At 33.8% G+C, this 57,671-nt stretch carries 58 protein-coding genes (1 of these 58 running past the window's edge); 12 read left to right on the plus strand and 46 right to left on the minus strand.

Features of this window, described 5'->3' with window-relative positions; all coding sequences use genetic code 11:
• Positions 1-672: 672 nt before the first annotated feature.
• Positions 673-924, minus strand: coding sequence for a hypothetical protein (locus SLH52_RS17090; RefSeq protein WP_320210487.1), 252 nt, complete (start codon positions 922-924; stop codon positions 673-675).
• Positions 925-977: 53 nt separating this feature from the next.
• On the opposite strand from SLH52_RS17090, the gene SLH52_RS17095 reads away from it, so the two are divergent.
• Positions 978-1,139, plus strand: coding sequence for a hypothetical protein (locus SLH52_RS17095; protein WP_320210488.1), 162 nt, complete (start codon positions 978-980; stop codon positions 1,137-1,139).
• Between the two features lie 139 nt (positions 1,140-1,278).
• On the opposite strand, the gene SLH52_RS17100 is transcribed toward SLH52_RS17095, so the two are convergent.
• The 4 genes from SLH52_RS17100 to SLH52_RS17115 all read right to left on the minus strand — a co-directional run bounded on the left by SLH52_RS17100 (position 1,279) and on the right by SLH52_RS17115 (position 5,053).
• Complete coding sequence (locus SLH52_RS17100; RefSeq protein WP_320210489.1) at positions 1,279-1,830, minus strand: GNAT family protein; 552 nt, start codon at positions 1,828-1,830, stop codon at positions 1,279-1,281.
• Positions 1,831-2,154: 324 nt separating this feature from the next.
• Entirely contained in the window at positions 2,155-2,778 is a 624-nt protein-coding gene (locus SLH52_RS17105; protein WP_320210490.1) for a hypothetical protein, read from the minus strand.
• Between the two features lie 175 nt (positions 2,779-2,953).
• The gene (locus tag SLH52_RS17110) at positions 2,954-3,784 is read right to left on the minus strand and encodes a VanW family protein (RefSeq protein ID WP_320210491.1); all 831 of its coding nucleotides are present in this window, start codon (positions 3,782-3,784) and stop codon (positions 2,954-2,956) included.
• A 198-nt stretch (positions 3,785-3,982) separates the two neighbouring features.
• Positions 3,983-5,053, minus strand: a complete 1,071-nt coding sequence (locus SLH52_RS17115; protein ID WP_320210492.1) for an undecaprenyldiphospho-muramoylpentapeptide beta-N-acetylglucosaminyltransferase — start codon at positions 5,051-5,053, stop codon at positions 3,983-3,985.
• A gap of 240 nt (positions 5,054-5,293) precedes the next feature.
• Here SLH52_RS17115 and cspD point away from each other — a divergent pair, with 240 nt between their 5' ends.
• Positions 5,294-5,494, plus strand: a complete 201-nt coding sequence (cspD, locus tag SLH52_RS17120) for a cold-shock protein CspD (protein ID WP_214481863.1) — start codon at positions 5,294-5,296, stop codon at positions 5,492-5,494.
• A 231-nt stretch (positions 5,495-5,725) separates the two neighbouring features.
• Here cspD and SLH52_RS17125 read toward each other — a convergent pair whose 3' ends face one another.
• Positions 5,726-6,322, minus strand: a complete 597-nt coding sequence (locus SLH52_RS17125; protein ID WP_320210493.1) for a hypothetical protein — start codon at positions 6,320-6,322, stop codon at positions 5,726-5,728.
• 211 nt (positions 6,323-6,533) lie between these two features.
• Between SLH52_RS17125 and SLH52_RS17130 the strand changes: the two genes are divergently transcribed.
• Positions 6,534-6,761, plus strand: a complete 228-nt coding sequence (locus SLH52_RS17130; RefSeq protein WP_320210494.1) for a hypothetical protein — start codon at positions 6,534-6,536, stop codon at positions 6,759-6,761.
• Between the two features lie 133 nt (positions 6,762-6,894).
• Here the strand turns inward: SLH52_RS17130 and bshB2 are convergent, their stop codons facing one another.
• Together bshB2 and SLH52_RS17140 are read right to left on the minus strand one after the other, a co-directional pair.
• On the minus strand, positions 6,895-7,560 hold the full coding sequence (gene bshB2 / locus SLH52_RS17135) for a bacillithiol biosynthesis deacetylase BshB2 (protein ID WP_320210495.1): 666 nt from the start codon (positions 7,558-7,560) through the stop codon (positions 6,895-6,897).
• Positions 7,561-7,574: 14 nt separating this feature from the next.
• Complete coding sequence (locus SLH52_RS17140) at positions 7,575-7,916, minus strand: YojF family protein (RefSeq protein ID WP_413785559.1); 342 nt, start codon at positions 7,914-7,916, stop codon at positions 7,575-7,577.
• Positions 7,917-8,447: 531 nt separating this feature from the next.
• Between SLH52_RS17140 and SLH52_RS17145 the strand changes: the two genes are divergently transcribed.
• Positions 8,448-8,687 carry a hypothetical protein gene (locus SLH52_RS17145; protein WP_320210497.1) on the plus strand — a complete coding sequence of 80 codons (240 nt, stop codon included), beginning with the start codon at positions 8,448-8,450 and terminating at the stop codon, positions 8,685-8,687.
• 121 nt (positions 8,688-8,808) lie between these two features.
• Here SLH52_RS17145 and SLH52_RS17150 read toward each other — a convergent pair whose 3' ends face one another.
• Complete coding sequence (locus SLH52_RS17150) at positions 8,809-9,555, minus strand: class I SAM-dependent methyltransferase (RefSeq protein ID WP_320210498.1); 747 nt, start codon at positions 9,553-9,555, stop codon at positions 8,809-8,811.
• 477 nt (positions 9,556-10,032) lie between these two features.
• On the opposite strand from SLH52_RS17150, the gene SLH52_RS17155 reads away from it, so the two are divergent.
• Together SLH52_RS17155 and SLH52_RS17160 are read left to right on the plus strand one after the other, a co-directional pair.
• On the plus strand, positions 10,033-10,761 hold the full coding sequence (locus SLH52_RS17155; RefSeq protein ID WP_320210499.1) for a glycerophosphodiester phosphodiesterase: 729 nt from the start codon (positions 10,033-10,035) through the stop codon (positions 10,759-10,761).
• A gap of 177 nt (positions 10,762-10,938) precedes the next feature.
• The gene (locus SLH52_RS17160; RefSeq protein WP_320210500.1) at positions 10,939-11,379 is read left to right on the plus strand and encodes an Hsp20/alpha crystallin family protein; all 441 of its coding nucleotides are present in this window, start codon (positions 10,939-10,941) and stop codon (positions 11,377-11,379) included.
• A 54-nt stretch (positions 11,380-11,433) separates the two neighbouring features.
• Here the strand turns inward: SLH52_RS17160 and vrrA are convergent, their stop codons facing one another.
• The 4 genes from vrrA to SLH52_RS17180 all read right to left on the minus strand — a co-directional run bounded on the left by vrrA (position 11,434) and on the right by SLH52_RS17180 (position 14,090).
• Positions 11,434-12,249 (minus strand): VrrA/YqfQ family protein, encoded by an 816-nt coding sequence (gene vrrA / locus SLH52_RS17165; protein ID WP_320210501.1) that lies wholly within the window; start codon positions 12,247-12,249, stop codon positions 11,434-11,436.
• 109 nt (positions 12,250-12,358) lie between these two features.
• Positions 12,359-13,393: a polysaccharide deacetylase family protein gene (locus SLH52_RS17170; RefSeq protein WP_320210502.1), complete on the minus strand. Its 1,035-nt coding sequence runs from the start codon at positions 13,391-13,393 to the stop codon at positions 12,359-12,361.
• Positions 13,394-13,808: 415 nt separating this feature from the next.
• The gene (locus tag SLH52_RS17175; RefSeq protein WP_320210503.1) at positions 13,809-13,955 is read right to left on the minus strand and encodes a YjcZ family sporulation protein; all 147 of its coding nucleotides are present in this window, start codon (positions 13,953-13,955) and stop codon (positions 13,809-13,811) included.
• Between the two features lie 42 nt (positions 13,956-13,997).
• Positions 13,998-14,090: a YjcZ family sporulation protein gene (locus tag SLH52_RS17180; protein WP_320210504.1), complete on the minus strand. Its 93-nt coding sequence runs from the start codon at positions 14,088-14,090 to the stop codon at positions 13,998-14,000.
• 196 nt (positions 14,091-14,286) lie between these two features.
• Between SLH52_RS17180 and SLH52_RS17185 the strand changes: the two genes are divergently transcribed.
• Complete coding sequence (locus tag SLH52_RS17185) at positions 14,287-14,571, plus strand: hypothetical protein (RefSeq protein WP_320210505.1); 285 nt, start codon at positions 14,287-14,289, stop codon at positions 14,569-14,571.
• Between the two features lie 309 nt (positions 14,572-14,880).
• Here the strand turns inward: SLH52_RS17185 and SLH52_RS17190 are convergent, their stop codons facing one another.
• Both SLH52_RS17190 and SLH52_RS17195 read right to left on the minus strand, forming a co-directional pair.
• Positions 14,881-15,249, minus strand: coding sequence for a hypothetical protein (locus tag SLH52_RS17190; RefSeq protein WP_320210506.1), 369 nt, complete (start codon positions 15,247-15,249; stop codon positions 14,881-14,883).
• A 126-nt stretch (positions 15,250-15,375) separates the two neighbouring features.
• On the minus strand, positions 15,376-16,572 hold the full coding sequence (locus tag SLH52_RS17195) for a nitrate/nitrite transporter (protein WP_413785555.1): 1,197 nt from the start codon (positions 16,570-16,572) through the stop codon (positions 15,376-15,378).
• Between the two features lie 364 nt (positions 16,573-16,936).
• On the opposite strand from SLH52_RS17195, the gene SLH52_RS17200 reads away from it, so the two are divergent.
• Positions 16,937-17,443 (plus strand): site-2 protease family protein, encoded by a 507-nt coding sequence (locus SLH52_RS17200; RefSeq protein WP_320210507.1) that lies wholly within the window; start codon positions 16,937-16,939, stop codon positions 17,441-17,443.
• Between the two features lie 547 nt (positions 17,444-17,990).
• Here SLH52_RS17200 and SLH52_RS17205 read toward each other — a convergent pair.
• The 9 genes from SLH52_RS17205 to SLH52_RS17245 all read right to left on the minus strand — a co-directional run bounded on the left by SLH52_RS17205 (position 17,991) and on the right by SLH52_RS17245 (position 28,938).
• Entirely contained in the window at positions 17,991-18,974 is a 984-nt protein-coding gene (locus SLH52_RS17205; protein WP_320210508.1) for an alpha/beta hydrolase, read from the minus strand.
• 131 nt (positions 18,975-19,105) lie between these two features.
• Positions 19,106-19,495: a hypothetical protein gene (locus SLH52_RS17210; protein ID WP_320210509.1), complete on the minus strand. Its 390-nt coding sequence runs from the start codon at positions 19,493-19,495 to the stop codon at positions 19,106-19,108.
• Between the two features lie 460 nt (positions 19,496-19,955).
• Entirely contained in the window at positions 19,956-20,378 is a 423-nt protein-coding gene (locus SLH52_RS17215) for an NUDIX hydrolase (protein ID WP_320210510.1), read from the minus strand.
• Positions 20,379-21,083: 705 nt separating this feature from the next.
• Complete coding sequence (locus tag SLH52_RS17220; protein ID WP_320210511.1) at positions 21,084-21,791, minus strand: NAD(P)-binding oxidoreductase; 708 nt, start codon at positions 21,789-21,791, stop codon at positions 21,084-21,086.
• Positions 21,792-22,270: 479 nt separating this feature from the next.
• Positions 22,271-23,338 (minus strand): saccharopine dehydrogenase NADP-binding domain-containing protein, encoded by a 1,068-nt coding sequence (locus SLH52_RS17225; protein ID WP_320210512.1) that lies wholly within the window; start codon positions 23,336-23,338, stop codon positions 22,271-22,273.
• A 416-nt stretch (positions 23,339-23,754) separates the two neighbouring features.
• Positions 23,755-24,096 (minus strand): MarR family transcriptional regulator, encoded by a 342-nt coding sequence (locus tag SLH52_RS17230; RefSeq protein ID WP_320210513.1) that lies wholly within the window; start codon positions 24,094-24,096, stop codon positions 23,755-23,757.
• Positions 24,097-24,806: 710 nt separating this feature from the next.
• Entirely contained in the window at positions 24,807-26,027 is a 1,221-nt protein-coding gene (locus SLH52_RS17235; RefSeq protein ID WP_320210514.1) for an iron-containing alcohol dehydrogenase, read from the minus strand.
• Positions 26,028-26,159: 132 nt separating this feature from the next.
• Entirely contained in the window at positions 26,160-27,692 is a 1,533-nt protein-coding gene (locus SLH52_RS17240) for an aldehyde dehydrogenase family protein (protein WP_320210515.1), read from the minus strand.
• Positions 27,693-28,044: 352 nt separating this feature from the next.
• Entirely contained in the window at positions 28,045-28,938 is an 894-nt protein-coding gene (locus tag SLH52_RS17245; protein WP_320210516.1) for a R2-like ligand-binding oxidase, read from the minus strand.
• 169 nt (positions 28,939-29,107) lie between these two features.
• On the opposite strand from SLH52_RS17245, the gene SLH52_RS17250 reads away from it, so the two are divergent.
• Positions 29,108-29,794, plus strand: coding sequence for a response regulator transcription factor (locus SLH52_RS17250; RefSeq protein WP_320210517.1), 687 nt, complete (start codon positions 29,108-29,110; stop codon positions 29,792-29,794).
• A gap of 305 nt (positions 29,795-30,099) precedes the next feature.
• Here SLH52_RS17250 and SLH52_RS17255 read toward each other — a convergent pair whose 3' ends face one another.
• The 5 genes from SLH52_RS17255 to SLH52_RS17275 form a co-directional block, all read right to left on the minus strand.
• Positions 30,100-31,005 (minus strand): M15 family metallopeptidase, encoded by a 906-nt coding sequence (locus SLH52_RS17255; protein ID WP_320210518.1) that lies wholly within the window; start codon positions 31,003-31,005, stop codon positions 30,100-30,102.
• A 366-nt stretch (positions 31,006-31,371) separates the two neighbouring features.
• Positions 31,372-32,073, minus strand: a complete 702-nt coding sequence (deoD, locus tag SLH52_RS17260) for a purine-nucleoside phosphorylase (protein ID WP_320210519.1) — start codon at positions 32,071-32,073, stop codon at positions 31,372-31,374.
• A 136-nt stretch (positions 32,074-32,209) separates the two neighbouring features.
• Entirely contained in the window at positions 32,210-33,127 is a 918-nt protein-coding gene (locus tag SLH52_RS17265; RefSeq protein ID WP_320210520.1) for an ArsA family ATPase, read from the minus strand.
• A 26-nt stretch (positions 33,128-33,153) separates the two neighbouring features.
• Positions 33,154-33,420: a cory-CC-star protein gene (locus SLH52_RS17270; RefSeq protein ID WP_320210521.1), complete on the minus strand. Its 267-nt coding sequence runs from the start codon at positions 33,418-33,420 to the stop codon at positions 33,154-33,156.
• A 261-nt stretch (positions 33,421-33,681) separates the two neighbouring features.
• Positions 33,682-35,427, minus strand: coding sequence for a carbon starvation protein A (locus tag SLH52_RS17275; protein WP_320210522.1), 1,746 nt, complete (start codon positions 35,425-35,427; stop codon positions 33,682-33,684).
• Positions 35,428-36,432: 1,005 nt separating this feature from the next.
• On the opposite strand from SLH52_RS17275, the gene SLH52_RS17280 reads away from it, so the two are divergent.
• Positions 36,433-36,558 carry a hypothetical protein gene (locus SLH52_RS17280; RefSeq protein ID WP_320210523.1) on the plus strand — a complete coding sequence of 42 codons (126 nt, stop codon included), beginning with the start codon at positions 36,433-36,435 and terminating at the stop codon, positions 36,556-36,558.
• A 138-nt stretch (positions 36,559-36,696) separates the two neighbouring features.
• Here SLH52_RS17280 and SLH52_RS17285 read toward each other — a convergent pair whose 3' ends face one another.
• From SLH52_RS17285 to SLH52_RS17330, 10 genes are all read right to left on the minus strand, one after another.
• Positions 36,697-37,710 carry a catalase family protein gene (locus SLH52_RS17285; protein WP_320210524.1) on the minus strand — a complete coding sequence of 338 codons (1,014 nt, stop codon included), beginning with the start codon at positions 37,708-37,710 and terminating at the stop codon, positions 36,697-36,699.
• 285 nt (positions 37,711-37,995) lie between these two features.
• On the minus strand, positions 37,996-38,130 hold the full coding sequence (locus tag SLH52_RS17290; RefSeq protein ID WP_320210525.1) for a hypothetical protein: 135 nt from the start codon (positions 38,128-38,130) through the stop codon (positions 37,996-37,998).
• Between the two features lie 280 nt (positions 38,131-38,410).
• A complete protein-coding gene (locus tag SLH52_RS17295; RefSeq protein WP_320210526.1) occupies positions 38,411-38,791 on the minus strand; it encodes an S-Ena type endospore appendage in 381 nt (126 codons plus the stop codon).
• A gap of 63 nt (positions 38,792-38,854) precedes the next feature.
• The gene (locus SLH52_RS17300; protein ID WP_320210527.1) at positions 38,855-39,226 is read right to left on the minus strand and encodes a hypothetical protein; all 372 of its coding nucleotides are present in this window, start codon (positions 39,224-39,226) and stop codon (positions 38,855-38,857) included.
• A gap of 372 nt (positions 39,227-39,598) precedes the next feature.
• On the minus strand, positions 39,599-39,967 hold the full coding sequence (locus SLH52_RS17305) for an S-Ena type endospore appendage (protein WP_320210528.1): 369 nt from the start codon (positions 39,965-39,967) through the stop codon (positions 39,599-39,601).
• Positions 39,968-39,991: 24 nt separating this feature from the next.
• Positions 39,992-40,366 (minus strand): S-Ena type endospore appendage, encoded by a 375-nt coding sequence (locus tag SLH52_RS17310; protein ID WP_320210529.1) that lies wholly within the window; start codon positions 40,364-40,366, stop codon positions 39,992-39,994.
• Between the two features lie 162 nt (positions 40,367-40,528).
• Positions 40,529-42,955, minus strand: coding sequence for a DNA topoisomerase IV subunit A (gene parC / locus SLH52_RS17315; RefSeq protein ID WP_320210530.1), 2,427 nt, complete (start codon positions 42,953-42,955; stop codon positions 40,529-40,531).
• Between the two features lie 2 nt (positions 42,956-42,957).
• Positions 42,958-44,922 carry a DNA topoisomerase IV subunit B gene (gene parE, locus SLH52_RS17320; protein ID WP_320210531.1) on the minus strand — a complete coding sequence of 655 codons (1,965 nt, stop codon included), beginning with the start codon at positions 44,920-44,922 and terminating at the stop codon, positions 42,958-42,960.
• A gap of 779 nt (positions 44,923-45,701) precedes the next feature.
• Positions 45,702-46,115: a CoA-binding protein gene (locus SLH52_RS17325; RefSeq protein ID WP_320210532.1), complete on the minus strand. Its 414-nt coding sequence runs from the start codon at positions 46,113-46,115 to the stop codon at positions 45,702-45,704.
• Between the two features lie 142 nt (positions 46,116-46,257).
• Positions 46,258-47,997, minus strand: coding sequence for a glycosyl hydrolase family 18 protein (locus tag SLH52_RS17330; RefSeq protein WP_320210533.1), 1,740 nt, complete (start codon positions 47,995-47,997; stop codon positions 46,258-46,260).
• A 164-nt stretch (positions 47,998-48,161) separates the two neighbouring features.
• Here SLH52_RS17330 and plsY point away from each other — a divergent pair, with 164 nt between their 5' ends.
• Both plsY and SLH52_RS17340 read left to right on the plus strand, forming a co-directional pair.
• On the plus strand, positions 48,162-48,743 hold the full coding sequence (gene plsY / locus SLH52_RS17335; protein ID WP_320210534.1) for a glycerol-3-phosphate 1-O-acyltransferase PlsY: 582 nt from the start codon (positions 48,162-48,164) through the stop codon (positions 48,741-48,743).
• A 642-nt stretch (positions 48,744-49,385) separates the two neighbouring features.
• Positions 49,386-50,546, plus strand: coding sequence for a CapA family protein (locus SLH52_RS17340; protein WP_320210535.1), 1,161 nt, complete (start codon positions 49,386-49,388; stop codon positions 50,544-50,546).
• A 340-nt stretch (positions 50,547-50,886) separates the two neighbouring features.
• On the opposite strand, the gene SLH52_RS17345 is transcribed toward SLH52_RS17340, so the two are convergent.
• The 7 genes from SLH52_RS17345 to acnA form a co-directional block, all read right to left on the minus strand.
• Positions 50,887-51,309 carry a thioesterase family protein gene (locus SLH52_RS17345; RefSeq protein ID WP_320210536.1) on the minus strand — a complete coding sequence of 141 codons (423 nt, stop codon included), beginning with the start codon at positions 51,307-51,309 and terminating at the stop codon, positions 50,887-50,889.
• Positions 51,310-51,780: 471 nt separating this feature from the next.
• A complete protein-coding gene (gene tlp / locus SLH52_RS17350) occupies positions 51,781-52,011 on the minus strand; it encodes a small acid-soluble spore protein Tlp (RefSeq protein ID WP_320210537.1) in 231 nt (76 codons plus the stop codon).
• Between the two features lie 501 nt (positions 52,012-52,512).
• Positions 52,513-52,659, minus strand: a complete 147-nt coding sequence (locus SLH52_RS17355; RefSeq protein ID WP_320210538.1) for an acid-soluble spore protein N — start codon at positions 52,657-52,659, stop codon at positions 52,513-52,515.
• An 84-nt stretch (positions 52,660-52,743) separates the two neighbouring features.
• The gene (locus SLH52_RS17360; protein WP_413785556.1) at positions 52,744-52,884 is read right to left on the minus strand and encodes an FbpB family small basic protein; all 141 of its coding nucleotides are present in this window, start codon (positions 52,882-52,884) and stop codon (positions 52,744-52,746) included.
• A 360-nt stretch (positions 52,885-53,244) separates the two neighbouring features.
• A complete protein-coding gene (locus SLH52_RS17365) occupies positions 53,245-53,832 on the minus strand; it encodes a TlpA disulfide reductase family protein (RefSeq protein ID WP_320210540.1) in 588 nt (195 codons plus the stop codon).
• A gap of 331 nt (positions 53,833-54,163) precedes the next feature.
• Entirely contained in the window at positions 54,164-55,174 is a 1,011-nt protein-coding gene (locus SLH52_RS17370) for an NADP-dependent oxidoreductase (protein WP_320210541.1), read from the minus strand.
• Between the two features lie 500 nt (positions 55,175-55,674).
• Positions 55,675-57,671, minus strand: partial view of an aconitate hydratase AcnA gene (acnA, locus tag SLH52_RS17375; RefSeq protein ID WP_320210542.1) — the 3' portion only. 709 nt of this gene lie beyond the right edge of the window; 1,997 of the gene's 2,706 nt are visible here — the last part of the coding sequence; its start codon lies beyond the right edge, outside the window; its stop codon occupies positions 55,675-55,677.

Below are 57,671 nucleotides of genomic sequence, written 5' to 3' on the forward strand. Positions count from 1 at the left end.
ACCACAAATACCGTTTAGAAATTCAACTCATAATCACTACTGTTTAAAGTGAATTCTATTGCCATCTCCAGTACTTTTTAGTAAACACAATACAAAATAAGTCTTATAAGTAAAAATCAGTCACGAATTCATCTACATGGTCTTAGCTAATTCTTATGCCGTGTTGGCTGCTTATCCTACTTATGAAACTCTAAAAATCCCCCTCATAAGCGGAGATGGGGATTTAATCATTTTTTACTATAATTCAGTCATTGTTATGCCATTATTTTTCACCAAAGCATTACGGTTAATATTCCAAATCTGTATTATTCAACACTTCAGCCTGCTTTTAAGTTATATCAAATCTATTAGTACCACATCAATGTAACTTTTTGTTGAAAAAGAACTAAAATTTAATTAAGTTGTTACGCCTTTTCTAACAGCAACTTACCCTTTGTTTAATTAACATATGTTCATGATTTCCAACAGCCTCCAATCAGTGTGGCTTTTTTCCATGCAGTAATTATTTCTAGTGTGTTTTAAATTAATTAATTTGTATTTTTTCTCTTGTTATTTCAAGTATCGGTATTAGTATTCTTAGGTATTGCCAATTTGACATCTTGAGAACAGGTTATATTACTTTACTATTCTGAGTTACTACTAGGTATTAATAAAGAGTATTTGTGTAAAAAGTCAAGAAATAATCTCATGAAGTTTGTAGAAAACGATCACCTGATTCTTTGTATCAAGAAATAAGATTACATTATGCTCTTGTTGTACATTTTCAAGGTATTTCAATGCTTCATAAGTATCTTCAGAACTTTGAATTTGGTTGTAATCTGGCAAACTCTTTTCAGCAATTCTTTGTGAAAGGATAATGGCAGCTTCTAAACCCTCTAAAATATAACTACTAAAACCTAGCCCTCTAATAATTCCCCACTCCATTAGAGGATAATATACAAGATTGAGAATACTGAATAATTATGGAGAAAAATAAATTGGAGTATTTTGAATTTGTAGATAAATATAAAGAGGTTGCAGAAGATGAAGGTATTAACGTGTCTTTGAAGCAATCCAAAAACATACATAATAAATGGTTAATACTAAGATTTATGAATAAGATGAAAAATCACCTAATTATTTGGATAAACCTATACTGATATAGAAAATACATCCAAGCTGATAAAAAAGGGATCCAAGATGCTAAGGAAAATAGAGCTGGAGTTATTATCGTTACAAATCTTAACATCTTGGACACCAACAAGTAAGGAAGTTACCATATTAACTAGCTTATATTCTTTATGTAGATCTCACGTCTGTTTTTAATCTTGAGTACATATATAAATCATCAAATTTACCACACGTATACTCATAACTTCTAAGCAACCCTTCTCTTGTAAACCCTTGCCGTTCTACTAGTTTTTGTGATGGAAGATTAGCAGGTTCTATTAAAGCCTCAATTCTTTCTAACTGAAAATGACGATACCCATAATTAATAACACCCTCTAAGGCTTCACTAGCTATACCTTTCCCCCAGAAATCTTTGCTTAATTCAAATCCAACTTCAGCTCTGAAATGTTTAGATTTCATGTTTAGAAAACCACAACTTCCTATCACCTTATTATTACCTTTTAAAGTGATTCCCCACCTAATACCTGTGCCTTCTTCTATAATGGAATCATACCACTCTATCTCATCCCAAACGTCAGATAATGATTGAAATGGTGTTAAACCAATATGTTTCACTACTTCTTCATCTGATAGATATGCAAGCATTTCATTCGCATCATTTTTTGTCACTTTTCTTAATATTAATCTATCTGTTTCAATAATCGGAAATTTCCCATCCATTCGTTTACCCTCTCTCTTTAAACAATAATACAATCACTGATGGATATAATCATGTCTTAATTTCTGAAATAATAATTTAATAGTATTTAAACGAATTTTTCTCTTATATAAATTTAAAATGAGAATAGGATAGGTGGTTTTTGTAAAGTCATTATGACCTATTTTCATCATTTACTTCAATTTGTAAATTCTCCTGCAAAGGAAAGAAGTATGTATAAAGCTAGTTGATCATATAAATCTTTACAACTGTGGAAATACATATTTGCTAGCATACAACATGAAAAGAAGTATTCTATTCCACTCATTTTCATATAATCCTCAAGTTTAAGGAAGATATTGCTCCTCTATCATGATGACTTCATGATTATTGATATATAAGTAAAAGAGTCTCTCATACGGTTCAATGAGCATGTTAAGATCTTCAGTGTAGTTTTTATTGTTACCGTCAGCTATATATAGTAATAGATCTGAACTAAGCCAATAATTAATTTGCTCAACTTGCTGATTTTGTATATAAAAGCCATTTGGTAAGAAGACTTCCTCTCTAGAAACATTCCCATCATCCATTACGGCTTGTATCGCTTCTTCTCCACTTAAATAGTTAACAGCATCGATAGTAATATATTTATCAAGATTGTCAGAGTCTAAGTCAGTTATAAACCCAGTAATAATCTTAATACTAGGAAGTTTTGTTATTAAATGCTCTAATTGCTCTAATTTTTGGTTATCAAGTAGGTACGAATCTTTAACTCCCACTTTTATTTCTTCTACTTTAGAGTCAATCAAGTCAGACACATGGTCTGCACTGATTTTTTCATTTAGCCGCTCCTCCAACAGAGCAACTTGTTCTTTCAGTTTAGTTATTTCTACTTGCTCTTTTGAATGTATGTCATTTTTACAACCAACTAAAACGAATAATAAAACTATAGGTAGGATTCTTGTCCACATGGCACATTCCCCCCGAGTATCATTATAGTTTAAGGCTCTTTGTGCATCGGTTATTATTTTTTCGTACGAATAAATAAACACTTTTACAGCTAGATGTCGTGCATCTTTTCTTCGGTATTATGACATTTTTCTCTATTAGTTTAGGAACCAAAGCAACAACGTATATGAAAAGGACCTAGTTTAAATCATCTTTGCCCTTCCCTTGCTCTAGTAACGGCTCATACATCATAATAGCATGGTTTTCAGTAATATATTCGTCTTTATAAACTTCTCCATTGTTATTGGAAACTTTCCTATGTAATAAATTGTGTCTGACGTATTTGCCAAAAGTGGACATTGTAATAAAATGGTCCTTTTCATAAATTTTATATGAATGTACAGGCTCATTTTCCGAACGCCACTCACCAACTAAACAATCTTTAGTTAAATATAAATGAAGTTGATAGTTTTGTGTTGTTTCATTTCTTATTTGTAAGTCTATATAATTAAAAAAGCAAGTAGCTCCACTACCGAATGGTTGTGTCCTATTTGAGTCTGGAAAAACGTCATAACTATGACGGTGCCTCTCAATCACAGTTAATGGGGTATGGAGCGTCATCCAATATATTAAGTTTGACAATTGGCATAACCCTCCACCTATACCTACTTTATACGTGCCATGAGACAAAACCATCCCATTAACATACCCCTTACCCTTAGTTGGTTTCCCTATTAATTTCCAATATGAAAATGTTTCACCAGGCTTTATAACGATACCGTTAACATTTTTTATAGCTAAACGAATGTTGTGAACTTTATTTTGTTGTAGCCACATATCAACATTTTTCAACTTGCGTAACAGTGGTGTTTGATGTTTATATATGATAACAGGAAGCTTACCATTGTCTTTTTCATTTGCAAAATGTGTATCATTAAAATACCACTTTAAATAGCGCTTAGAAATATAATATATCTTTCCTAAGCTTGTTCTCAATTGTGAACGCTGGACGGGTTGTTTCAAATTCACTTCATTCCCCCACTATGAAATAAATACAACCGAAGCCTTTTATAAGTTCTTTCTTTTGTAAATAATTTTTCTCAACTATTGTTTCAATAAATTAATTGGATAAGCTCTTTATGAGATTATTATCTTCTAAATAGAACAACATTAGCCAATCAAGAGAATATGCTTGTTAAGCTCCTAATACGATAACCCACTATTAAATTATTTCTTCATGTTCTCCTTTATAAGTTTGATAACTCTTTCAATTGAGTTATCATTATTTGACATATCCATCTTTGCTATATATTGATGTCGATCTTTATAAACATTTTTTATTGCAGCTTGTAGTGTTTCACTTGAAAGGTTTTCTTCAAAAAGAACTTTACTAAAGCCTTGGTCTTCAAATGATTTGGCATTTAACAATTGATCCCCTCGACTTGCTTCTTTTGTTAATGGAATAAGCAGCATTGGCTTTTTCAATGCTAGCAGTTCGAAAATAACATTTGAACCTGCTCTTGTTATAACGATGTCAGCCACGGATAAAAGATCAGGTAATTCTTCTTTCACATATTCAAACTGCTTGTAGGAACGATCATTTTTCAACTTATCTACTTGTCCCTTTCCACAAATATGCACGATTTGAAATTGTGGTAACAGTTTATCAAGACTTCCTCTTACAACTTCATTAATTCGCCTAGAACCAAGACTTCCACCTACAACTAACAGTGTAGGTTTATTTTTCGTAAAGCCCGTGATTACCCTTCCTTGGACAGGATTTCCTTCAAATATTTCTTTACGAACAATCGCTCCAACGTGTTCAACCTTATGCGTAGGTAAATGATCCCTTGTTTCTGGAAAGGTCGTGCATACCTTTGTTGTAAAGGGGAGTGAAAGTTTATTTGCTAAGCCTGGTGTTAAATCTGATTCATGAGTGATTATAGGTACTTTGTTCAGTTTTGCACCAATAATCACAGGCACGGAAACAAAACCACCTTTTGAAAAGACGACATTAGGTTTCCTTCTTTTTATTATTGTATAAGCTTGAAATACTCCCTTTACGACTTTGAAAGGGTCTTTCATATTATTCCAATCAAAGTAACGACGCAGCTTTCCTGTTGATATGCTATGATAATTTACTTCCCGAATACTATCAGTAAGCTCTTTTTCGATCCCATTAATTGAACCGATATAATCAATTTCCCAACCTTCATTTATAAAATAAGGAATCAGTGCCAGGTTTACTGTTACATGCCCTGCTGATCCTCCTCCTGTAAACAAAATTCTATTCGTCATTTTAATTCACCCTCATTATTTGCTTATCATGATGTCAAATCATAAACAAATGTTACCATATCGACTTACTCTTGTGGAAGAATAAACTTAAAAAACCATATTGAAATTGTTATAAAAAATGATATACTTATTTTAATTATTGTTATTCCTAAAACTTTTTATGAATGTAGTTCATATTATGGAACAATAGGAGTAAGAATAAGCATTACATAGTGGAAGATATCCACACAGGAGGAAAAAATGGCACAAGGTAAAGTTAAGTGGTTTAATTCAGAAAAAGGTTTTGGATTTATCGAAGTTGAAGGCGGAGACGATGTATTCGTACACTTTTCTGCAATTCAAGGTGATGGATTCAAAACACTAGAAGAAGGTCAAGAAGTTTCTTTCGATATCGAAGAAGGTAATCGTGGCCCTCAAGCTTCAAACGTTCAAAAATTTTAAGAGCTCTAACATGTATTAAACCGTCTAATTCTTTAGGCGGTTTTTTACATTTACAATCTTGTGAACTTTAATAAAGACTTTAAAAAAATCTCCAAAACAAACTTCTTTTGCATTTCCGTGCTTTGTCAATTTAATTATCTTCGTGTTTTTTACTAAATACGCATACAATTATCAATGCAAAAACAGCCTTAAACAATTGAATAATGCCTACAATTGTTGCAGGCATTATGTTCACAATACGGCTTTATCAGGATCAGCTGTCTTCTTTGTTGGTAACTTAAATAGAAAACCTTCCGTATAAGGTGTTGGCTCGTTGTTTTCATATTCCTTCGCTGTCTTAGCTAAATAATCCCTTGCTTCTTGCTCAGTACGCTTTCTTGTGACAATTTCATGCATAATATTTAACGCAGCATAGTTCATCGCCTCATTATCACACCTTGCTGTCACTTCACCTTTTGTGCGATCTAATATGATACTGCCATCAAATCTTGCAATGTTATCGTATAAATGTATCGGTACTCTATATGAAATAGTTTGTTCAATGAAATCAACATGTTTTTTAGGATAATTGTGCAGTACGGTTTCTTTATATATTACTGTGCGTTTCCATGGTTCATTGTTATACCAAATCATCATTCTTGGTGTTGCCTCGTCTGGAAGGCCATATTTTTTCATGAACTTCAAAACTTGATTTTTTGGGCCATCATTCCAGTTTTGTATCACTTGTTGTACATACATTTGCATTGGTGTTCTTACGCTGTTCATTCTGTTTGGAAACTGAAGGTTTGCTTGTTGCGTGTAATAATTGCCTCCAGGCTGATAGTACATTTGGTTTCTACCTCCTCCTATTTCTAGTATTTAGTGTATGCGTTCGCCCCTTTTTCGCTACTAACTAATTTCTCTGGTTTTTATTAGGTGGAAGGATATTTTCAAAATTTTATATACTCGCTGAATAAAAAGAAAAAAATTGGTTAATGTAATCAATAACAGGAAAAATTTATATTGTATAAAACACGATACTAATACAAAGGTGACTATGATGGAGCTAAAAGAAAATATGCAATTTGAAATTACGACAAAGTTTGTTCCAAATTTCTATAATTCAAAAAAATTAAAAGTAGTAAAAATTAATTCTTCTAATGTAAGGATTGAAATGGAGAATGCAAAATATGGCGGTGTTTTTCCGCTTGATTTATTCCAATCATTAATTCGTAATGGGGCATTATTACTTGACGATGGTAGGGAATCTGAAGAGGATACAGCCTAAAATAATTAGTAAGCTTCCAAACATCAATAACATTAAGTTCTGCTCAATACTAAATAAAGTACTAAAAGACATCACAAATATGATTGGACTGAATAACATAAAAACTCGGCTAGTTGAGCCGAGTTTGTTGCTACTAAAATTTATCAACGTCTATGTCCCAAAATAATTCAGTACCGAACCATTTTTTGAATTCTTCTTGTTTTTCTTTCGTTTCATTATACCTTTTGATCATACCTTCTGTTTGTGTACGGTGAGCCTTCAAAGCATTTACTTTAATATCAAATACGTCATTTACATCGGCAGTGAAAGTTGGGTTGCCAAGTACCTCAAAACGATTTTTTGATATGGCATGACCTAATACTCTCGGTCTATTGTCACCCTTTATTTTTTTTGCTGCTTTAACTGTAGCTAATCCACATGCATCATGGTCAGGATGAACACCATGACCAGGATAGTGGGTAATGATCATTGACGGGTTCACATCATCTATCACAGCTTTTATACTATTAACTAGTTTTGCTTCATCTTCGAATTCTAACGTTTTATCCCTAAATCCTAACATACGCAAATCATTAATTCCTAATACTGAACAAGCTTCTTGTAGTTCAGTTTTTCTTAACATTCGGAGCGACTCTCTATTTGCAATTGGCGGACTCCCCATGTTCCTACCCATTTCTCCAAGTGTAGCACAAGCATATGTAACAGGAATTCCTTTTTTAGAATATTGTGCTATTAAGCCACCCACACCAAAAGCTTCGTCATCTGGATGTGGTAATACTACAAGTACATGTCGTTCCATCTCTTTTTACCTCCTTACTCATTAAATGGTTGTTTACTAAGCTGTAATGATATCGCTAAACGACCTTCCTTATCATGCCCAGCAAGCAATACTTGGGACTGGTCATTAATCTCCCAATCAGTAATTCCTTCAGCATAAACCCAGCCTTTTTCTATTTTTAGTCCTATACGATACGGTCCGGGGCCTGTAATTTTTGCTTGTGAGAAACAAATTGGCACGTTTCTTATAAAAGCGGCAACTGTCATATTTTTTTCATCGAAATGATTAGCATAGGCACCAGTAGTTGTTTCTAAATGTACGAATAACTTTTCGTTCAAGAGTTTATCGAGAACCTCTTGGACATTTTCCTTTTCAATTGGCTTCACAGTATCTCACTCCAATAAAAATGTAATAGTGATAAAGAGAACATTTAAATACATGAGACTATCAATTAATATCGTGTATATTTCCCATTTATTAGTATATAAAAATAAAATAACTAATAAAAGGCACACTTGGAACAAGAATTTTGGAATTTTTGGTACATTTCAATTGGCTGTTTTCGCATTGAGTATTGCTATTTGTATTAAGAAAGAAATAAATACGTGCACAAAATGTAGATTGTGGCACCTTTCCTTCTGTACAACAATGACTAACAATATAAAACCTTTTTTTATAATTTGATAACAATAGCAACAATGTTTATGAAGAGCGTTTCAAATAAACTCCACGATAGCCCTCAACGTTAGTCCCACGCAAAAAATGAAATCATTACATAAACTATAGTATATTCACTGGATTGAAACAACTAGTAAGCCTTACATCACAAATAAATTCATTAGAGAGGAGATTCAAACAATATGTGTCAACATATTTACCACAGATGTTGTTCATATAGAGGAAGACCTGTGGAAGTTCGCTTAAGAGGTGGAGGAGTTCATCGGGGTATTGTAGACAGTGTAACACCCTCACACGTATATATTAGACCAATGGGCCCAGGACCGAGACGTTTCGGCGGGTATGGTCTAGGATTTGTTGGAGGGGGATATGGTGGGTTCGGTGGGTTCGGTGGAGCTGCTGCAGTTGCAGCTGTTGCGATAGTCGGAATAGTTGCAATAACTGCACTCGCATTCGCATTTTTCTGGTAAATACTTTGCTTTCAACTCTCAGTTGAATTCATCTCTCCAAAGGCACTATAGCCTTTGGAGAGACATGTGTTCGCAGCCTGTAATTACTTACAAATACGCTGTGCATTTTAAACGATTGTCACTAACCTTGTACTTTCTCTTCTTTAATAGCTTCCTTCTTGGCGATAAAAACTCCATAACCTAAAATATGTCGATATTTTTGGGTCATATCATTATGATTTGCCCATAATTTAAATAATTCAGGGTCTATGTTCGCTGAAAAATTGAATTCTGGTTGCTCTTGCCTAAATAAAGAATGATTTACAGTTGATGTTTTTAGCACATTTACTGTTTCAAAACCAGTTTGTGTTAGTTTTGTTATCCATTGTTTCTTCGTTAATATTTCTGAAATATCATACATGCTCGTTATTTCTTTAACTTCATGCTGTAATAATAGCTTATCTGTTGTCATTTCAATGGCTAATAATACACCATTATCCTTTAATACGCGGCTATATTCTTGTAAAGATGTTGAAATGTCAGTAAAACATGTAACAGATTCAGCTATTACTATATCAAAAAAGCTATTAGGAAACGGCATGCTTCTAATATCAGCCTCTTGAACGTGTACTTGTAAGTTATTTTCAGCAAATCTCTTCTTTGCTTTTGATATCATAACGGGATGGTTATCAAGTGCATACATATTACATTTATATTTCTTTTTAATATAAGCTGTCGTTTGACCTGTTCCACACCCAACTTCTAACACACGACTAGATTGATCAATCGGCAATTCAGATAATACCTCTTTTGACAAATGAAATCCACCAGGGTGAGCTCCGCCAATTCCAAATTCTGCAAGAAAATCAATGTATTTAAAAGTTTTCATTGATCCCAACCTTTTTTCATCATGATGATAGTATTATATGAATATTCTTAAAAGATGTACCATGAAAACATAGTTATAACAAAATGGATGTTGTTATCGTCAAGTCGCAATAATTATTTCATCATTTTCTTTCACACTTACATAATATTTTCATATTTTACAAGTCAACATTTCATCAGTTGCATATAATAATGCTGAATCGTTAGATGCTATTTAAGTATTACAGATGGAATTCTAGATTATGCCATATTTTCTATGTGTTTTCTGTATAGGTGCATAATGAAAGGTCGTTATCACTTTGATTAATTTTCATGTAAGGAAATACACACGGAAACAACTAGCGTTTCGTGGCATCATTTCTTCTGCATTATGATAATTAACTATATAGCCGCTTCTTAAAGTATAAACTTGACGATAGTAGCAACAAAGTTTACAAAAAGAGCATAATGAAAAAACAAATGTAAGCGAGTGAGGGAAATGTTATTTATAGCGCACAGAGGTGCTTCCGGATACGCACCTGAGAATACAGTTGCAGCATTTGACAAAGCAGTTGCCTTAGAGGCTGACTACATTGAAATAGATGTACAAATGACAAAAGATCAAGAGCTTGTCGTCATACATGATATTACAGTAGACCGTACAACTAATGGAACCGGGAATGTGAAAGACTATTCTCTTAGGTCTATTAAACAATTAAAAGCAGGAAACTGGTTTCATGCAGATTTCAAAAAAGAAAAAGTTCCTACTTTAGGAGAGGTCCTCGATCAATATTCTGACAAAATAGGCATCATCATTGAATTGTGCAACCCCTTTCTATATCCAAAAATCGAACAAAAACTAGCAGCAGAGCTCAAAAAGCGGAACCTTGAACAACAAGATTCCAACATAATTATTCAATCATTTTATCCTACTACGCTAAAGAAACTTCATAAACTCTTACCAAATGTAAAAAAGGCATTGTTATTACATTTTTTATTTCACGATTTTTCCAAACAAACACTTGAGAGTTACCGTCCTTTTATTCAATATATGAATGCTTACTGGACCATCTTAAATAGCTCTACGATAAATCATCTCCATTACTATAATTTTGAAATCTTTGCATGGACAATAAACGACATGAATACGATGAACGAGCTTGCTAAAATGAATATTAGAGGGGTTGTCACAGATTTCCCAGACTTTAAAACAAGGTTTCTAGTTTAAAGTGTGTCTCCCCTTTATTCTGTTCATGTACTAAGCAAGGAATATTCACTGACTTGGAATGAACTTATTTTCATTTTCTCAGCGAATAACCTATACAAATCAAAATAATTTACATAACCTATTTTTGAGAAAACTAGTGCTAACACACAATAATTTGTTGAGAGGAGAGGAAATACGTTGGCGAATGAAAAGAAAAGTCAACCAAACAAAAGCCCAATGAGATTAATGAATGATTTTTTTCAAGAACGGCCTCGAAGATCAGCTTTATCAGCAATAGATGATTACTTTTTACTAGCTGCCCCTGAAAACTCTTTCCCTGTAGATGTCTTTGAAACAGAAAAACACTTTGTAATACAAGCTGAATTGCCAGGTGTACCGCGTGAGGATATTATTATTGACAGATTAAGTAATGAATTACGAATCAAGGTAAAGGGAGAACTCAAAAACAACAGAACTAACAACAATCCGTTTTTCAGACCCCAAAGACCACCTAAGAATGAAAAATCTATTTCACTTCCTGAATATGTTTTGCCACATAAGTTAACGGCTACTCATCGAAATGGTATATTGGAAATACTAATCCCTAAGAAAAAAAGGAAACAAATCGACATAGACTAATTTAATTGAAAGAACAAAAGTAAAAACAGGGTAATTACAATCCCTGTTTTATTTTTATATATATAACTTCGGAACAGACTGTCCCTCTGTATTTTGCACTTTGCGAATTTGTGCTTCTCGATTTTTCCCTTGGGAATTTCCACTTGTTTTTCTTTTTGTAGTTTTTTTATTACTGTCAGAGGTTTTCTTCTTTGGAGTACTTTTAGTCCCCTCATTCGATGTTTTTCTCTTCACATTTTTTTTATTTTGATCGCTCGTTTTCTTTTTCGATTGACTCGTTTTGTTACTACCATTATCCTGCTCATCTTCTTCATCTTCAGTTATATCTGTATTTTCTTCCTCTGATTCTGTGTCATCTTCATCTTCACTATCATCATCATTGAGCGATCTCATCATCTTAACCATTGATGGAATATTTCTAACCAAGGGTCCATATTGTTGCACCATAGGAATTGTTTGTTGTGTCATATTTAACACTTTTTGAACATTACCTAACATTCCCATAATGTTTGTGCCACCAGTAGCTCCGCCACCACCAAGAAATCTTGATAAAATCCCTCCTGTTTGTGCGGCCTGTTGTGTCCCAGCTGCTGCCCCCCCAGTAGCATTAGGTAACAGTCCACCTAATTGCTGAGCGCCTCCTAAGCCTCCAAACATTTGGTTTGGTACAGTACCAGCGACATTTCCTGGGTTAACTCCTCCACCCCCTAGTAATCTACCAAGAATTCCTGGCCTAGCTGCTGCTTGTTGCATCTGATTGGCGGCTCCCCCAATCATATTTGCTCCTCCTGTAGGTGGTCGAAACAAACCGGGTCGTATTGGCGCTTGATTTGCTATTGGTGGAGGTGTCGGCCTTTGAAATGGAAACATATATCTATCCTCCTTTCTGTAGTAATCAGAAAGTTATCTTAATTGGGTACATAATATGTTTATTCGTTTCAAAATGAAAATGAAACTGCTTTATAACAAATAGGCTACCTTAAAATTGAACAGGTTGTAATGAAGCATCAAGCTTAAGTAACTCATAATGATTTTCTGTTAAGTAATCTAATAATTCACGTAAATGGTTAACAGTAGTAGTTTTGTCATGTAATAAGATGACAGGGGCATGATCTTGTTCCCTTAATTTCTCTATTTGCGCAATTGTATCATGTACATACCTTTCATCTCTGTATTTCCAATCTTTACTATCGACATTCCAATCCCACATTATATAGCCATTATTAATAACTGCTGCTTTATAATCATCCGTCATATAAGGAGCACTACCATAAGGAGTCCTAATTAATGGTGTAGTTTCTCCAGTAATCTCTTTTAATGTTTCATTCGAAACAGACAGTTCATTAAGTAATGATTGACGAGATGCATAAAATTGATGTTTATCATGAGTGACGGAATGTAAGCCTACTCCATGTCCTTTGCTAACCATTTCTCGAACAAGCTCGGGATACTCTCTCATTTTTGGTTCTACCATAAAGAAAGTAGCTTTAGCATTATATTCTTCTAAAATAGCCAATATATCAGTTGAACTCCCATAAGGTCCATCGTCAATAGTTAAATATGCGACTTTTTTTTCATTATCTATTTCATTCCCAACTTCTAAGTCAGTTGTGGTAGAGCTATTAGTTGGTTGTGTTTGTTCAGACTCATCAATTCCTTCTTGTTCTGTAGGTGTTTCTACAGGTGTTTCATCAACATTTTCATCTTCCTGTTGATCAATATACCCGATTTCGCCTGAAACATCTCCAGGGAGACTTTGTTGTTGATTTTCATAAATGTCTGTATGTTCGACAATTGTATTATTGTCATCATCAATTATTTCATCCTCTTCAATTTCTATTGTAGATTCAGTTTTGTTACTTTGTTCTGCTGCAACTACTTTATTATTTGAAGCAATTGGTTTGTCACTGCCAATGTTTAAACTCATAATAATTATTAATAGCACAATCGAACTGCAAATTAATATACCTTCCCTTAATCTTAAAACCTTTCTTTTCTGTCTTTTCTGTCTCAACTTCATCATCCCTTTTAGTCTATGTTGTTAATAAAATTATAAAATTGAATAAGAGATAAATAGTAACAAAATGGTTACAATAAACGACAAATTTATACTGCATATCGATTTCAAGACGTTTTCTCGTATACAATAAAATAAAACAATCAAACTAGTAAAAATGAAAAAACAATTATTCTATGTACAACATTTACAAATTCGTATTTAATCAATTATTTATGTGCGTCAGTTATATAAAAATGTTAAAAAGAACCCAAGCATTTGTCATTGGGTTCTTTTCTTTATTTGTATTTCAACATACACCGGGATTAACTAACGTTATTTAACATTGATTTTGTGACAAAAGTAATGACTCGTATTACAAATAGAAGGCTGATACAATTTTATTTATTTTAGAAAATGATACGAAGTGTATCTAAAAACAGAAAGCTGCTCCAACGATGATTAATAAAATAAATAACACTACGATTAAAACAAAATTTGAAAATCCATGATAGCACCCATAACCATAATGAGGACCATACCCTCCATAAGCTGGGCTTACTCCTTTATAACCATCCATATTTTATTCCACCTCCTATTACGTGTAGTAACAACAATATTGTTAATATCTAATAAAGGCTGTACCAACTATAATTAATAAAATAAACAATACAACGATTAACGCAAATCCACTTGCAAATCCTGCTGCAACCACTACAAAACACCTCCTTCAAATATTCCTTAATACGTTATTCAAATTGGGTTCTTGACGTAAGGGATAAACACCTAATTTAAGGCATTTTTTTGATGAATTTGTACTATTATTGAAAATTTTCTTAAATCAAACATGGATAAGCGTACAGGCAAACATCATTGACAAACATACGCTAAATGGAAAGGAGGAGACATATATGAGTTTACACTGGTACAATATGTGCCGTAGATACCATGGGCAAGTCGTTCAAATCGATGATCGCTATGGAAATCGTCACGTCGGTAGAATTGTGCATCTTACACCAAATAAAGTATATCTTCAGCCTGCTGGCCCTCCGAGTAGAGGGTTTGGATACGGTCCTAGAGGCGGTTTCGGATATGGCTTTTATCGACCATTTGGTGGATTTTTCCCAGGGTTAGCTGTTGGTATCGGCCTTGGAGCTATAACTGGAATTGCTTTGGCTAGTTTATTTTTTTGGTAATCGAAGCCTATTATCAACATGCTTATTGTTATGTAACTATGATCAAAACAGAACATCTAATGTTATAGCAACAAAGTTTATGAAAAGGGCCTAATAAAAAACACTTCCATAATTTCAAAGTGGAAGTGTTCATTTTATATATAATAATTATTAAACTGTCTCAACGTTTATAGCTAACTTGATCAAGGATCATGCCTCATCCCATAATTACAAATTTCTCCTACTATGTTTACTTTGAATAGCCTTTAGCTCAAATAACCGCATCTCCAAATCAGTTTTAGGGCGTAGACACTTACTTGAACGAGTTTGTTAATCTCTAACAATTGTTTTCATTAACATACGCATTTTAGTTAATAGTTTTGTTCTTATTGTTTCGTCTAAAGATATTTCTTCCATACTTTCCTCCATCACACGTATCCAAATGTGTGCATTTTCTGGGGACGTGTTAAATGAGTGTCGTGTCTGAACTTGCTGCTGATGATTAGCATTTACCTCTGTATCATCCATTATTAAAGCAAGAATAAAAGATTGCTGCCTCGACTTTAATAGATTTAGGTCTACACCTCTAGCTTTAAACGTATCTTTAAAATACTGCTCTTGTAAAAGATTTTGATAAAATACCTCCACCAGTTCTTTAATCTTTTCTGCATTAAGATTGAGACTTTCACGGTTAGCCATTTCTATCACCTCTAAATGATATAGAAAATACGATTTAATTTTATATCTAAGCCTTTGCAGTTAATAATTTTTGTATAATTGTACTTTAATACTTTATTATAGAAACTGAAGCTTTATCAAAGGTTGCTACCTAACAGCCGCTTTTTCATTTAGTACTGACACTTTAAATCTCTTGTTCGCTGAAACCGTTAACGTAAGACAAACTATAGAAAGGATTGTAAAAAAAGCGAAACCAACAGAGTAGCTATTAGTCAAGTTCACAATATAAGCAATGATAAGAGGTGGAAAAAATCCTCCTAAGCTACCCGTAGCTGCTACAATACCATTCGCTGTGCCTGTTTGTGCTTTTACCAATAACGGTACAAGCTTAAAGACAACACCATTCCCAATTCCTGAGCAGAAGGAAATGGTCATAATTGCAATAACGAATATAGCATACTCATTTGTTAACGCTATGACTATACTTACTATCCCTATAACAACAAAGACTAAAATAAGAATAACGTAAGGGTTGAATTTATCTGCAAGCAACCCGCCTATCGGTCGAATTAATGTAGCAATGATAATAAATATTGCCGTAATAAACCCAGATTCCACCTTAGGTATATTATAATTAGATACAAGCATTGTTGGTAATAGCACAGTAAACGTTACAAAGGTTCCGAATGTTAGGAAATAAAAAAGAGATAGCATTGAAACTGCTTGATTTTGTTTTAAATATTTGAGCGGGTTTACAAATTTTTCATTTACAGTTTTTTCTTTCTTATCCCCTAATATAAAGTTTGCAATGACCATAAAAGCAATTAAAAATAAGTAAAATTGAATAGTTAATCTCCATCCTAATTCATTTGCAATAATTGGGGCAAGGAAAGATGTAAATGCAGTCCCTATATTACCTAATCCAAAAATACCATTTACTAATCCATGCTTTGCTTTATTAAAATATTTAGGTAATGAAGTAACACCAATTGAAAATGTGGCGCCACTTATACCAAGAATTAAACCGAGTATAAATAAGTGAATAAATGATGTCGAAATACTTACTAAATATACTGGAATGAGCAAGATAATAAAGTTAGCTATAAATAAGTTGCTAGCTCCGTGTTTACTTGTAAGAAACCCAATAGGAATTCTCAGTAGTGATCCTGATATAACAGGTGCTGACGTAATTAGAGCAATTTGAGATGTGGATAAAGTTAAATCCTGTGAAATAAATGGCATTAACGACGATAATATTACCCACACCATAAAACTAGCAATTAAACTGACGGTTTGTAATGATAACTGCACTATTGGTCTACTATTCATTGTAGTTGAACGCATGCAAAAAACCTTCCTTCTCTTCTAGTAAAAAATTGGTTTCTCTCTTATGAGTGGTTCATCTCCCAAAAGGATATTAAGCTATTTTTAACGTGTTGCAATCAATATTTATTTCATAATAAGTGGAAGCTGTTTTTTCAACTCATTATGTAAATTCATCTATCAAAACCTCCTAAACCAATTTGTTTTTATCATTTACACTATCATTATAGTGTAAACACAAACTCTAAATAGTGACCTGAATCACACTGTGATCAATCCCGTTAGTATGTTAGTTTAATGATGGGCTGAGCACATTCAGAAGAAGGGTTTTTTTAATTCTTGTCGAATATATGATGTGAGATGGTTATAATGAGGTGAGGAATTTATGGATGGTTATATACAATTTGCAGTCATTTTCTTATTATTTATCACGCTTATACTTCCGTTTACAACATTCATTCACGAACTTGGTCATGCACTTCCAGCTTTATTAATAAGTAAGGATCCTGTAGAAATAAGATTAGGGAAATCCGATAAAGGTACTAGGATTACTTTTGGTAGACTAACAATTAACATTCAGCCATTAAGTGGTTGGATTGGATTTGCCTTTTTTCATATTCCAAAACATAAAAGTATGAGTGTTCACCATGCTTTAGTCTTATTATCAGGTCCATTATTCTCATTTATTTTAAGCTTATTTTGTTATGTGTTATATACATTTCTAGACTTTAATTCGATAAGTAGTTTTCTTATTAAATCCATTATGCATGCATCTCTCGGACAATTCATTTTAACAATCCTCCCAATAAAATATCCATCATTTTTATGGGGATACGGAGGTATGCCCAGTGATGGATACAGAGTAATGAAACTATTAATGAATCGTGGATAATAATGAAAGGCTGATTTTATATTAACTGTTATTTTTCTTATGATCACAAACGGCAGTTAACACAACCGTGGCATTTTGGCCTGTGAGGTCAAATAAATCATTGCCTAGTATCTTACTTTGAAGTACAACTTTGATACTACTCACCACTTAGCTTCGCTTGAAGTGGGAGATTCCTGCGAACACTAGCGTAACCGCAAGTTATTTAGCAGGCTCTACGGGTAGTCCCTACCCTGAAAGCAAAGCTTGTACGTTTACTCACACGCTCCCTACTTTAGCTTGGTTTTCACAACTTCGGCGAGCGTGGGCGATGGAACGTTGAAGATTTTACGTTGCAGACGAATTCCTACAACAACCTCATATCTTCAGTTTTCAAAGAGCAATCTGTACAAGTATATTCTACCAATAGTTTTGGCTGACGCCAACCGACATTCATCTCACACCTACTCATTGGGCTTCGCCCCTCTCATTCCTTGAGGTGAGAGTCTTCTACCGGAAAAAGATAAAACGTTAAGGCAATTTTTAAACTCTCATTTCTAAAAAGGGAAATCTATTGAACTGCTGATAAGCATACATCATAGAACTTGTTAGGCTCTTCAAAATTAGGAGAATGAGCAGAGTTTTCAAACCAAACTAGCTCTTTTTTTGGTGCCTCAATCGAATGATAATATTCTTGAACAAGTTCGTGCGGAGTTTGATAATCGTAACGCCCAACGCAGAAATACATAGGAATTTCAAACTTTAATGCAAGATTATACATATCTACTTCCAGTAACTCTTCCCAAAGATTATTCAAGGAAAATAGAATACCATCTTTAATAGTCCTAACCCAATCTAGCATTGTATATTCTCGTAATGTGAACGACTTGAGCGCTAATTTTGGAAATGTGCTCTTATGCACTGTTCCTCCAAATTTTTCTAACCACTTTCTTTGTATACGAAGTTCCATTAAATTTTCAAATGGTGGCTCACCTATGTTTTCTAATTGATTAATTGCTTTTATGTTATTTGTTTCTTTTGCTTTATCAAGCGTGAATTGATAAGAAACATTCTCACCCTCCTCCATGTTAACTATCTGACCTACCCCAATGTATGCATGTATAAGTTCAGGATACTTATAAGCTGTTATGATACCTAAAAAACTTCCCCAAGAATGTCCGACTAAGTATACTTTTTCTTGATTGAAGCGACTCAGAAGAGTCATAATCAATTCATAAACATCAGTAGTGAATTGATTAATATTCATTGTTTCCCTAGTAATATCAGCTGAATATGATTTACCAGCTCCTCTTTGATCCCAATTCACAACAACAAAACTTTCCTCAAGCTTTTTTTGTAACTTTGGTGCAAATCCTATTTGAGCTGAACCTGGACCCCCATGTAAGAACAGTAATATGGGAGCATTTTTACTTCTCCCCCTCATGAGAACATACTGATCCACCCCACCGATCATCATTTTTTCTAATGAAGCAATACTATCCTTCACCAAATTTCCCTGTTCATCTCTAAATCTAGGTGTTTTACTTTTAATCATATATACCCTCCTTGTTTTTGATGTCAAAATCCATCTATTCCCAACTGGTATAAGAAAGTAATATATATTATAAATACTGAATATTAAACAGATATATGATTAAAAGAAAAGTTGATAAATATGTTAGTAATCTACTTTTTGATTTGCACTTTATTTGTAATTATTATAGGGGGAAGTATATCTAATTGTGTCGGACCATTTCTATCTAGCCAAAGTTCCAACTCAATTTTTTCTCCAACCATCAACTCTTCATACTCGGCCTCAGTAATGCCCCCAACCCAATATACGTCATTGTCCATAATCTGTTCCACTGTTACCTCTTGGCCCGGTTTAGCTATTAAATGGTCAGACATTAAAATGCGAAAAACACTATCATTAACTTTTTCTTTTGAGATAACATAACCTACCTTAGTTATTTTTATTTGATTATTATTTATAAAGGTAGAACTTAGAAAAATGATAATAATAAATGATAAGATAACAAAAATAATACTACCTACAGTAACCTTTTGTTTATTCATAACTTTTCTCATCCTTCTCAAGATTGGATTATATATGTAGTTGATAAGGTAAAACTCTATACTGTCAGTACAATCCATCTAATAAAATTACGTATCTTGTCTCCCATATGACTCACTTGTCACTTCAGTAGTTATTCCTGATTACATACATTTTTCATTTAACTAAGCGTATATACATCAGTTATCCAGGCGCTATAATGAGAGCCAAACGATAGATGCGCCACACTTTATTTAAATGACCCATCGGTAATATGGAATCGAGATTTGCTCATCTAACACACTGTGACCTATCCTTAAAATTGAAGAACTTTTCTAATATTTGGATTCAGTATTATTTGACGTTTCAAGGAAAAAATAGTTACACAAAAAAAGGTGTAATAATTACCATGTAAATTATTTTCACCTTAGTTAATTTTCTTTTATAAAATTGGTGTTGGATAACTACTTTTTTTGTTCCAATTTAGTTATTTGTAACATCACATAACTTTTCGAAAGCCAAAATACTATATTTCCATTCCAAATATTTCTTTACTTCTGCTTTTGAACACCACTTATATAATTCATGTTCCTTTGATAAATATACAGGTTGTATTTGAGGAACTTCAACTCCAAAGCTAATGTCCATCATGCTCATCTTAACATCTCTTGTAATTGTTTCAAATTCATATGAGTAATCCAAATTAATAATATTAGTTACATTTGTTATTCCAGTTTCTTCATGTAATTCTCTCTTTACATCTTGAATTGGTTGTTCATTTATCTCTATCCCACCACTTACTGGTTGCCAATACCCTCCTTTATTTAAAACTCTTTTTAAAAGCAAAAAAGAAGGTAATGGATTAATTGTATAAACAAAAGCCAAAATATTAACTCTATCAATCAATGGATATCCCCCTACAGAAAATGTCCAATAATACCTCTATTTGTTCAACTGTTCATTATTAGTATAAGATAAAAGATGAACTGAACACCTGTCCACTTTATGTAAATGTTGCGCCATATCGCTAAAGATTTTTGTGACCGCTGGTATAGTGGGAGACTAACTTCTTCACACTTTACTAAAATGATATTTGAAACGAGAAACACCTTACATTACAAAACATAATGTCCAAAATTTCAATACTTACAGTTTACTTATGCTTCCGACAAAGGGGTTATAAATATAGTAAACTATGTTGTTCTTGACACTAATTTAGAGCAGCAATAAATGATTTTATGCAATTGACCACATTTTATGAGAAAAGATGCGATAAATGCTTGGATTAATACTTGTTTTTAAGTACGTAAAGCTGCAATCAATGCAAAACAGTTTAAAACTGCTACTCTCGTTCAAGAGAAGTTCAATTTGTTGAAGAACATTTTCAAGTTGTGTATTAATAAGCTAATCTTGTAAACCCACAAATCATCTTGTTTCGTATAAAATTATATACATTTCACGAACATAGAATTGAGAAATGCTTGTAGTTTTTAAACAATTAATCCAACTTAATTTCATTAAAATTTGTTAATGGTGCGCTTTGCAGTCCGTAAGTACATATCGAAACTGAGCAGGTTTTTGTTGAATTGATGTTTATAGCTGTCATTTCTTCTATTTATTATAAATGACCGGAGTTTTAAATGCCCATTTTTTCCATATTGTATCATCTGTTACTAGTTCAGCCATAAAATGACTTACATTTATTCTGCTAGTTTTACCAGCATTAAATATTGGGCTTCTTATAGGAAATTCACAAACTTCATATGAACTTTCTTCATCATTATTGACTAATGTATCCGGTCGTACAGCAATCCAATCAATATTTTCATCTTCTTCACCAATATTTCTAATCAAATAATTAGCAGCCCTGACATTATCTCGATGAGGAGGAAGGAACCAATATAGTAGTGAAAGGATGAGTTTTTCTCCTAAAGAATTTTTTTCTCTAGATAATGTATTCGTATAACCTGCTGTACTCATAAGTATGAGTTTTACTTTTTTGTCTTTAACTGTGTCACTAATTTTTTTTATTGCATTAAATACTAAAGAACGAGGTTTACCAAACATCCCTTTGAGTGTAGGGTTGTGACCAAGACAGGAGATAATGACATTACAATTAAGTAGGAGGTTATTCATCTCAGAGTCATTTAAGTCGTTAATATTACCCTTCTTGATTTCCACTAAAGGATGTTCTTTAATGTCTTTAGGAAGAGTTGCACTATTTCTGATAAGAATCCGTGTGTTGATTTGTCTGTTGATTAATTGTGTGACGACTTGTTTGCCGGTAGCTCCACTTGCCCCAAGAACTAAAACTCTCATATTCCATCTCTACTTTCATTATATTTTATTTCATGTGTCATTGAATCGATCAAACAATCATACTCATTAATATATCTTGGAACCATTTCTTCCTTATCGTAATGTTGGAACTATTGTACTTCAAATAATTACTATTCCATAGACACTTAAGTGTTGTTTGCTAAGAACAAGGCTGTCTCATCCTACAAATAATATGATCTTTTATATAGATATCCAATTAATACCAAAAAGATGGTTTTGCTTGGTAAGTCATTGTTGCACAGAAGAAAAGATGCTACGAATTCTAGTTGTGCACGTGTTTGATTCTTAGTACGATAAGCAACACTTAATGCGAAAACAGCCATTAGAAATAAACTTATATTAATGAAGCAATATACCTGATCAATTTGCAAATAGATTTCGTATAATAGCCTCATTTTTCGCATATTATTTTACTTGCTATATAATTAATTTACTTTAAAATGTTAAAACAATTATACTCAGACATTCGTTATAATAACTTCTGGAGCTGGCAAATCGGTATAGATCGAATGTATATGATATAACTCTTCTATATGATAGACCCCCTTCTGATGTTGAACACTGTATAGGTTTTCTGCAACTTGGGCTGCTACTTTAGCAGTAATCAAAGATTCTTTCTTTCCTTCAATCCCACATTCAGCAACTACCTTTTTACCGTTATATTCCCCAAAAGTGTCCACTTTCACTGCATACGTATCTTTTCCGATCCTAATGTTAGTTAACAACCACACCATCAACTTTCGAATAGATTGATATTTTAATAGTTTAAATAGCCTAGCCCTTTTTAACAATGCAAACATGCTAGTAATGATACGTGAATCAAAGCACACACGAGTAACAACATTAGGAACTTTTAATGTGTCCGGTAGCGTATGTTGGTCTGAAAAATTGAAATAAAACCCCTTTCGCTTTCCAAGATTTTTACCAAATGAAGTTTCCTTTCCCCCACTAAAAGTTTCTATTTGAGTTTTATCACTACCCGTATTAATTTTATACGTGTTACTTAATTTATTTACTGTCCACTCAATGGCTGCTTTGCCATGATAATCTCCTAGTCCTAGCATAATATAAATATCAATCGCTTCAGTATAATCAAGGGAGTTTTTGGCAAAAGAGGCTAATAAATTGGTCAGTCCAGGTGCTAACCCCACACTCAAAACTGCGCATATATTTCTTTTTTCTGCTTCAGCATGTAATCTTTTAACACTGGATAAAAACATGTAGTTTGCAGAAATATCAACATAATGAATATTATGATCAAAGCAAGTACGAACAAAGTCTAAGTTCCTCTGATCTAAGCACATTACTACAAGTCTCACTTTCCTTAATAGCTCCAAGGGAACAGGCTTTGAAATATCTAATTCAAATGGTATTACCTTACCATTTGTTGTTTGACAAAACTCTTCTGCTTTCCTTAAATTTCTTCCAGCTGCAATAACTTTTCCAGGTAAGTTCCTCCCAAGAATCTCACAAACTATTTTTCCAACCTGTCCATACCCACCAATAACAAGAATTTTATCCTTCATCTCATTTTCACTTCCTTTAATTGTTTGTTGTTCATACAGCAACTACCATTAATATGGCACCTATAGAAATCATAAAGATTGTTATCAAACTACGAATTGTAATAGAATCGGTACGTTTCAAAAAAATCACATTTATGAAAATAGTTATAAAGAAACCATTATCAGTATTGTTATTTCTTATTATCCCTTTTTTAATGATCACGTTATTTTAAAGCAAACATTAAGCCTGATAAAAAAGCATAAAGTTCACCCATCAAATTCCTCCCCCATTCTTCTTATGCAATAATATTGAATGTTATTTTAGTTTAGATACTAAACATTATTGTTAAAAATATAGTTTAGATACTATACTATAATTAGTAAAAAACTACAATCAACAGAGAGCAGTATGCTGATTGCATCGCTTTTTCATTATTTTATCCTTTATCTTCTTTTAATAAATCAGTAAATATTCTTATACATCTTTCAAAAATTGCAATTTCTTTCTGGTCTAATTCTTCTCTAATTCTTTCGTAAAATTGCTCGTGAAGCTTCTCATGCTCTTGAAAAGCCACTTTCCCCCTCTCCGTTAATGAAATGAGTACGGCTCGAGAATCTTTATAGTGTGGAGAACGAAAAACCAGTTTCTTGCTTTCTAAACGACTAATAACTTGTGTTACGGCTCCTTTCGTTACCTCCAGTCGCCTAGCAAGTTCACTCATTAGAATCTCACCTTCAATTCCAATCGCATCAACGGCATGAATTTCACTCGGTGTCAAATTTATATCTCCACCAAAAGTTCGAGGATGTCGTTCGAGCCGTTGTAATTGAAAAATTAATCTTCCTATATTGTGACTACTATGCTTAGCTTGGTCTGTTGTGTTTTTCTTTTTACTATTCATGTTATTTAGTATAGTTACTAAACTAAATAAAAGCAAGTAATTTATTCACATTTTTTTACAAAGGATTGTTCGTAAACTTTGTTACTATAGATCATAAAGGTATTGTTTTCTGGAAGAAAAGATGAAATGTAATCTAGTTGTATACGTGTTTTATTTATCGTAATACAAACAACAATCGATTCGAAAACAGTCATAAAGATTATTAAGTGATGAATTAGTGAAATGAATCTACATATATAGAAAAACCTAATTGTAAAATCAAATATTAACTATGAACTTAATATTATATAATGAGTTTTTATATGGAACTTATTGAATCGTTACAAATACAAATTATTCATAATTATAAATCCGGGTGTTAAAATAAATTATCTTTCACTTGATTGTTGGAAAGCTAATAGTAATGTATGATCAAACAATTATTAGTGCTTTTAATATATTATCAAAAAAATACAATTATGAGGCTTTCATCAATTACGGTTTTATTATCCGCTAAAAGCAATTGAGGGCAACCTAGTTATATAGGTTCCCCTCATCTTTTATTAACTGCGCTTATTTTACATCTCAATAATTGTTAGTCATATACCTTACGTACTAGAGACATTTGTTCTTGCACCTATTACTTTCAAACCGATTTGCTCTATAATCTCAGGAGGTATGGAAAAAGTAAGTGCTGCTGGATCCATTGCAACAGCCATACCTGCTGCCTCTAAATAATCTTCTTCAATGCCGTAATCTGCAAAATCCGCAGGTAATCCAACTTTCATCTGTAAATCTCTAATTTTCTGTACTACCTCTTTAAGGAGAACTTGTCGATCCTTTCCAGATGTTTCTATTTGTAAGGCCTGAGCAAATTCAATAATTTTCGGTAAGTACAAGTCAGGTAATGATTCAATAACAATTGGAAGAAATACAGCATTAGCAAGTCCATGTGGAATTCTAAACAAAGCACCGTAGGCATGAGCTAAATTATGGACAGGTATCGCGTTTAAAGAATAGCTGAATGCGGTAATCCCCATCGTACTTGCTTGAAGCATTTCTAATCGAGCTTCTAAATCTTGACCATTTTCAACAACGGTTGGCAAATGTTTTTCTATTAAACGAATTGTGTGCAAGGCATTTGCATCAGTAAAAGAAGTGGCATTCGGCGATGCCAATGCTTCTATGGCATGAGTCAGTGCATCAAATCCTGTAAATGCTGTAATGAAAGCTGGAAGTCCTGTCGTCAAGTCTGGATCAAGAACCGCCATATCAGCATTGATAAATGGGTTAATCATCGTCGTTTTCAATCTAAGTTCTTCATTATATATGACAGCAATAGGTGAAACCTCTGAACCAGTTCCTGCTGTTGTAGGTACAGAAATATGTGGTATTGTCATATGAGTGGCTTCTGGCCAACTTTCAATTAAAAGCCCTCCTGGAATTGCAGTTTTTATATCGGTTAACCCCTTAAATAATGCATATTTCACACCTTTAACCGTATCTAAAACACTGCCCCCACCTACGGCAAGAAGTGCATCAGCATTTACTTCTCTTGCAAAACGTGTTGCCGCATTGACACATTCACTACCAGCATCTTGAACAATATCTAAATAAACACCAACTAATTCAGGTCCCGTTCCGTATGAAGTTAATGAAAACAATTCTGTTATTTTGTCGACAATCCCAGCTTGCTTCAGCCCTTTATCACTGAATAAAACAACTCTTTTTGCTTGCATGTTTTGAAATAAATCTGGAATCATAGCTCGTGTACCTGATCCACTATGAATAGCAGTTCTCTGCATATATTGGTTATATGATAATGTCATATACACACCTCATTTCATTAATTATGAAAACCCCTCTTTTTCGAGAGTGAATATGTTACAGTAAAAGGTAAATAAGTTGGGAGCCTCTATGACCAAATTGATAAGTGCTAGTCAAAAAAACTTGAATTTTCATTAAGTCTCGCGGAGGTTGGAAAATAACAATTGATTCCAACGTCGTTTATGGAGGTCAGGAACCATAGAAGTATGGACATGCTTTAACTGTGTATAGGCATCTAATGAGTGCTTCCCCATCTCCCTGCCAATACCACTCTGCTTATACCCACCAAATGGAGCATCATTTCTTAATAAATGCCAATCATTAATCCAAACCACTCCTGCTCGAAGTTTACGCACCACTTCGTATGCTTTATTTACGTCTCTCGTCCAAACTCCAGCAGCTAGACCGTAAATCGTATCATTCGCCATTTTAATAGCATCATCGAGGTCACCATAACGAATAATTGATAATACAGGACCAAATATTTCTTCTCTAGCAATTTTCATATCATTCGTGACATCAGCAAAAATAGTTGGCTCTATAAAATGGCCATTTTCACAGCCTTCAACTACCGCCTCTTTTCCTCCGCAGACTAACCTAGCTCCTTCTTGTTTTCCTGATTCTATATAAGAAAGAATCGTTTCCTTTTGTTGTGAAGATATAACAGGTCCCATATCAGTTTCAGGGTCAAGCGGATTTCCTAGCTTTAATGTACCTGCCAATTCTGCCAGTTTTTCAATTACCACTTCATAAAGACTATCAGGAACAAATAATCTAGTTCCAGACTCACATAGCTGTCCTGAATGTAGGAAAACCCCAAATAAGCTCCCCGGTAACGCAATATTTAAGTCAGCATCTTCAAGAAGTATATTTGGAGATTTTCCACCAAGCTCTAGCGTAGTATTCTTAACTGTACGTGAAGCAAGGCTCATTATGTGACGACCAACTTCCGTTGAGCCTGTAAATGCAATTTTATCAACTTTTGGATGTGTAGCAAGCGGCTCACCTACTTCATTCCCTGAGCCGGTAACGACGTTTATAACTCCTTTCGGTACAACCTCGGAAATTATTTCAGCCAATTTAAGAGTTGATAGTGGTGTATAACTAGCTGGCTTTATGACAATGGTATTTCCCATTGCTAATGCAGGTGCAATTTTCCAAGTAGCAATTAACATAGGCATATTCCAAGGAGTGATCGCTGCACAAACACCAATCGGTTCTCTCCATACAAAGTTATGTGCAGGACCAGGGAAAGGAGGTACAGGCAACGTTTCGGAGAATGGATATTCTAGAACAAACTTACCTAAAGTTTGGAATAAATCAGCCATTTGCATAATGTCACTAGAGGATAATCTTCTAACAGTTCCACCAGAGCTAATCGTTTCTAAGTAAATAAGCTCTTTCGAGTTTGCTACGATTTTATGTGCAATCGCATACAACAACTTCGAACGATCTTTCGGGTTCATGTCGCGCCACTCAGCTTGCTCAAATGCTGCGCTGGCTGCATTAACTGCTTTTTCCACATCATTCTTATTACCTTTTGCAACTTTTGCAACCACATCTCCTGTTGCAGGATTGTGTACATCAAAAGTTTCTCCGCTATTAGCTGGTACCCACTCCCCATTAATAAACAATGGGAAAGTACTTACATCAACTTTTATAGACATATTTGTCCCTCCTTTTAATTTTTAGGCTCTTTTCGCAAACTTTATTGCTAATGAGACTAATATAAGGACAGCAACAATTAAATTTATGGACCTCTTTGTAAAATGAGAGAAATAGAAGTCACGACCTCATGGATTATACGTATTTATTTCTTATAACGAAAAACAATAGGTAAAGCGAAAACAGCCATTTTTTAGCAAACCTCTATTTTGGATAACTTATTTGAAAAACTAAGGAGTGTAGTTAGGAATTTGCAAATGACATTTAAAGTGTCACAATCGCACATCACATACGTCTTTAGTGGGTCAATAACTATTCCAAAACAGCCTGAATTGATGAACAAAAGATATATTGTTATATCACACCGACATCCGCTTCATTCGTTTTATATATTTCTTCGATTTTTTTCCCTCTTGCTCTTGAGAGAATCTCCATTCTAATACTAAGTTGTTTCATCGTATATTCCATTGTTTCTTCAGTCGGATTTCCAAAAGAGCTCATTTCTCTTCCTGCTATTCCTTCTTGATTCAACTGTAATGCCAGTGGTGCTAACTCTTCCATTTTGTTACTTACTAAATCAAAAATATGTGGATGCTCAGAAATTAAGCGTTGCAGTAAATATGTTCCGTACCCTATATGTCTGGACTCATCCCTTTTCAACAGTCCAATTCCTTTCATTAATCCTGGCATAACCCCTGCTTTGTCAAGAGATATGTAAAAGGAATAGTACCCTGTCTCAGCCAAGACTCCTTCTACAAACATGTTATATACAGTGGCAGCCTCTGCAATTGCTTCAGGAGATTGATCGTAAACAATTCTTTCCATTGCATTTGGAAGAATCTCAAAAAAGATCTTCTTATAAGTAGGTGTATGGAAATGAGATAAATCACCTTTTTCTCCAATCATATTAAGTACATTTCGGAAAAACTCTGTGTGTTTAGCTTCCTCAAATAGAAAGGTAGTTAAAAACATTTCTTCCTCAATACGTCCTTCTTTTGCGATTGCCATGATCAGAGGTAGTAAATCTAAAGTAACTGCCTCTTCCCCTCCTTGAAATTGAGCAATAACACGTAGAATATCTTCTTGTTGAACTTCAGTAAGTGATTTCCAATCTTCTCGATCTTTTGAAAAGTCAATATCTTGGGGATTCCAAATTCCAAACCGTTTAGCCTTTTGATATAATCGGTATGGCAATAAATCTTCAATAATTCCCCTTTCACTAGTAGTAATCACATGTTTTCTTACCATTTTGCTCCTCCTTTGCAATATAAATTGATGAATTGCTTAAAAAATTGTACAATTAAGTTTAATAGATATCTAAATTTTCTGTTAAATCAATCTAGTAAACGCTTACATTTATCATAAGGGATTTAATTAACTGTTTCGATTCCTGAAAATATAGGGGTGAATAATGTAAATGTTTGAAGGAGAGGTAATTGATTTTATTCATCGTTTAGTAGACACGAAAAACATTAATAAGAGAATTGAATTAATGCTCAGAGGTAGTTTGATTTATTTTCCTTTTGAAAGAGCATCTATTTTTTCATATTCTCAACTGAGTTTTATCGGTGAAGGTGTAATGCGAGTAGATGCTGATGGTGTTTATCCTATAACCTATATTCGAGAAGATGTAAGAACAATACCTCCTATTCAAGCGGCAATTACAAGAAATAAAGCGCATTACTTATTTCTTGATCAACTTCGAAAATTCATACCTAACAGGTATATTGATCAATTTGAGCTTTCATCCTTATTAGTTATTCCATTAAGCTACTTACGAAATGTTTTTGGCTGTGTTCTTATTGACAGATATGTTGGTACAAAGCCAATAGACAATAGTCTCATAACGAATGTTATGGAATATTACCAATTAGCAGTGCACTCTGTTAACAAATCCGAATCGCTAACTGACATATTAAGCAGAAGAGAGGTTCAAACACTGCAATTTCTATCAAATGGGTATAGTACTAAGGAAATAGCAATTTTATTAAAAATAAGCGAATTTACAACGAGAGATTATATTAGCTCTGCAATAAAAAAACTTAACGTAAATCATCGTACAGAAGCTGTTGCTGTTGCATTACGCGAAAAAATTATTCATTAGTACTTGGCAGCTATTTAAATAGTTATAGTATACTCAAAAAATATAATAGAAAAAAAATCGACCTATTAGAGCTCTATATTATTATTTCTGCTAGACAGTTTTGAAAATCATTAAATCACTTTGTATCATGTAACTATATAAAATAGTAAAAAAGGTTACAAAATAACTTTGTATTATATCGATACTCCTATCTATAAAAACTAACTAAATAGGAGTATCGTAAAGTTATTATTTGAATCCACAATCCCAGGTAGTTTCGTTACCCTACTAATAGAGTTCTGTTATCCTAGCATTAGCTGTATTTCTTATTCATTCAAGATACTATCGAGAATAATATTATTATCATATAACACTTTAGCAACATCCTTCCCCACATAACGGATATGCCAAGGCTCGTATTGATAGCCCGTGATATCTACTTTGTCTTTTGGATATCTAACAATAAAGCCAAATAAATGAGCGTTATTTTCAACCCATTGACCTTCGATTGTATCAGCAAAATCAGTTGTTAATAAAAAGTTTACACTTTGACTACTTATATCCATTGTTAGCCCTGTTTGATGTTCGCTATGACCTGGGACAGCAACAGCCTGTGATGCTTTTTCTTTTCCATACTTAGCCACCTCAGCGGTAAATAGTTCATTTTGTCTTTCAAATGAACGATAGCCAGAAACAGCATATAAAGTAATATTTTCTTGAGATGCTTGCTTAAACATTTCTTCTAAGGCAAGAGCAGCTTCCGATCGTAAGTAGCTTTTTTCTAGTACTTGGTCTCCAAATGAGAATGTTACATTCGGTACCACCAAGTCATCAGGAATATAATCGCTAGGTAAGCTTTGTCCCTTATTGACGATGGATAATATATTTTCTGGATTCATAATCACTTTAAGCCCATTTTGCTCTTCTATGACATTGTTAAATTGTTCTAAGGAAACCAGGTCCTCGCTATTATTGGACGATTGTTTGTCTTGGTCTTCGCCTTGTTGGGCTTCATCATCTGTTGCCGTTTCAATTTCTTCTTCATCTGTTAGATTTCCTTGCAGACTTTCGTTTTCTTGGTCAGAGACGTTTTCTTCTACGGTCTCCGTTCCTTCTGTAGCTATTACTTCTTCATCTTGCAAATTTACACTTCCATTTGAACAACCTGAAATTAACAGTATTCCAATGAATGTCGAAGTAATAAATAATCTTGATAGTGTAAAAAATTTCATGTTGGTTGTCCCCTTTTTCATAATAACTTATATAATAAGACCTCTGATTTTATATTTTACCAAAATATAATCAATTATAGGAAAGTTTTTTCCTATCTATTTAACAACTTTTTAGCAAAATAAATCGCTTTTAGTACCTTGCATAAGAATGTACTTTACTCTATATTAGCTCAAAATGATTTTTTGCACATTATTATTAACTAGACAATAATAAACAAGCCCTTGCTTTGCAAGGACTTGTAAAAGCCTAATATTGTTTGCAGGGCTCTAGCCCTAACTCCCATGTATCGGTTGGAGTAAATTGTTTTCCATATATTCCTAATATGGAAGTTTATCGTTTACTAGGTATATTTAACTTCAAAATACTTACTTAATTGCTGCATCAAGTGCAACTTCAATCATATCGTTAAAAGTAGTTTGGCGTTCTTCAGAAGTTGTTTCTTCTCCTGTTAGTATATGGTCACTTACCGTTAAGACTGATAGTGCTTTGCGACCGAATTTAGCAGCTAACGTATATAGAGCAGTTGTTTCCATTTCAATTGCTAAAATTCCATACTGAGCCCATTTTTCAAATTCTGCATTATCGTTATAGAATTGATCAGCTGTAAAGACATTACCTGCTTTTAAATTCAAACCTTTTTCAACACCTATATCGTATGCATTCTTCAATAGTTCAAAGTCTGCAGTAGGTGCATAATCAATCCCACCAAATCTAATTTTATTCATACTTGAGTCTGTAGATGAAGTCATCGCTAAAATAACATCGCGAACTTTAACATCTTTTTGGATGGCTCCACATGTTCCTACACGTATTAATGTTTGAACATTGTAGCTTTGCATTAACTCGTTTATATATATAGCAATCGAAGGTACCCCCATACCTGTACCTTGAACTGATATTTTTTCTCCCTTATATGTCCCTGTAAAACCAAGCATACCTCGTACTTCGTTATAACAAATAGTGTCTTCTAAAAATGTTTCTGCTATATACTTAGCACGTAATGGATCTCCTGGTAGTAATATTTTGTCAGCGATTTCATTTTCTTTTGCTCCAATATGTACGCTCATCGTAATTCCTCCTATTGTTGTTTACTAGTTCAAGTACAATATAACATAGTTACATGTAGAAAAAAAAGAACATTTTGCGAAAATTTGTTTGGATGTCTGACGTCGGATGTCTAATCGGAGTTATGACATTCATGTTTCAAATTTGTTCAGCAAAATTACTAAGCATTCTGAACGAGTGTATATCCTCATTAAATAAAGGTATTAACATTACTTTCTGTGATTTAAATTGATCCTTAATTTGATCTAAATAAACTCTTTCTTGTTGTTTTCGTTGTTGAAAAAAAGTGTCAGACATATCGTCAGGTAACACTTTATTAACAATAATTGTCTCAACTTGAAAGTGATTATCTTGAAGTAACGTTACAGCTTTTTTAGTTTCGATAATTGGAAGTCGTTCTGCATTTAACACGAACAAATATCCTGTAACATTATTGTTTAATAAGATATCTCTAACTTCTTTAAATCTATTTTTTCTCATTTTTAAAATTTTATATATTGGATCTTCAATTTCCTCACCGTCATTAAGTAATTGAGAGTAATTTCTGTTTATTTTCTTACGACGACTTACCATTCCGTTCATCCACACAGTCATTAATTCTGGTAACGATAATAACCTAAGTGTGTGTCCTGTAGGAGCTGTATCAATAATTAAATGATCGAACTTATCTTTTTTTTCAATGATAATTGAAACCAATCTGTCAAATAATGCTGCTTCATCCGCTCCAGGGGAGCATTTAGCTAAATCGATTTGACGATTCACCTCCTCAAGCATGTGGGGTTTAACAGTTTCCCTTATATTGTCCTTAACTGTCTGAATGTATCGATCAGCTTCTTGCTGTGGATCAATTTCAAGCGCAAATAAGTTTGAATACACTTCTCTTTGTGTATGTCCTACTTGTTGATGAAAAATATCACCAATATTATGTGCTGGATCTGTGGAAATAATTAATGTTCTTTTGTTATTTTTAGCAAGTTTCAACGCAATGGCAGCAGCTGTTGTCGATTTCCCTACCCCACCTTTGCCTCCTACAAAAAGAATCTTTTTGATATCCATTAGTAACCTCCGTTTATTATATATTCTTAACAACAGCGAATGCCATCTAGTGGTGAGTGCTCCATGCCCATGCGCAAGTGCCATTCGTGGAAATTTTCTATCAAATAAGGGTATAATTCTAGCGTGTAATAAATAATTGGATTTGGTACACCCAGTAACTCTGAACTACAAAGTAATATAAATAAATCATCTTCGTCCCTGAGCTCCCTTGCTATTTCTATGCGGTGAGGTAATTTAAGCATTTCATCATAATTCTTAATGAGTATTTTCAACATATTCCATGCCTTGTCCATTATTTCACCATCCTTATACAAAATGAACCCGTACCTTTTTAGAATCAATCTTCTTATATATAAAAAAGGTGACTTGCCTTAAAAGGATAGCCACCTATGCGAGTTTTAGATTACCAGGCTGTTTTAAATTATTTTATCGTTATAAATACTACCAAATCAGCTTTTCAAAGAATGAAAAGGCGTTACAACTATTACGTTATAAGCGTGTATATAACTTTATCATCACCCAACAATTAAGATGAAAACAGCAGACTTTGGTAGTTACATCGGAGTATTAATATTATTAGTGTTGTCTTTTTTCGTTAATGAAGAGAAGGCAATCAACAATATCCAAAAAGCGAATACTAATATAACTCCACCTAGTATGAATAGAAGTAAATTTGCATCTGTTTCACCATATCCAGACCACTGAAAAACGACTTGTTGTATCATCGCCCAAAGCGTCATAATAATAATGAACAACATCGGAGCTAGTGTAACAATATAATTTCTCCCTTGTTTTTTGAGCCAAATTGAAATAAGTAACAAGCTTATACCTGCCAATAATTGATTCGACGTACCAAACAATGGCCAAAGCAAGTACCCACCTGACCCAAAACCATTCGGACCTTTAGGTAACAATATTAGAGCTGCACTTGTAATTACAGCAACCGATGTTGCAACATGCGTCTTTGTTAATGGATTTATCTTGTACTCATATCCTAATTCTGAAATAATATATCTCATTAATCGGACTGAAGTATCTAATGAAGTTGCCGCAAAGCTTACGACGATAACCGTTACTATCGTTTTAGCAATTTCCTCTGGAATAAATAACCCAGTTGCTAGCTGAGCTGCCCCGCCAATAAACGCACTTAAACCTCCGCTACTAGCATTATCAAAACTACTATAAGCAGTTAAAAATTCTCCAGGTGTAGCAAAAAATGTCACGACTGCAATGATGGCAATCAACGCTAGCGATCCTTCACCTATTGCCCCCAAATAACCAACAAAACGAGCATCTGTTTCTTTATCTAGCTGTTTAGAGGTTGTACCTGACGAAACCAATCCGTGAAACCCTGAGATAGCACCACATGCAATTGTGATGAATAACAGAGGAAACCAAGATTTATCTGTAGCAGCTGTATTTGTCATAGGCGCCGTTATTTCGGGCCTTAATAATAATAGTCCACCATATAAAATAAATAACCCTACGATAAGTTGATGTGAGTTAATATAGTCTCGTGGCTGTAATAGCTTCCAAACTGGTAAGATAGAAGCGATATATAAATATACCATTAAAATGATGATCCAAACAAAAAATGCCATTGAAACACCATCTAGTCCAAATAAAACATTATTATTTGCACCACCAAAATATCTCACTAAATCTATTTGAAGAATTTGATACTTACTAGTTAAAACCGCAGTTGCGTACATTATCAAAAGCGCAATAATTGAAGGTACAAGCATCCCTTTTTTCTTTCTATAAACTGCATACCCTATCCAAATGGCGAGAGGAATTTCAATAAATACAGGGATAACACTGGCTGGAAATGTAATAAATAAATTTGAAATAACCCAAGCAAAAACTGCATTTACCATAAGCACTAAAATTAAGATAATAAATAGAAATAATATCTTAGCTTGCTTCCCGATTAGTTTATTCGTTAAAGTACCGACAGATTGTCCTTTGTGACGAACAGATAAAACGAGTGTACCAAAATCATGTACCCCTGCAGCAAAGACAGTTCCCAATACAACCCATAGCAATGCAGGTAACCATCCCCAATAAACAGCTATAGCTGGCCCAACAATTGGTGCAGCACCCGCTACCGAAGTAAAATGATGGCCCCATAATATTGATTTTTTTGTTGGCACAAAATCAACACCGTCTTCATACTTATGTGCTGGAGTTACATAGCTAGAGTCAAGACGATAAATTTTCTCCGCTATAAATTTCGAATAATATCGATAACCGAGTGCAAAGACTACCATGCCGAATATCGCTAACCAAATACTATTCAACCTCATTCCCCCTTACTAAAGTAAATTTGTGCAACAGTGATAAAACAACTATATTTCTTGTCCATTTTGAACCTTATTAATAGTAATACTATTCATGTTTCTAATTCGATATTATATTTTTCTAAAAGAAAAGCTCTTTTCGTAAACTTTGTTGTTGTTTCATTTATATTTGAGTAGCTAATATGTTAACAGCTTTTTTTAGTCTATCGAGATGAAAAGATGCTACGAAGTGAAGTTGTGTTTTGTTTAGGTCTCTTATTACGAAAAGGAACAAATAGTACAAAGACAGTTTATAAAAGCTCTTTTCGTAAACTTTGTTGTTGTTTCATTTATATTTGAGTAGCTAATATGTTAACTGCTTTTTTTAGTCTATCGAGATGAAAAGATGCTACGAAGTGAAGTTATGTTTTGTTTAGGTCTCTTATTACGAAAAGGAACAAATAGTACAAAGACAGTTTATAAAAGCTCTTTTCGTAAACTTTGTTGTTATTTTTATTAAGATTGGACTGTAATACGGAGGTTTATGAATGGGATATAGTTTTTTATAAAGTAGCAAACACTAGGCTGATACGTGCTTATATTTTAGTACGAAAAGGAACAAACAGCACTTCATTTGGTATTATTTTCTAAACCTAAAACAATTAGTAACCGTATATAAGAACACGTTGTTATTATTAGAAAAGGCACATCGAATTCGAGCTTTAGAAAAGGAGAGTTTCTAATACGCAAAACATCGATCAAGCTGAACATATTAAAGAAAACGAATAGAATTCTTGAAAAAAGGAATAGTATAAACGGTGAAGTTGGTTAGGGAAAGTTCTAGAAGCTGTAATGAAGAAAATACATTATAGGGGGTAAGCATGATATGACTAATAAAAAAATAAAGCAGGCCGTAGACTATGCCAATGAAACGAATCCAACATCGCGGTCTAATAAAACGAAACCAAATTCTTCGAAAAGTGATAAAAATAAGCTTTAGTAATAATCATAAAGGAGAGATGATGGATGGGTAAAAAGAATAGAAATCGTATTAATGCACCTAAAAAAAACAACCATCTACCACCAGAAGCAACAAGAGCTGAGCAAGAAGCTCACGAAGAAGAATTTTCAGCTAAAAAACGAAAAAATTAAGTTTTGTTATCCTTTAAAAATCTAGCAATAAAAGAAGCCGAAGAAAAACTCCTACTAAAATAAGAGTTATTACTTCGGCTGTACATCGTAATTTGACCCTTGTTCTAAAGAGAACCTTCATTTAATAAAACTAGCTAGCTAATTATGCGGTTCAACCATTTTTCTGCTATCTCTTTCATGCCTATATGTTGATAAATTACGATATATTTCTACTCTAGCACGGTTAATACCCCCGATGGGTTGATGTTCAATAAGAGCATGTCCAGGTGAAAATGTAAAATCCTCTGCTAACTCATCTATTTGCTTCGTTCTAAAAATTTGTGGTGGGATTTTTATAGTTGCAACTTTTATAAATGGAGAATCCTCTTCTTTCCACTCTACTCCAGCATCTTCAACAGGCATAAGTTGTTGGTCTTTTTGAAATTGAATGAAAAAATCAAAACTAGCCTCCTCTTTAGCTAAATGTTTTTCTATATTATCAGTTAAATAACGGTCAGTTAAAGGTTCTGGTAACGTACTTTTATATGTAGATGTTGGGATGATTGAATACTTCACTACTTTATTATCACCGAACATATAAGGAGTTGTACTCCAATAGCGGATATCTAAAGGAGATGAATGATTTTTTTTACCATTATTTAATTCCTTAATAATATCTCCTTTCCCAGACAACGTCATCTTCAACAATAAAACGAGTGGATTCCACTTTAAACTATAATAAACAGCGTCATGAAATAATTTTACTGTGCCTAATGGCATAGTTGGATGGCTCATTAATACAAAATCTTGGGTTTCATTTTCGTCCTTCTCATATTTTTCTCCCTTAACTCCTATTAGTTTTACCGCAAACCCTCTGAAGTCTTTTTTAGTATCCGACTGTATTTTACCATTTGCATTTGAGATACGAATCCACGCATCATATTTGTTTGGTTTTTCAAAAATACCTACTTTTAGTTCATCAGGAAGATTTGGCTCAATTATAAACTGAGCCTGTAATAATGCGAGGTGTTTTGGGTGCGCATCTCTTTTCGTATTTCCTTCAGTATATTCCTTCTCCATTTTTTTTCTTAGTAATGATTCCATACTTTCAATTAAAGATGGTTCATCATTTGGTATTGATTCAAATTTAGTTACTTGATTTGCATTATCCATAGAAATATCTCCCTTTTTTGTTATTACCACTATGATTAGCAAAAACAACATAAATATTCATAACAAAACTGTCGTCGATAATGGAATTATGTATTCGAAGAGCTTTTAACTAATTAAAAATAACCTCACTCCATATAGAGCAGGTTATTTATTGTACAAGTTGTAGAATTAAAAACGACTGGCAACTTGCTTATAAATAAGAATGGTTGTGACATTCATCTAAATGACCAGAAAGCTTACTATTATTTGCTCGTGGAATTTGTAAGTTATACACAATTTGTATGACTATTTATCTCCATTTTCAGTTGGCTGCTTTTGTATATTAATAACAATTTCTTTAATGTGATGACTCCCACACAATGAACAATTGTTACTTTTATAACTTAAAATAGCACAACAATGAGTACAATATTTGTTCATATCCTCTACTCCTTTTACAAGTGTTGTACTATTCTATGCAACGCTAATACAAAATGATGCTAAATATAATAATTTCTTATTTTTATGGCTGCTTTTGCAATGATTCGTTCTAAGATATAAACAGTTATACCTCTAGCGTTCATGGCATCTTTTCTATTTTTTCAATTATTGTGATCTCATAAAACTTATCAAACGGCTATTTTTATGAAAAATAATAACAAAGCTTACGAAAAAAGCCTATTTAAACAAGAGATTGTTTCATTTAAATTTTCTCATAAGCTTAACTATCATGAATATCATAAAATAGTTTTATGTCTATCTTACCAGGTGTTGCTACTGGATCTGCCCCTGAAGAATTATCGGTTATAGCAGCTATCACTAATCCACATCCCTGTATGACACCAGTCGTGCATGAGCATGGTAGAACAGTGGTAGTTTCATTACCATTAACGAATATTGTTATCTCATCAGTATCTGACACATTTTCAATTTTAAAACAAGCTGTTACGAATGCACATCCAGCTGTTTCAAAGAGTATTGTTGGGTTATCTTCATCAATACTAGCTACATTAAATTTACAACAAAATTTGTCAGTAGCTTTTATTTTGTCGCATCCAGACCCTTTACGATCACAACAAGGATCTTGAAAAATTTGAACCATTTGAATCGCTCCTTTTATTTTTATCGATTTTGCATAAGCATATATATCGATGTAGCTTCTACTTTAATGAATATCGTAGAATAATTTTATATCAAACTTCCCTGTTGCTCTTCTAGCTGGACCTCCGCCACCAGGAATTTCAGCAGTTATGCGACTATCCCCTTGATCTACTTTTGTTACACAAGAGCACGGTGCAACATCAAATTCTTGACGTAGTGAACCTGAAGCGGAATATACTCTAATTCTAATTATGTGCTCATCTGAAGTGTTTTCAATTTTGTAGCATGCTGTCACAGTCGGACATCCCCTCGTAAAGAACAAATCGTGTTCCATCGGACTAACGTTAATCTTACAACAAAATTCATCTGTTGCTAACGTTTTATCGCATCCCGAACCTTTGCGATCACAGCACTCATCGACAAATATTCTTGCCATTGTCAATCTCTCCTCTACTCGATATTGTTAAACCTTTCTTTATTCATATAATTCAAGAGGAAGACTTTTTGTCTACAACAAAGACCTAGATTTCATAAAAATAGTTAAAAATATGTATCTTAAAAATAAAAAACAACAGCCAAATTCGTATATTAAGCTGTAAAAAAATCATCTCAGCTTGAATAAACGTTGGATGCTGTTCCCATTTTTTTCTTATTTAGTCTCTTTTCATAAACTTTGTTGCTATAGTTCCAAAAATTGAAGATATAAACATCGTTTTACTCAACAGTCATCGTTTGTTTAAAGGAAAAATGCCACGAAACGCAGTTGTATACGTGTTTATTTATTAGTACGAAAAACACATTACAGTCTTTAGTCGTGTATATCGTAAAATAGTTTTATGTCTATTTTCCCGCAACCTATACTTGTTGAATATTTGTCAAGTATTGCAGATACTTCCTTCAAACCATTAACTACTCCTGTAATACAAGAGCAAGGTAAAACAGTGATCGTATGTGATTCGTCACCATCTATCATAATAATAATACTCTCTTGATCAGATTGGTTTTCAATTTTAAAACAAGCCGTAACACTTGCACACCCTAGTGTTTTATATAAAATAGTTGGTTCACTTTTTTCTTCTTTGTCTACGGTAAATTGACAACAAAAACGATCTGTTGTTATCGTTTTATCACATCCCGAGCCTTTATCACAGCTTGGGTTGACATGTACTTCACCCATACTTCATCCTCCTCTTTGTTATTATTAGCAGCTATGAATATCGTAAAAAAGTTTTATATCAATTTTGCCAGTTGCACCTCCTGAATCGTTCATTGCGTAAGCGCTAATTCCTTTTAACCCTTCAACTACATGTGTAACACAAGAACATGGAGGGACTTCAAATGTATGTGCATGGTTCGTTGAACCCTTTTTGCGAATAGTGACGCATAGTGCATTTTCATCAGACGTATTTTCAATTTTAAAACAGCTCGTTACCTCAACACAGCCTTTTGTAATGTATAAGCTTGTGTCTGTATGGTTTGGTACAGCGAATTGACAGCAAAAATGATCTGTCGCAATGTTTTTATCACACCCTGAACCTTTATTGTCAATGCACGGATCTACGAATATATTTGTCATATAAACCTCTCCTGTATGTTTTTATAATGATATCACTACTCATATAATTCAAATGCCTATTTGTCCTGTATGTGTATTCGCCTAGTTAAATAAAAAAAATTAATATTTACCGAAGCAAAATAAAAAAACCAGTGTAAAAAACTGGTTTTTGTTTAAAATTAATTATTCCTTGTTATTTTCCTTCCATATCTCACTCACTTGACCTGCATCTTGTACATCTATAATAAATGAACCATTGCTATATCGATCGGTTGGTCTAAGGGTGATAGGATCAACAGAATGAATCACATCATTTTCAGTTTGGAAAAATACTCCGTCATTTTGAGTAACAAAAACAACACCAACTAAACGATGAGGGTTATTTTTTAGTTCACGTAACATAACTACACCACGTTTTGCACGAGATGTTTTTTCAAACCCTGTCAATTTCATTCTTTTAATTGCACCGCGATGTGTTATCGCTACTAGATCAGGCTGCTGTTCCTGTTGAGCTATGATTCCACTTACGACATAATCGCCATCTTTTAAATTGATTCCCTTCACTCCTGCCGCACGCGCTCCAACAACATTTACTTCATTTTCATGAAACCATAAGCCATATCCAAAGTAGGTTGCTAGAAAAATATCATTAGTCCCATCTGTCATTTCAACATCAATGACTTCATCATTATCTTTTAAATTAATTGCTACTAATGCTCGAGAATATCGTGTTGCTTTATATTGGTCCAAAATGGTTCTCTTCACCATACCGTTTTTTGTGACAAATAATAAAAATTGACTGGCCTTGAACTCTTTAATAGGTATTGCTTTTATAATCTGTTCATCTCGATCAATGTTTACGATATTTGCAATATGTTGTCCAAGGTCTTTCCAGCGTATATCAGGCAATTCATGGACTGGACAATACAAATAATTACCTTTGTTGGTGAAAATTAACAAAACATCAGTTGTATTAATTTCATACTTTCCTAACAGCCTGTCTGATTCTTTCATAGCAAAATCTTGTCCATTTGAAGCAGAATATGAACGAAGACTCGTTCTTTTCACATAGCCGTCCTTCGTAACAGTGACAATTACATCCTCAGGTGCAACCATCACTTCTAAATTGATCTTTAAATCCTCTATTTCAGCTTCAATAATCGAACGACGGTTATCGGCATATTTTTTTCGAAGCTTCCTTAAATCTTTTTTTATGACAGTAAATAACCTTTTTTCACTAGTTAAAATTGCTGTTAGTTCAGCTATTTTTTCTAATAATTCTGCTGCTTCTTGTTCAAGTTGAGTAATGTCTGTATTTGTTAGGCGGTATAGCTGTAATGTAACAATTGCTTCCGCTTGCGGCTCAGTAAATTGAAACGAGCTAATGAGATTTATTTTGGCATCTTTTTTATCTTTTGATGAACGAATGGTTGAGATTACTTCATCTAATATCGATAATGCCTTCATGAGCCCTTCCACCACATGATGTCTATCTTTTGCTTTATTTAATTCATATTGCGACCTGTTTTTTACCACTTCTGCTTGGTGTCTAATGTACGCGTCTAGCATTTCTGCTAAGCCCATTAGCTTCGGACGTTTTTGATGGATAGCTACCATATTAAAGCTATACGGAATTTGCAAGTCCGTATTCTTTAATAAATAATTTAACACACCTTGTGCATCTGCATCCTTCTTTAATTCTATAACGATTCGTAATCCCGTTCGGTCGGTTTCATCACGAACCTCTGAAATCCCTTCGACTTTACGATCTAGGCGTAAATCATCTATTTTCTTTACTAAGTTGGCTTTATTTACTTCATATGGGATTTCAGTTACGACAATTTGTTGCCTACCACCCCTAATGGATTCAATCGACGTTTTACCCCGAATGATCATTTTACCTTTACCAGTTTGATAGGCTTTTTTAATCCCTTCTACTCCTTGGATAATGCCCCCAGTTGGTAGGTCAGGACCTTTTATAACTGTCATTAAGTCATCAATTGTACAGTTTGGACGGTCAATTCGCATAATTACACCATCTATTACTTCACCTAAATGATGTGGAGGAATTTCGGTCGCATACCCTGCAGAAATCCCTGTGGAACCGTTCACTAATAGGTTCGGAAACATTGCAGGTAACACAACTGGCTCTTTACTCGTTTCGTCAAAATTCGGTATGAACTCTACTGTATTTTTATCAATATCTCTTAACAGCTCTGAAGCAATTGATGAAAGCCTTGCCTCTGTGTAACGCATAGCAGCTGGCGGGTCACCATCAATACTTCCATTATTCCCGTGCATTTCAACCAACAAATTACGCAGCTTCCAATCTTGCGTCATTCGCACCATAGCATCATAGACTGATGTATCACCATGTGGATGGTAATTACCAATCACGTTACCTACAGTTTTTGCTGATTTACGAAAGGCTTTGTCAGCTGTATTTCCTTCAACATACATAGAATACAATATACGTCTTTGTACTGGCTTCAGCCCATCCCTAGCATCAGGTAACGCACGTTCCTGAATAATGTACTTACTATATCTACCAAAGCGGTCGCCGAGAACATCTGCTAGTGGTAATTCTCGAATTGTTTCTATTTGTGACATTCTTAATCCTCCTCCACGACCGACAAGTTATCATTGTCTAAAATATTCGTTTCTTCCTCTAAACCAAAAGCTACGTTACTTTCAATCCATTTACGTCTTGGTTCAACTTTATCACCCATTAAAGTTGTAACTCGTCTCTCTGCTCTTGCAGCATCATTAATCCTTACACGAATGAGCGTTCTCGTTTCAGGGTTCATAGTTGTTTCCCAAAGCTGATCAGCGTTCATTTCACCAAGCCCTTTGTAGCGCTGAATTGTATACCCTTTACCTATCTTATCTATAGCTAATTTCAGCTCGTCCTCAGACCAAGCATATTCTAACACTTCTTTTTTTCCAGTTCCTTTACTAACTTTATATAATGGTGGCAGAGCGATAAATATTTTACCTGCATCAACGAGTGGTTTCATGTATCTATAAAAAAATGTAAGTAAAAGCACTTGAATATGGGCTCCATCTGTGTCGGCATCAGTCATGATGATTACTTTATCATAATTAATATCCTCCACAGAAAACTCAGAGCCAACTCCTCCACCTACAGCATGTATAATTGTATTAATTTCTTCATTTTTAAATATATCTGCAAGCTTAGCTTTTTCTGTATTAATAACCTTTCCACGTAAAGGCAACACAGCTTGAAATCGACGATCTCTCCCTTGCTTAGCAGATCCACCAGCAGAATCACCTTCAACTAAATAAAGCTCATTTTTATTTGGATTTCGCGATTGAGCTGGTGTAAGCTTACCACTTAAGGTACCCTCAGATTTCTTTCGTTTCTTGCCGTTCCTCGCTTCTTCTCGAGCTTTTCTAGCAGCTTCTCGAGCTTGATATGCTTTAACAGCTTTTTTCACTAATAACGAACTAACATCAGGATTTTCCTCAAAGAAATAAGCCAAATTCTCTGTTATAACAGCATCAACTGCTGAGCGTGCATCACTTGTCCCTAACTTCCCTTTCGTTTGCCCTTCAAATTGAAGTAACTCCTCTGGAATTCTGACAGACACGATGGCTGCAAGCCCTTCACGAATATCTGATCCCTCAAGATTTTTATCTTTTTCCTTTAACAACCCTACCTTGCGGGCATATTCATTAAAAGCACGCGTCATTGCTGTTTTGGCACCCGATTCATGGGTTCCTCCATCCTTCGTTCTTACATTATTCACGAATGAAAGGATGTTTTCTGAAAATCCATCATTAAATTGGAAGGAATATTCAACTGCAATGTCGTTTTGTTCCCCTTCAAATGCTATCACTGGGTGTAGTGTATCCTTCTCCTCGTTTAAATATTGAACGAAGGCCTCTATGCCATTCTCATAGTGAAATATTTCGTGCTCATTATGCCGCTCATCTATGAGCTCAATCTTTAGACCCTTTAACAGAAATGCTGACTCACGCAATCTCTCACACAATGTATTAAAGTTATATGTAATTGTACTAAATATGCTTGGGTCTGGCTTAAAGTGAGTTGTTGTACCCGTTTGATTCGTTCGCCCTTTATTTTCAAGTGCAGAAACTACACTTCCTCCGTGTTCAAACTTCTGTTCGTATACGTTTCCATCACGACGGATCGTTACAGTTAACCACTCAGAAAGGGCATTAACGACAGATGCACCTACACCATGTAACCCTCCACTCGTTTTATAACCACCTTGTCCAAACTTTCCACCTGCATGTAAAACAGTATGTATAACTTCAGGAGTGGGTTTTCCTGATTTATGCATGCCAACTGGCATGCCTCTGCCTTTATCAACTACACTAATACTTTGATTTTTATGTATCGTAACTTTTATGTGGTTTCCATAGCCAGCTAAAGCTTCATCTACGGAATTATCAACAATTTCATATACTAAATGATGTAGCCCTCGCGTGTCCGTACTTCCTATGTACATACCTGGACGTTTTCTTACAGCTTCCAGTCCTTCTAACACCTGGATGGCTTCATCATTATATTCAAAACTTTGCTTTGACAAAAAACTACCTCCTCAATACAAAAAACATACACAACAACTTTTTAATCTTGTTATAGTACAAAATAAATGCATAAACGCCTCGATTATCCCTGACAAGCATTCGAGTTATTTCACCCGAAAGGATGTTTTGTAATGACCTCGAGGGGATAGGCACTAAAGGTGGATTAACATATAGCTCCTATATAATTTGTTTAGTTTCTTTTTACCCATAAAAAGAACGGGTGTTCTAATTATACACCTTTTAGAAAAGGATTAAAACTACTACTCCTATTTTATATAATATATGGTAATGCCCTCTTATCACAAGGACAAAAATTTTTTCTTCTTTTAAAATCCTCTCATTTTTACAAATTTGATTTTTCTAGCCTATGAATGATAAATAATTTAAGTAAGGCTCTTTTCGTAAACTGTGTGCTTTTGTTACATAAATTTGAGTAACTGATGTATATCATATGACTCTTGTAGTTTAGAAGAAATGATGTCCACCGAATATTAGTTATTTTAATATTGAGGTTTTTTAGGAAAAGCAACAATGAATGCGACCAAAGCCTACTTAAAGTGAAAGGTTAAATGATCCTATTGAATGAAAATTTGACATATAGAAAAAGAGTACTCAATTTTCATGAGTACTCCAAGAGGGAGGAAAATTTGTGAACATTTACTTATTTTGCGACATGGATGACAAAGTAACAATAATTCAACCATGTTGTTTTTATAGTGTGTCGCATTTGTACAAAAATTATGCAATATAATGGATGCTTCGAAGAATGAGATCAAACTTACTTTGTAGCAGCATATTCAACTTTAATACACCTATCCATAACGACAGTATATCCTTTATCATTTAAAAAATGATATGCTTCTTCATTAATAAGTCCTAGTTGAGCCCAAAAAACATCAGCATCTATTTCTACAAATTCTTTAGCAACGTCATATAGTTTCTCTGACCGACGAAATACATTAACGATGTCTACATGACCTTCAATTTCTTGAAGAGATTTCACTGCTTTGACACCTAATACTTCATTAACAGTTGGATTGACTGGGATGATCTCATATCCAGCATCCTGCATTACTTTACTAACTTTGTACGATGTTTTTTCTGGATTGGCAGATAGTCCAACAACCGCAACTCGTTTACTATTCTTCAAGATCTCTCCCAATTTTTCTCGATTTGGAATTTCAATTGCCATCTAATCATCTCCATGTATTAGTTATATACTAATTGTATCACTATCATCTTAAGGTCAGAAATAGATTGCTTACGGATTTTAAACACATCACTATCCAATCTGCTCCCTTTACATACAAGGAACAATACCAATGTTACATCTCTTACTTTTGTGTGACTTGGATATGTTTTAACGAGTCAGAAAGGGCTGTCCAGGCATCTTCATTACCAAACGTTCTAGCCCAAGTAGCTATACCAGCCAGCTGATACGAATGTACAATTTGAGCTCTCTTTTGTAATGAATAGTCATTCTCAATCCAAATTTTATACATCGCTTGTTCTTTTTCATCCATATATTCGACGTAGTATTGTCCAGATTTTTCGTCATATGCTGGTTCGAGATTACGTTCATTCATCCACTCACGAACATATTCAATAGAATGCGCCTTTGAAGATACTTCTATAGCACCATTATCATTCTCTTTCTCTTCCCATATTCGTGTATATAGCGGGACACCTAATATTAATCTGTCGTTAGGAATCACTTCTAGTATTCTTTCTAGATTATTTTCCACCCAAGGGAAGCTAGCTACACTACCTGCAATAGGTGACGATGCCCAGTGTTCATCATACGCCATAACCATCATATAATCGACAACATCGGCTAGCTTTTCTCTTTCATAAAACTTAGACCAATTCTCACTTTCAGATATAAAAGTTACATCCATGCTTACAACTAACCCTGCTTCATGCAAGTAAGGTGTTGCTTCTCTTACAAATTGTGTGACGAGAGGTCCATCTTCCAAATTGACATTTTCAATGTCAATGTTGATCCCATCTAGCTCATACATTTGACTATATTGAAGTAATTGGCGAATAATTTTTTGTCTTGTATCAAAATCTTTAAATGCTTCATGGGTTTTTTCAGGATCAAAATCGTTAGAAAATACAGCCCAAACTTGATAATTACGTTGTTTAGCCCATTCGGAATATGCTGTAGATCCCAAATTCGTAACATCTCCCTCATTATTTTTCAATGAAAACCAAGTCGGAGAAACTACATTTACACCGTTCATTTGTGGCAGTGTTGATGTATCAGGATTTTTTGAGTACACAGCTTCCCATGTTAAATTTATAGGCCCATCTATTAACATTCTTTGTTCTGTGGGTAAATCTCTCGTGATATTAACCGTCATTGGTTTGTTTAAACTTATCGCATTCTTTTTAACATACCCTGCAATCCCGTTTTTCTTTCTGATGAAGTAATATTCACTATGGTCATCTTTTTCAATTACAATAGATTCATTCTCTTCTAACTCCGCAACGTATTTTGACTTAAGAGATGGCTCTACCCTCAATCTTGATTCATGCTCATTTAATGTATCTTTTACAACACCTGTTAACAATGTTTGACCGTGTTTTTGAACAATAATCGCGGATGTTTCATCATTCAAATCCACTTCTATTGGGTAGACTTGTAATATTTGATCAATATTAATATAACGTTCACCCGCCTCAGTAACTAAAGCTGGCACCTCTAACTTAAATGGTTCTTCATTTATAAAATAAGTTAATGACTCTGAAGGAAGCTGTAAAACTTTATTGCTAGTAGTAATAATAATAGAATTCGAGTTTTCATCAAAAACAATAGAAGAATCTATCTTTTCTTGAATAAATGAAAACGGGAAATAAACCGCATCATCAACAACATAGGCAGTAGATATTATCTCGCCTTCAAAAATAATGTCATTTTCCTCCTGAAAGTATTCAGTACTTTCTGTTGAAGGTAATAAATAAATATATAATAAAATACTAGATACTATCATAATAAAAGATATGCTTAAGCCCATTACAATATAGGGTGTTTTAGTTTTTTTCTCTTTATACGTTTCAAGCCTCGACATAAAATCCCCTCCTATCGACATCTTACGCAATAAATCACAAATTGAAAAGAATAAATTCTTCCTTTCGTATAAATTTTTTTATGTTCATGAAATTGTATGGTGTTTTTAGTTAGAAGTGGTAAAATGAAATAAATAGAAACGTGGTTATCAAAGGAGATTCATAAATGTCAGAAGTAATGATTATATTAATTGCATATCTATTAGGTTCCATCCCATTTGGGCTTATAGTTGGAAAAATAGGGTATAATATAGACATACGTGATCATGGGAGTGGAAATTTAGGTGGTACTAACACCTTTCGTGTATTGGGGAAAAAAGCAGGGATAATTGTAACTCTGGGTGATATTTTAAAAGGAACGTTAGCTGCACTACTGCCTTTGCTCATTGAAGTTGATATTCACCCATTAATAATCGGATTATTTGCATCAGTAGGTCATATGTTTCCAATATTTGCAAAGTTTAAAGGTGGTAAAGCAGTAGCGACATCGGGTGGTGTTCTGCTAGGTTATCAGCCGTTAACTTTCTTGTTCGCTGTAATCGTATTCTTTCTTCTTTTAATTATGACAAGATATGTTTCACTCTCTTCTATGCTTGCAGGTATTCTTACAGTCTTTTATAGCTTATATACAAAAGATGTGCCGTTAATTATCGTAGTTAGTGTTTTATCAATATTTATTATTTATCGCCATAGAGCTAATATACAACGACTAATTAATAAAACAGAACCGAAAGCAAAATTATGGTAAGTTTTAAGTCCAAACATACATAATAATTTTTTTCTTATGACTCTTTTCGTAAGCTTTGTTGTTATTTTTTTACAAATTAGATGATTATAATGATAGCAAAGGTGCCCCGAATTATAAATGTATACGTGCATATATTTTTGAACGTAAAGCAACAATCAATGTTTCACAACAGCATATTACTATTTATAAGGAATTTCTATTTGAAGTTCCTTTTTTCATTGTGTAGAAATACGACGTTTTAATAAAACTATTTTTTATCAATTTAGGACATTAGAACATACTTTATGTTTACAAATTACATAAACTAACCCATCACCTGCGATATGAAAATTATATTTACCTAACATCCTGAATCTTAATTAGTTTGTTATATATTTAGCAGATTTTGATTTAAGCCTTTTCTTTGAACAAAATGGAGGGAGAAGATGTGCTAACATTTTTCTTTATTCTTTTAGGAGTATTTTATCTTTGGTTTTATTTATAAGGATGTAATGAGGGGGGATTCCAGATTCCCCCTTAAAAATATACTTTATGATTTATATTTGTTTATTAAACATATTCCTAAATATATACCGTATTTCTATTACCTAATTTTATAATAATTGTTATAATTTATGTAAATAAAGAAATAGAGGTAAACATATGATGAATCGGAAAATTTTGTTCGTTTCATTAGGAACGACTGTAGCAGTTTGTATATCCGTTTTTAGTTGGTTTTCTTTAACATCTATTAATACTCAAAGCGTTCAGGTAGTTGTAAAAGCTCATCATAATAAAACTCATCACTTGTCCCCAAAAAACTTCACGACCAGCTTAACGATAGGAGCAGTTGGTGATATATTATTGCATAGTACAGTTTATAATGATGCTAAAACAGCGGATGGTTATAATTTTACACCTATGATGTCCAATGTATTTCCCCTACTAACAAAACCAGATATTACATTTGCCAACCAAGAATCCATGATTGGTGGTAAAGAGTTAGGAATTTCAACTTACCCACGATTTAATAGCCCTTATAACATAGCTGATACCATAAAGGCTGCTGGCGTTGATATTGTTTCTATCGCAAATAACCATACGCTAGATCGTGGAGAACGTGCCATATTAAATGCTACTGCTTACTACGATAAAATCAATATGGCTTATGTTGGAGGATATAGTAGTAATCAAGACAAAAAACAACCACGTATACTTAAAAAAAATAAGATATCAGTAGGTTTTCTTGCCTATACATATGGAACAAATGGCTTACCTATACCTACAGGAAAGGAATACTTAGTTAATGTAACAAATGTGACAAAGATGAAAGAGGATATTAACAAATTGAGGGCGGCAGTAGATGTTATCGTTGTAAGTATGCATTGGGGAAATGAATATGAACGGTTCCCAACCATTCAACAGCAAGAACTTGCTCATTTAATAGCAAATGAGGGGGTAGACATTATTTTAGGTCATCATCCACATGTACTACAGCCAATTGAGTGGATCGAAAGAGATGATAGCTCGAAGAGTATAGTCGTTTATTCACTAGGTAACTTTCTGTCAGGACAATATAATGACTATAAAGATATAGGAGGATTATTTGAAATAACTGTAACGAAAAGTTTTTCAGGTAATGTAAATGAAATACACTTAGATAATCCAACATTTACTCCTACATATGTTTCGAATCAATATCAAAGTAACTTCGAAACACATATTTTAAGTGAATTAATGAGTTCCAATAATGACCATCTATATGAAGAAATGTATAATGATACAATGGAACATATGTATCAATGGCTAAATGAACAACCTTAGCATGATATTTCATAATAAAACGCTCTATTCGTAAACTTTGTATTTATACAAAATTACGACAGTAAAAGACGCCTTTGGATGATTAACATCATTTTACAGAAGAAGATGCCACAAAACTATTGTTGTATCCGTGTTTATTTCTTAGAACGAAAAGCAACAATTATTACGAAAACAGCTCTATAGAAGAGACAATCTGAAAGTAAAAAAATCTTGAAATATTCCTTTAGACGAAAAGGCTGTCCCATTTGTGAATGTGGTGGCTATGGGACGCCTTGTCTGTATGTTATTATAAAAGCTTTGCCAATTAACTATTATTTCTCTATTCCATTGCGTCATAAAATTATCGTTGTTTTTTTACCTTTTCATATGCTTCATGCCATTCAGGAAAATATTTAGCTATACTGATTGGGCGGAAAGAATCTTTTTTTACACACACATGCTTCGTTGTGCCACAAACAGCTAACTCGTTTTCGGAATTGGCAATTTCGTAGCCATACACGACTCTCAACCCATCATATTCTTCAACCCAAGTTGTAATTTCTGCAATTTCTCCATACCGTATTGGCTTTTTATATGAAACATGTGCTTCAAGAACTGGACACAAAATTCCATCATCCTCCATTGCTGCATAAGAAAATCCCAAATCTTGAATATACTTTGTTCTGCCTACTTCCATCCATGTTAAATAATTTGCATGATTAACAACCCCCATTTGATCTGTTTCAGCATAACGAACTTCTATTTTTTTCTTTGATTTTAACAACCTTAACTCCCCCTACGATCATTATAATGCTTTTTTAGAATTTTAATTGTTAGGCTCTTTTCGTAAACTTTGTTACAATTTTACTTTAAATAGCAATATAATGAGTTTTATGAGTACACAAAAAATTTAAAAATGTAGAAATGATGCACGAATGCGTTCATACATTTTAGAACGAATTGGAACAATCAATAATAAAACAGCTCATTGTAATTTTACATGAAACGAAGAACAAGTAACATATCGTGCATATTTAAACACTACACCATATATGTGAAATAAGCATGAATAAAGTTGAGTCTCTTTATGAATGTTTATATATATTTTTAGAATAGGTATGTTAAAACAGCAATTAAAGAATCACTTTTTTCACAACAACACTCATTAAACAATAAAAGACATGAGCTCGGTTACTCCCGAAATCATGTCTTAGAGGTCACTTAATTATAGCATTAAAGTCTTCTTTGGATAATATTACTTATAACCGTTTTCACGGTCTTGAGCCTCATCTTTAATTTCTTCTCTCATCGATGTAATGCTTTCTTCTCTACGCTGATTTTTTGCCTCGATTTGCTCTCGTTCCTCATCACTAGCAAATTCCATCGTTTCATGTGCTTCCTCAATATTTTCAATCGTATTTTGCACCATATCTTGTAACTTTTCTACATTATCACTACGATCATCAGGCTTTGGTCTATTAGTCAATACTAACCCTCCAATAAAAATTGTATATTGTACATCACTAGTGTGTTTCAAACCTCTTGAAATTATGATTAGAAGTCCGTTAAAAAAATCAATTAATTTGCCTCTTTACGTAAATTAAATGGTGTTTTTTCAATTACAAATGAGTAACTGATGTGTATGATATGTTCTTTTCTAGTGTCTAGAGAATAAAAGATGAAAATAACTCTATTACGAACAGCAACGTTTAGATGTAAGCTTCAATTTTTGTTTCAATGTAAGACGCCTACACTTTAACAAAGTGGCACTTTTTCAACATTATATTAATAATGATTTAACAAAACACCCTTGATATGGTAATGGTTTGTGAATAAATACTAGAAAAAAAGCTAGAAGCGATTTTAGGCCTCTAACTTATTCATTCCTATGCTTTTGCTTTACGAGTACACATACAAATATGATCTTCTGTGTAGAGTCAATAATGAACTAATTACAAAGCGCTCTAAACCACAATATATACTAACTTCATTCACCTTTTGTTTGTATGACATCTGGTTTTTCACCAGATTGATCTTGCATTTTTTTTCCTTTATTACCACCAAAGCCTCTGGGCTGAGTTCCGATATGATTTGGTGTATAATGACTACGTTTATCATTAAACTGTTTAGCCATGTATAACCCCCCCTTTTCATCATTTATTATGGTCAAGTTAACCTTATTCATGTATGAAAGGAGCAAAAGTTTTCATCTGTGAAACTATTGGATTTTTCTGATCATTTTTTGTTCGAGCTTTAATTCAATTTTCTCTAATGCCTCTTGATCTTTTAATAATTCTTTTTTATTTTCTCGTACCAATTCCTCAAAAGTTACTTTTTTAATTTTTCGCAATTTTCTCACCATCCTTTATATTTTATTTTAACGTTAGTATTACCCAACAAACGTATAAATTATTACAACTTTTCGAAAAATCATTATTATACAAACACAAAAAAAGAAACTATCTTTGATAAGTTTCTTTTCCTCAATTTTTACATTTGGCTGTTTTGCAAAGATTGTTGTTATTCATTCTAACATATTAGTACTAAAACGATTAGCAATAATGACATCTTTTCTACTATTGAGCTCTCTTAAAACTCCATACTGTCAATTATCATTGATTATAACAACAAAGTTTATGAACAGAGCCTTACATTTTTAACAGCATGCATAAATCCTACACTCGTTTATTTTCTTTGTCGGATTAGCAAAACATCGTTTCTAATTCATATCATCAACAAACTCTTCCATCTTTTCATAAGACAGTTGACCCACAAACTTATTTCTAATTATCCCATTACTATCAATAAAATACGTTGTCGGAATTGATAATACTTGAAAGATCCTATTTGCATTATCATCTTCATCTAACAGAACAGGAAAAGTCATATTATATTCATCCACAAAACTTTCAACATCATATTCTGGATCAACATTTACCGCTAAGATCACAACATCAGAGCCGTACTCTTCATGAAACAATTGAAAATCAGGTATCTCTTCTTTACATGGCGGACACCAAGTTGCCCAAAAGTTCACTATTACTTTTTTTCCTTGCAGGGCTGAGAGCTTTATTGATTCTCCATTTAAAGTAGGTAATTCAAAATCAGGAGCCTTATTTCCTACTGCAATACCTTCAACAGCAGCCTCTGCGTTACTAGTTTTTTCATCAACATCAACGATTTCAGTATCATTTCCAAACTGTTTGCCAACTTCTTCAATGCTACCATTTTTTCCAGCAGATACTACTTGCCAAATACTTACTCCTATAAAGACTATTATTAAGATCCCAGCTATTATTTTTTTCATTCCTACGCTCCTTAAATACCATGGTGAAAATTCATGTAACGTTATATGATTTATTATAAATGTTTATATGTAATAATAATATTGCTCTTTATAAACATTTTATGACAAGGCTCTTTTCTTATACTTTGTTACATTTATTACTTACAGTGAGTCACTTGATGTATATTATAGTTATAGTCTATAGAGAAGAAAAGCTGCCCTGAATTTTTGTTATAACGTGCTTAGATCTTTTTATCAAAAAACAATAAATGCGAAAAGGAGCCTTTATAGTAAAAATAACCTTACAAAAAAGCGTCAAAAGTCAACGCTTTTATTGTAAGCACTTCTTATGTTAATGATCTGACGGTTCAGCAACTTTCACTAATAATTTGCCTAAGTTTGTACCTTTAAATAAGCCAATAAATGCTTCAGGTGTATTTTCAAACCCTTCGATAATCGTTTCTTCATATTTTAATTTTCCTTCTTTTAACCATTGTGCTAATTGTAGGACCCCTTCACTAGCACGATGTGCATAATCACCTACTAGAAACCCTTTCATTAAGGTGCGGTTTTTAATTAAAGTAGTTTGAATGCGAGGTCCAATGTCTTCTTGCAAATTATATGCAGAAATCGCTCCACACACTGGGATGCGTGAATGTACATTTAAATGTTTAAATACTTCATCAGACACATTTCCTCCAACATTTTCAAAGTAGACATCTACCCCATTTGCACATGCGTTTGCTAATTCATCTTTGAAATGTTCACTCTTATAGTTTATAGCTTCATCAAATTTAAGTTCATTTACTAGGTAGTCGATTTTATCTTGAGAACCTGCTATCCCAACTGTACGAGCGCCTTTGATCTTCGCAATCTGCCCAACGATCATACCAACAGCCCCTGCAGCCCCCGATACAACAACAGTCTCTCCTTCTTTCGGTTCACCAATGTCCAGTAAACCAAAATATGCGGTTAAGCCAGTCATACCGAGAATTCCTAACGCAGTCGAAATTGGTGCAAGGGATGGATCAATTTTCTGGAGCTCTGATTCATGAACAACTTGATTTCTAGCCCATTTCTGAAAACCTACAACGATATCCCCTTTTATCAATTTCTCTGACTTTGATTCCATTACTTCACTTATGACACCACCGACGATTGGTTGATGCAGTTCATATGGGGCAGCATAAGACTTCCCTTCCCTCATTCTTCCTCTCATATATGGATCTACAGATAAGTATAAAGTTTTTAAAAGGACTTCCCCAGAATTGAGAGCGGGTAAATTAATTTCTACAAAATTAAAGTTATCATTGTTTGGAACACCTTGTGGCCTTGAAGCTAGTTGAATTTCTTCACTACGCATATTTGAATCTCCTTTCTCTTTCTATACTACAAACTACCCTACACCGTTAGATTATATACTAAACTGTTCTAAACAAAAAAGAAGTTGATTTCATCATAACAATAAAAATATTGAAGGTAATAAATTGATCAGTTAGACTATATTATCTGACCAAGGGTTTTGATAAACAAACAGGTAGTTGTCCCTTTTTCTTCTACTATTCAACCTAATTAATTTATGTACGATTTTTACCTATTGTTAGATACATTTAACAGGGTTGTCAATATATTAATTATAATTGATATTACAACAATAAGGTCATTTTTGATGTCCTTGCTTTTAAGCTAAAAAGCTGTTAAGAACATCCTTTTTGTTAAGGGTTTAAGTACTGTATCATAAACAGCTATATAAAGAAAAAGGGCCAGACCTTTATACTATATTATGCAAAAATGTTGGAATACTCCCTTTCACATTATATAGAATTAGTCAGACCCTTTTTAACTTAATGGTATATTCTAAAATTATCCGTGTAACTTGTCACGAAGAACCATTTGTAAAATACCACCGTGGCGATAGTAGTCAATTTCAACTTCACTATCAAATCTCACAAGTACTTCGAATTCTTTTTGATTACCCGCTTCATCAGTAGCTGTCACTTTTACATGGTCTCGTGGTCTTACAGTTTCATCGATAGCAACTTCGATTGTTTCTTTCCCAGTTAACCCTAAGCTTTCAGCACTTTCACCTTGTTTAAACTGTAGAGGTAGAACACCCATAAGAACAAGATTACTACGATGAATACGTTCAAAGCTTTCAGCAATAACAGTTTTGATTCCTAGAAGGTTCGTTCCTTTAGCAGCCCAGTCACGTGAACTTCCCATTCCATAGTCATTGCCAGCTAATACAACAAGTCCCGTATCTTCTTCCTTATACTTCATACATGCTTCATATATTGACATGATCTCGCCAGTTGGCCAATGAGTAGTCCAACCGCCTTCTGTACCTGGAGCAATTTGGTTACGTATTCTAATATTAGCAAATGTACCCCTTGTCATCACTCGGTCATTTCCACGTCGAGAACCATAAGAGTTAAAGTCTCGTGGCGTTACACCTTGTTCTTGTAGATATTTACCAGCAGGAGTATCTTTACCAATTGAACCAGCAGGTGAAATATGGTCTGTAGTGACAGAGTCTCCAAATTTAGCAACTACTCTTAAGCCTTTTAAGTTTTGTACAGTCCCTGGCTCTTTTGATAACCCTTCAAAGAACGGTGGATTTTGAATATAAGTAGATTCTTCATCCCAACTATACAATGCTTCTTCAGAAGTCTCTATTTCATTCCAACGCTCATTGTCATCAAATACTTGTTCGTATTCTTTTCTAAACAATTCTGGTGTAACTGTTTGATTAACAACTTCTTTTACTTCCTCCATAGTTGGCCAAATATCGTTCATGTAAACGTCGTTACCGTCTTTATCTTTTCCAATTACATCTTTTTGCAATTCAATATCAACAGTACCTGCAAGAGCGTAAGCAACAACTAATGGAGGTGATGCTAAGTAATTTCCTTTGACTAAAGGATGAATACGACCTTCAAAATTTCGATTACCAGAAAGTACTGAAGTAACTAATAAATCATTTTTCGCAACTGCTTCTTCAATTTCCTCTGCCAATGGACCTGAGTTACCGATACATGTTGTACAACCATAACCAACTACGTTAAAACCAAGTTGCTCTAAGTATGGGAGTAAACCAGCATCTTTTAGGTATCCAGTAACAACTTTAGAGCCAGGAGCTAATGATGTTTTTACATATTCAGGAACTTCCAAGCCCTTTTCAACTGCTTTTTTCGCTACTAATCCAGCTCCAACTAGAACATACGGATTTGAAGTATTCGTACAAGATGTGATAGCAGCAATCGCAATCGCACCAGTCTCCATCATTGTCTCATTACCGTTTGCTAATTTGACAGCTACTTTTTTATCTAATTCAGCTTTATCTAACCCAAATCCTTGGTTGCCAGCTTCTGCTGTTAAAGCTGTATTAAATGCTTCCTTCATATTAGTAAGTGGTATTAAATCTTGTGGACGTTTTGGTCCTGAAAGGTTGGCTTCTATTGCTGATAAGTTGATCTCAATCACATCAGTAAAGATAGGATCTTCTGCATCAGCTGTAAAGAACATACCATTAGCTTTACAGTAAGCTTCAACAACTTTCACTTGTTCTTCTGAACGTCCTGTTAAACGCATATATTCAAGCGCTTCCTCATCAACTGGGAAGAAACCACAAGTTGCCCCGTATTCTGGAGCCATATTAGAAATTGTCGCACGATCTGCAAGTGGTAATTCAGCAACACCTGGTCCATAAAACTCAACAAATTTTCCTACAACACCTTTAGCACGAAGTACTTGAGTTACTTTTAATGCTAAATCAGTCGCTGTAGTGCCATTCGGTAAAGCTCCTGTTAGCTTCACACCGATGACTTCAGGAACTGGAAAATAAGATGGTTGTCCTAGCA

The organism is Cytobacillus sp. IB215665, from assembly GCF_033963835.1.
Classification (GTDB): Bacteria; Bacillota; Bacilli; order Bacillales; family SM2101; genus Nanhaiella.

Coding starts and splice junctions, on each gene's coding strand:
- SLH52_RS17090 (WP_320210487.1), bottom strand. CDS start 924: ATGGAGTGGGGAATTATTAGAGGGCTAGGTTTTAGTAGTTATATTTTA.
- SLH52_RS17100 (WP_320210489.1), bottom strand. CDS start 1,830: ATGGATGGGAAATTTCCGATTATTGAAACAGATAGATTAATATTAAGA.
- SLH52_RS17105 (WP_320210490.1), bottom strand. CDS start 2,778: ATGTGGACAAGAATCCTACCTATAGTTTTATTATTCGTTTTAGTTGGT.
- SLH52_RS17115 (WP_320210492.1), bottom strand. CDS start 5,053: ATGACGAATAGAATTTTGTTTACAGGAGGAGGATCAGCAGGGCATGTA.
- cspD (WP_214481863.1), top strand. CDS start 5,294: ATGGCACAAGGTAAAGTTAAGTGGTTTAATTCAGAAAAAGGTTTTGGA.
- SLH52_RS17125 (WP_320210493.1), bottom strand. CDS start 6,322: ATGTACTATCAGCCTGGAGGCAATTATTACACGCAACAAGCAAACCTT.
- SLH52_RS17130 (WP_320210494.1), top strand. CDS start 6,534: ATGGAGCTAAAAGAAAATATGCAATTTGAAATTACGACAAAGTTTGTT.
- bshB2 (WP_320210495.1), bottom strand. CDS start 7,560: ATGGAACGACATGTACTTGTAGTATTACCACATCCAGATGACGAAGCT.
- SLH52_RS17150 (WP_320210498.1), bottom strand. CDS start 9,555: ATGAAAACTTTTAAATACATTGATTTTCTTGCAGAATTTGGAATTGGC.
- SLH52_RS17155 (WP_320210499.1), top strand. CDS start 10,033: ATGTTATTTATAGCGCACAGAGGTGCTTCCGGATACGCACCTGAGAAT.
- vrrA (WP_320210501.1), bottom strand. CDS start 12,249: ATGTTTCCATTTCAAAGGCCGACACCTCCACCAATAGCAAATCAAGCG.
- SLH52_RS17175 (WP_320210503.1), bottom strand. CDS start 13,955: ATGGATGGTTATAAAGGAGTAAGCCCAGCTTATGGAGGGTATGGTCCT.
- SLH52_RS17185 (WP_320210505.1), top strand. CDS start 14,287: ATGAGTTTACACTGGTACAATATGTGCCGTAGATACCATGGGCAAGTC.
- SLH52_RS17190 (WP_320210506.1), bottom strand. CDS start 15,249: ATGGCTAACCGTGAAAGTCTCAATCTTAATGCAGAAAAGATTAAAGAA.
- SLH52_RS17195 (WP_413785555.1), bottom strand. CDS start 16,572: ATGCGTTCAACTACAATGAATAGTAGACCAATAGTGCAGTTATCATTA.
- SLH52_RS17200 (WP_320210507.1), top strand. CDS start 16,937: ATGGATGGTTATATACAATTTGCAGTCATTTTCTTATTATTTATCACG.
- SLH52_RS17205 (WP_320210508.1), bottom strand. CDS start 18,974: ATGATTAAAAGTAAAACACCTAGATTTAGAGATGAACAGGGAAATTTG.
- SLH52_RS17210 (WP_320210509.1), bottom strand. CDS start 19,495: ATGAATAAACAAAAGGTTACTGTAGGTAGTATTATTTTTGTTATCTTA.
- SLH52_RS17220 (WP_320210511.1), bottom strand. CDS start 21,791: ATGAGAGTTTTAGTTCTTGGGGCAAGTGGAGCTACCGGCAAACAAGTC.
- SLH52_RS17225 (WP_320210512.1), bottom strand. CDS start 23,338: ATGAAGGATAAAATTCTTGTTATTGGTGGGTATGGACAGGTTGGAAAA.
- SLH52_RS17235 (WP_320210514.1), bottom strand. CDS start 26,027: ATGACATTATCATATAACCAATATATGCAGAGAACTGCTATTCATAGT.
- SLH52_RS17240 (WP_320210515.1), bottom strand. CDS start 27,692: ATGTCTATAAAAGTTGATGTAAGTACTTTCCCATTGTTTATTAATGGG.
- SLH52_RS17245 (WP_320210516.1), bottom strand. CDS start 28,938: ATGGTAAGAAAACATGTGATTACTACTAGTGAAAGGGGAATTATTGAA.
- SLH52_RS17250 (WP_320210517.1), top strand. CDS start 29,108: ATGTTTGAAGGAGAGGTAATTGATTTTATTCATCGTTTAGTAGACACG.
- SLH52_RS17255 (WP_320210518.1), bottom strand. CDS start 31,005: ATGAAATTTTTTACACTATCAAGATTATTTATTACTTCGACATTCATT.
- deoD (WP_320210519.1), bottom strand. CDS start 32,073: ATGAGCGTACATATTGGAGCAAAAGAAAATGAAATCGCTGACAAAATA.
- SLH52_RS17265 (WP_320210520.1), bottom strand. CDS start 33,127: ATGGATATCAAAAAGATTCTTTTTGTAGGAGGCAAAGGTGGGGTAGGG.
- SLH52_RS17270 (WP_320210521.1), bottom strand. CDS start 33,420: ATGGACAAGGCATGGAATATGTTGAAAATACTCATTAAGAATTATGAT.
- SLH52_RS17280 (WP_320210523.1), top strand. CDS start 36,433: ATGGGTAAAAAGAATAGAAATCGTATTAATGCACCTAAAAAAAACAAC.
- SLH52_RS17285 (WP_320210524.1), bottom strand. CDS start 37,710: ATGGATAATGCAAATCAAGTAACTAAATTTGAATCAATACCAAATGAT.
- SLH52_RS17290 (WP_320210525.1), bottom strand. CDS start 38,130: ATGAACAAATATTGTACTCATTGTTGTGCTATTTTAAGTTATAAAAGT.
- SLH52_RS17295 (WP_320210526.1), bottom strand. CDS start 38,791: ATGGTTCAAATTTTTCAAGATCCTTGTTGTGATCGTAAAGGGTCTGGA.
- SLH52_RS17300 (WP_320210527.1), bottom strand. CDS start 39,226: ATGGCAAGAATATTTGTCGATGAGTGCTGTGATCGCAAAGGTTCGGGA.
- SLH52_RS17305 (WP_320210528.1), bottom strand. CDS start 39,967: ATGGGTGAAGTACATGTCAACCCAAGCTGTGATAAAGGCTCGGGATGT.
- SLH52_RS17310 (WP_320210529.1), bottom strand. CDS start 40,366: ATGACAAATATATTCGTAGATCCGTGCATTGACAATAAAGGTTCAGGG.
- parC (WP_320210530.1), bottom strand. CDS start 42,955: ATGTCACAAATAGAAACAATTCGAGAATTACCACTAGCAGATGTTCTC.
- SLH52_RS17325 (WP_320210532.1), bottom strand. CDS start 46,115: ATGGCAATTGAAATTCCAAATCGAGAAAAATTGGGAGAGATCTTGAAG.
- SLH52_RS17330 (WP_320210533.1), bottom strand. CDS start 47,997: ATGTCGAGGCTTGAAACGTATAAAGAGAAAAAAACTAAAACACCCTAT.
- plsY (WP_320210534.1), top strand. CDS start 48,162: ATGTCAGAAGTAATGATTATATTAATTGCATATCTATTAGGTTCCATC.
- SLH52_RS17340 (WP_320210535.1), top strand. CDS start 49,386: ATGATGAATCGGAAAATTTTGTTCGTTTCATTAGGAACGACTGTAGCA.
- SLH52_RS17355 (WP_320210538.1), bottom strand. CDS start 52,659: ATGGCTAAACAGTTTAATGATAAACGTAGTCATTATACACCAAATCAT.
- SLH52_RS17365 (WP_320210540.1), bottom strand. CDS start 53,832: ATGAAAAAAATAATAGCTGGGATCTTAATAATAGTCTTTATAGGAGTA.
- SLH52_RS17370 (WP_320210541.1), bottom strand. CDS start 55,174: ATGCGTAGTGAAGAAATTCAACTAGCTTCAAGGCCACAAGGTGTTCCA.